Raw genomic sequence first — 56199 nt, forward strand, 5'->3', positions numbered from 1 at the left:
CTCCTCTTTCTCGCAAATGTCCATCCTGTGCGGACAGCGCGGATGGAACCGGCAGCCGTTCGGTCTGTTGAAGATGGACGGGACCGTCCCGGGGAGCGACTTCACGGGCGTTCTGTCTCCGAGTTTGGGGACGGATTCGAGCAGTCCGGCAGTGTAAGGGTGAAGCGGTTTCTCGAACAGGCGCGTGCCTCTGCCTGTTCCACGATTATTCCCGCATACATGACCGCCACGCGATCTGCCATGGAGGCGACTACGCCGAGGTCATGGGTAATCAGCACCAGTGAACCGCTCATCTTGGCCTTGAGGTCCGCCATGAGCTGCAGCACCTGCGCCTGTATGGTCACATCGAGGGCGGTGGTCGGTTCGTCAGCCAGCAGCAGTTCGGGCTCGCAGGCAAGGGCGATGGCGATTACCACGCGCTGGCGCAGGCCACCGGAAAGTTCATGCGGAAAGGCTTTCGCCACGCGCTCCGGATGCGGAACGCCGGTCAGCCGGAGCGTTTCCACGGCCCGTGCGTCGGCCTCTTCCCTCGAGAGGCCCATGTGCAGCCGCACGGCCTCGGCGATCTGCTCCCCGACCTTGAATACGGGGTTGAGGGCGGTCATGGGCTCCTGAAAGACCATGGAGACATGGTTGCCGCGCATTTCGCGCAGCTCGTCGTCGGTCATGGCGGTGACTTCGCGGCCCTTGAAATGAATGGTTCCGTCCGTGATCCTGCCGGGCGGGTCTGGCACGAGTCCCATCACCGAGAGTGCCAGCACGGACTTGCCGCAACCGGATTCGCCCACGATGGCGAGTGTTTCGCCTTGCATTACGGACAGGCTGACGGTATCCACCGCCTTGGCCACACCTTTCGCGCTGGCGAAGCTGGTTGTGAGGTCACGAATTTCAAGGATGGGTTGCGCCATGAACAGTACTCCGGATTTCCGGCAGGTATACAGCAAATCCATTCGGTTAACAACGATACGCGGGAGTTTGGCGTGAAGAAGGTCGCAGTGGTCGGCGGTGGTCTGGCCGGTTCGGAATGCGCGTGGCGTCTGGCGGAAGCAGGTGTTTCCGTCACGCTTTTCGAGATGAAGCCGAAAAAATACTCCGAGGCCCATGAGCAGGACGGCCTCGCGGAGCTGATTTGCTCCAACTCGTTCCGCTCCAGTGAGCCGGGCACCGGCATCGGCCTGCTGCATGCGGAGATGCGCGAGCTCGGCAGTCTCGTCATGCAGGCGGCGGACGAGACGAGCGTTCCCGCAGGCAAGGCTCTTGCCGTGGACCGCGCCCTGTTTTCCGCATACATCACCGAGCGCATCGAGTCCCATGCGAACATCGAGCTCGTCCGCGACGAGATCGTGTCGCTCGACGACGAGCGCCTTGCGGGTTTTGACGCGGTCTGCGTCACGGCCGGGCCGCTGGCCAGCCAGTCGCTGGCAGACAGCCTTGTCGAGGCGATCGGCGGCAAGGGGCTCTACTTCTACGACGCCATCGCGCCCATTGTTTCCCGCGACTCCATTGACTTTTCCAAGGCGTTCTGGGGGTCGCGTTGGCGTCCCGAGGACGATGACTACCTGAACTGTCCCATGAACGAGGAAGAGTACAAGGCCTTTGTTCAGGCGTTGCTTGATGGCGAAAAGGTCCAGCCGCACGAGTTCGAGAAGGCCATCCACTTCGAGGGCTGCCTGCCCGTGGAGGAAATGGCCCGACGCGGCGAAATGACGCTGGCCTTTGGTCCGCTCAAACCCGTGGGCCTGACCAATCCGCACAGCGAGGAGAAGCCCTTCGCGGTCATCCAGCTCAGGGCGGAAAACCGCGACAAGACCGCGTTCAACCTTGTGGGCTTTCAGACAAAGCTCAAGTATCCCGAGCAGAAGCGCATCTTCCGCATGATCCCGGGGCTTGAGAATGCCGAATTCCTCCGTCTCGGCTCCATTCATCGCAACACGTACGTCAACGCCCCCGAGGTGCTCACTGACGAACTGGAACTCAAGGCCCGTCCCGGCGTGTATCTGGCAGGTCAGATCACAGGCGTCGAGGGGTACCTCGAATCCGCAGCCTGCGGTCTCTGGCTGGGCATGCTGCTAGGTGCCAGATTCGCAGACCGGGAGCTTACGCATCCGCCGCGTGAGACCGCTTTGGGCGCGCTCATGGGGCATCTGCAGACCGAGCCTGTCAAACGCTTCCAGCCTTCCAACATCAACTTTGGTCTGATGCCGGGGCTCAAGAAGCGCATTCCCAAGAAATTCCGCAAGGAAAAGTACGCGGAACGGGCACAGGCGGCGTTTGAGGAGTGGATGGGTATCATAGGCTGATTATTATCGCACACTTGTCTTTTACCGGATTCTCGTATAGCAAATGGCCGATTGAAAATCGGAGGTTTGTTATTCATGCGAAAACTGTCGGTACTCCTTGTCCTTGTTGTCCTTCTCTCGGCCTGTCACCGTAACACCACGGTCAATCCCGATGTGGACTCCGCGCTCGTTGAAGAGGAGCGCATTACTCAGAAAGTCCTTGCCCTGAAAAAGGATGAGGCGTTTCACGATCAGGCCTACGGGGTCGGATACCGTGTACTGCACTCGGCCATGCCCATGTGCTCCAATAACTGGATGTATTATCAGGGCATGGATTTTCACTACGCCGACAAGATCGATGACGATTGGCGAGTCCCGTATGAGCGTCACTGTGGGCTGCCCACGACCGTCAAAGAGGGCATGTTCATCAAGAATGTTCACGAAGGGTCTCCCGCTGAAGCGGCAGGATTCCGCGAGGGCATGGTCATCAAAAAGATCGAAGGGCATGACGTCGTGACCTCCGGCTGGGACTGGGAAGACGACATCACGGATTTGCTTGATGAGGCGGAAGAAGACGGAACCATTACCTACACAGTAAGCGACGACAACGCCACGCGCGATATTACCGTGACGCCGTGGAAAGTCTGTGCGTACCCGATTTTAGTTCAGAAAAACGACATGTTCAATGCCTTTGCCAATGGCGAGGCCATCATTTTGCTCACCGGGCTGCTTGACGAGCTGGAACATGAGCAGGAGCAGCTTGCGGTCATCGTTGGGCATGAACTGGGCCACAACCTTTCAGGGCATATCGAACAGAGCAAAAGCACCTATACGGTCGGGCTTTTCTTTGACGTGCTTCTTACCGGCTTGACCGGCGTCCAGTCGAGCATCGGGCGCGCTGCTGCAAACGGTGTGAATATGAGTTACTCGCTCGACAAGGAAAAGGAAGCTGACTATTTCGGAATGTATACCGCATATTTGGCGGGTTATGATGTTTCGGAAGCAGCCAATGTCTGGCGGGAGATGGGTTCCGATCAGCCTTACGCCATTTCGCATGAGACAACACACCCGACGACCGCAGAGCGGTATGTCTACCTCAACACCATCTACAAGGAAATCTGCACCAAGAAGGAAAATGGTGAGGATATCCTGCCCAACCTCACTGAGGACGCTCAAGAGCGACTGGGAATGCTTGAGGAAACCGAGTAATTCAAAAGCCCCGCTCCGGCGGGGCTTTTCTTATTGCGACCTGGCGGCTGCGGGCGTAGGTACGAAGCAGTCCTTTTTTGTCTGGAGTTTTCATGTCGTACGATTCGCATCCATTCCATCGCACCCCGCACCGCACGTTGCTCGGCCTTGCCTTTCCGGTACTGTTCTCTCTTGTTGCCGAACCGCTGACCGGGCTGGCCGATACTGCATTCGTGGCCCGTCTGGGACCGGAGGCGCTGGCCGCGCTCGGCATCGGGGCCATGGCCTTCTCAGCCGTGTTCTGGGCCTTCTCTTTTCTCGGTATCGGCACGCAGACAGAAATCGCCAACTCGGTCGGCGAGGACAACCATCCCCGCGCAGCGCGTATAGCTTCGCTTGCCTGCCTGATGGCATTTGCCGTCGGAGTGGTGCTCTTTGCCGGGGCCACGCCGGTTCTGGACACCATCAGTTCGCTACTGGGCGGGCAGGGCGTGGTACTTGAGAAGGCATCCGAATACATGGAGTATCGATTGCTCGGCGCGCCGGCTGTACTGGTCACCGTGGCCTGTTTCGGTGCCCTGCGCGGCGTTCAGGACATGAAGACGGCTCTGTATGTGGCTGTTGGGATCAATGGCCTGAACGTTCTGCTCGACTGGCTGCTGGTTTTCGGCGTAGGGCCGTTCCCCGAGATGGGTGTGGGCGGCGCCGGGCTGGCAAGCTCCATTAGTCAGTGGATCGGCGCAATGTGGGCTGTCTTGGTCACGCGGGCCAAAATAGGGCTCGGCAGGGATGTTCGGTTTTCGGACTGCTTCCGGCTGCTTCGCATCGGCGGGGATCTGTTCATCCGCACAGGCGCGGTGCTTGTTTTTCTCTCTCTTTGCACCCGGGCGGCCAATGCCGCGGGAGCGGAAGAGGGTGCGGCGTATCAGCCATTCGGCAGTTTTTCATTTTCGCCGCGCTCTTTCTGGATGCGTTCGCCATCACCGCACAATCCCTTGTGGGATACTTCATGGGCAGGGCAGACACAGATTCGGCGAGATCGGTTGCCCGGCTGACTTGCTATTGGAGCCTCGCCACGGGCACTGCCCTTTGCCTGTTCATGATTGTTTTCAGGGATGCGGTGGCATGGCTGCTGGTTCCGGCCGGTGCGATGGCGGCTTTCCATCCCGGCTGGCTCACCGCTGCGTTCATGCAGCCCGTCAGCTCTCTTGCCTTTGCCACCGACGGCATTCATTGGGGAGCAGGGGACTTTCGTTACCTGCGAAATGCAATGGTCGCGGCCGTGTTTTGCGGCAGTGCCGCCGTACTTGCCGTGGAGTGGCTCATGCCACAGCCGGTGCTTGTGTGGATATGGCTGGCAGCAACGCTCTGGACAAGCGTACGCGCCGGATTTGGCATCGCGCGCATCTGGCCCGGCATCGGTCATGCTCCTTTATGGCGTGATACGGAAGGGTTGACAGACTAGACCGATCGGTCTAGAGGGTTTGATATGGGAAAGAAAACAAAGCAACGAATTCTTGAAGCCGGGGCTGAACTTGTTCACCGCAAAGGCTTCAACAACACGGGAATATCCGAGATTCTCAAGGCTGCGGATGTTCCCAAGGGTTCGTTCTATTTCTATTTCTCTAGCAAAGAAGCGTTCGGTTTGGAGTTGGTGGAGTATCACCGTGCTCAGTTTGTCCGGGCTATGGAATTGCTTCTCTCGGATGATTCCATCCCTCCTCTGGAGCGTCTCAAGGCCATGTTTGCACGTCTAAGACAGCGGCTGGAAGAGGGCGGCTACACCCTTGGCTGTCCCATCGGCAACCTTTCGCAGGAAATGGGCGACCTGAACCCGGAGTTCGAAAAGTCGCTTGCTTCAGTGTTTCGGGACATGGCAGGCCCTGCTGCCGGTGTACTCTCGCAGGCCAAGGATCGCGGGGATATCCCGGTCACGGTTGATCCCTCCGCCATGGCCGATTTTATGGTCAACTCTTGGCAGGGCGCACTGGTTCGGATGAAGGTCGAGAAATCTTCCCGTCCCCTTGAACTCTTTGACACATTCGTCTTTGACACGCTGCTGTCCGTATAGTCATGAATCTGGCCCATATATTTTTTACACACAACCTAGACGACTGGTCTACTACAAAGGAGGCTTCAATGTTCAAGATAAGTTACGTCCCTGTGGACAACGCGGAAGGAGCCATTGCTGATGCCTACTCGCAATTTCCCGAGGCTTTCGGTATCCCCGCGCCCTTGCAGCTCATGAGCGCAAGCCCCGGCATGTTCAAGTGTCAGATGGCTTTGATTGACTACTTCAGTCGCGAGGCCGGGTTTGATTTCGCCATCCCGGCCGCCATCCGCTACATGGCTGCCTGCCATTTCAAAGCAGACGCATGTGTGGAGTTCAACGCCAAGCTACTGGCCGCTGCCGGGCTCGGCGATGATGAGCTTGAAACGTTGAGCAGCGATCCTGACAACGGACCGTTTGAAGAGCGCGAGAACCGTCTCATTGCCTTTGTAAAAAAGGTCGTTGAAGGGCGTGATGTATCGGAGGAGGAAGTCGAGACGCTTCGTTCGCTCGGGTGGACGGATGCCAATATCTACGATGCCTGTTCACAAGGCACCTTCATGGCCGGGGCTGGTCTGATGATGAATGCGTTTTCGAAGTAGCGGCGGGGCTTGATGAAACGGGGCCGGATGGGCTATGAATCAGCAACCGTAACTGATTCAAATCCAAGGATTCACCATGGCATTGATATTCGGAGCCCCGAAGAAGACTCCCCGAAAGGAAGAGTCCAAGAACGATCAGCGGTTGGAGCTGGCCAAGAATCTCTATCTCGGCGGCAAGGTCAAGATCGTCACCACCGACGACATGCCCGGCCGGGAGATTGCCGGGGCTTTCGGGCTGATCGTCTGTCGAAGCTACATCTTCGACAACGCATTCTACGGACTTATCGCACAGGCCGTGGACGTCAACGCGGACGCGATAATCGCCTACCGGGAAAACGTTTCCTTTCATCCCGAGGGAGACAAATACTACTCCTGTTACGGCACGGCCGTCAGGCTGAAGCCGATCAAAAAGTAAAACAAAGGCCGGGACGTTCTGCCCCGGCCTTTTTCATTTCAGCGACAGCACAGCTCTAAGCGGCAGATGGTCCGAGGCGACCCGCACGCCGTCCGTTCGTACGGCTTCTATTGATTGTATCCTTCCGGCCGGTGTTGCGACTATCCTGTCCAGCGCGAAAATCGGCCATCTTGAAGGGAAAGTCCGCAGGGTGCCAGTTGGTCCGAAGGCCTTTCGCAAAAGTGCGGGCAGGTGCCCCCACGGTAGCCATTCATTCAGATCGCCCATGAGCACAGTCGCGTCCGCACTGCTGTCAACAACGATGTCGTGAAGCATCCGAATCTGGCAGCGGCGTTCACGTCGTCTAAGCCCGAGGTGCGTGGCGATGACCTTGACGGTTTGTTCTCCAAAGGAAAAATCCGCTTCAATCGCGCCGCGAGGTTCCCTGCCAAAGCAATCAAGAGAATGTCGCCGGACGGTCTTCGATTCAAGTCTGCTGAGTAGGGCGTTTCCGTAGCGTGTGTCGTCCCGAAGCATGGTTGGTCCGAGGGTTACCGTGTAGCCCATGCTCTGTGCCAATTCGGAAAAAGGGCAGGGGCGGTCGGACTCGTCGGTAAAGACGACTTCCTGCAGGGCGATGACGTCGGCCTTCAAACTGTGGATTACGTCCATGGTGCGTTTCGTGTCCGTTCGCCCATCCGTTCCGACCCAGCCATGAACATTGTAGGAAGCCAGACAGCAACTCTCAGGGCTATGTGTCGTCATCGGCAGTCTCGCCGCCATTGATGCCGCGCAGGCGTTTTTGAGGAGCATTCCCAAGCCGCCCACAAGGAGGGTGATGAGGATGAGTACGCCTATGGTGACGGGGCCGGGGTCGCGCAGTGCGTTGATGAGTTGCCCGCCAAAGAGCGTCATGCCCAGAATGCCCGGTCCCATGCCGAGCAGGGTGCCGAGTACGAAGTTCCGTAGGCTGATATGTGAGGCTCCGGCAACAAGGTTGATGATGGTGAACGGCGCAACCGGCAGGACGCGCACGATGACCACCGAGGTCAGGCCGTACTTGCCGAGCTGTCTGCTGATAGTGTTGATTCGTGTCCCAGTGACTTTTTTGACGGACTCGCGCCCCAGAACGGTGCCTGCACCGTAGATTATCAGTGCCGAGAGCATACACCCCGCAAGTGAGGTCAGCAGGGCAGGGACAGGGTCGAAAATGCCCGCCGTGAGGATGATCATGATGGTTACCGGGAACATGACGAATCCACCGACAATGAATCCGATAACAGCGAAAACCGGGGAAAACGGCAGTGCTCTGACTTTGCTTGTCCATTCAAGAAGCGCGGCCGTATCCGCATACTGGGAAAGGGGCGTGTACCGCCACGCAAGGGCCATGGCAATGAAACCGGCCAGCACCAGCCCGAGTTTGATGAACCCCGAATAACTTCTCTTGGAATCGTCGTTACCGGTGAGTTCGTCCATCAGCGTATCCAGCGCGCCGGGACGTTTTGGATCGAGGGGTTGTGCCATTTCCGGATCAACGGGCAGGGGCGGACCGTTTCTGGTGACGCTTTCAGGAAGCATCCGATTGGTTTTGTTTCGGAAATGCTCAAGCGTACGGAGCATGGACATGCCCGACGTTTCCGTCTGTTCCAACTCATCGACGGATATGCCGAGATGGTGCGCCATGAGTGTGCGCCTGAACAGTCTGATGGCGTCAGAAACATCCGGATTTCGAAGGGCAAGGTTGCATTCCGTGTCGAGCCCCATGGAGCGGTTGTTGAGGTTGGCCGAGCCGATGGTGACGAATTCGTCGTCAATGACCATGACTTTGGCGTGAACCTTGACCGGGATGGTATTGTCTTCATCCGAAAATGGACAATAAATGCCAAGTCTGCCATGCGCATCGGCTTCGTGAAGCCTGTCAAGCGTCTTTGACTGAAGCGGTTCCATGACCAGTCGCTCCACAAGGCCTGTTGGCGTGTGCGGCAGGACGATGACCACTTCCGGCCCGTCCTCACGTTCAAGCTGGTCTGAGAGCGCCTCCTGAATCGGCTCGGAGGTGAAATACTGGTTTTCGATGTAGATGGTTTTTTCGGCACGTTCGATCTCCTGCCGGTACATGCGCTCCATGTCCCGCACCTCCTCGCGCTCCTTATAGGACGGCAGGGTAAGCAGTACGGAGAAATCCTGATCGTTCATGGCCGGTTTGACCGAGGCGGGCCACGGGTCGTGGTCAACCGTGTCGGGTGCCTTCAGGCATTCGCCCTTGGCCCAGAGCCAGCGTTTTCTGGCAATGTCGCCAAGCGCGGCGGCCGCTTCGCCGTCAACAACCATCTGGACGTCGTGGTATGGCGTATAGGGTTCGCCTGCAGGTGTCTTGCGCCGTTCATCCTTGGGCAGGTGATCCATGGTATCCCAGCGGCCCGAGGAGAGATCCATGCCGCCGCAAAAGGCCACGGCATTGTCCACCACCACGATTTTCTGATGATGCGATGAGCCGATTGGCAGTTCGGAGTCGAGGTGGAAATGGACGTTTTGTCTCGTCTTTCTGGCAAAGCTGATCAGCTGGAGCGGCTCGCGGTCCATGCTGTAGGCCATGGGGTAGTCCCATATAAGAATATGAACGTGTACGTCGGGCCGTTCGTCGATGAGCGCGTTTAATCGTTCCGATAGGGTGGCGTCGTCCGAACCGTCGCGGACAAGACGCAGGCGGCTGTCGATGTCCCAGCCGACTATCAGGACGGAATGACGGGCCTCGCGGATCGCTTCCGCCACTGCGCGAAAATAGTTTTCCGCGTCGACAAGGAACGCAGCGCGGTTGGCTCGTGCAACGGTGTTTGAACTGTAATCTTCTGTATTGACTGATTTTTCATTCTGTGAATTGAACATGATGCCGTGAACATATCACAGATTGCCTCTTGGTGGAAACAGTCCAGAATTTCAAGCCGTTGTGTTTGGCGGGCGTTATTCCCTGCTGCCGAGCCGTCGATCCTGAAGCATGAGGTCCGCGATCGTAAAGGCGGTCATGGCCTTCAGCACCGGGTTGATGCGCGGGATGGCGCAGATGTCATGGCGTCCGCCGATTCGCATGCATACGCGATGCCCTTCCACATCCATGCAGTGTTGTTCCTGAGCGATGGAGGGAATGGGTTTAACGAAGGCCCGGGCCACGATATCCTGACCGCTGGAGATACCGCCGAGAATCCCACCGGCGTTGTTGGAGGAGAAGCCGGTGGTGGTCATGTAGTCGTTGTTCTGGCTGCCGAGCGAACGGGCAGCGTCACACCCGGAGCCGATCTCCACGGCCTTGACCGCGCCGACGCTCATGAGCGCATGGGCCAGACAGGCGTCGAGCTTGTCAAAGACTGGTTCGCCAATGCCCGCGGGCAGGCCGACCACCCGCACTTCGACCACGCCGCCCAGCGTGTCTCCTTCGCCCTTCACCTGTTTGATGCGTTCCTCCCATTTGGGGATCGCATCCTCGTCCGGCGAGAAGAAGGGCATGAGTTGGGCGTTTTCGACATCATCGACCTCGGCAGCGATGCCGCCGAGTTCCGTGGTATACGCGTATACCGCGATTCCTTCGTTTCTGAGGAATTCCTGGGCGATGGCACCGCCCGCGACTCTGGCTACGGTTTCACGCCCCGACGAGCGGCCGCCGCCCCGATAGTCACGGATGCCGCCGTATTTGACGTGGTAGGTGAAGTCTGCGTGGCCGGGCCGGAATACGTCCTTGACCTTGGAGTAGTCCCGCGAGCGCTGGTCTTCGTTTTCGATGAGAAAGCCGATGGGTGTGCCTGTGGTTACACCTTCGAATACGCCGGACATGAGCCGGACGGTGTCGGACTCCTTGCGGGCGGTGGAGGCAAGCCCCTGTCCCGGTTTGCGGCGGTCCAGCTCCTGCTGGATGATTGCTTCGCTCATGGGAATTCCGGCGGGACATCCGTCCACGATGCCGCCCAGACCGGGGCCGTGCGATTCGCCGTAAGTCGTCAGCTTCAGGGTTTTTCCGAAAGTGTTGCCGCTCATGGTTTCTCCCTAATTGTTACGAAGCTTAAGGACGTTTTCCGCCTTGCCGAGAAGGACGATGGTGTCACCCTCGTTCAGGGGTTTGTGAGGATCAGGAACAAAGCTGAATTCCTCGTCCCCGACATATTTGATAGCAATAACCTGCACCTGATGTCGATTGGTAAGATCAAGGTCGCTGAGGGTCTTTCCCTTCCACACCTCTACCGCCACTTCACGAGTGATAACGTCCTCACCAAGTCCAAGATAGTCCATGATTCCGGGGACAAGCAACCGGTGCGCCACCTGCTTTGCCACGAATTTTTCCGGAAACACGACAAAGTCGACACCGAGCCGTTGCAGGACTTTTTCGTGCTGCGGGCTGACGGCCTTGACCCAAATCTTGCCCACGCCGAGTTCCTGCAGGTTCAGCACAACAAGGATGCTCGCTTCCATGGAGCCGCCGATGGAGACAATGACGTGGTCCAGCTCGTTGAAGCCGAGTTGCTCCAGTGCTGTGATGTCTGTGCCGTCCGCCTGATAGACCTGCGGAATCTCGTTGCGGAAATCCCGGACGTTTCGTTCATTGCGGTCGATGCCGATGAGGTCCTGGCCGAGGTCGTGCAGTGCGCTCGCAAGCGAACCGCCGAATTTGCCGAGACCGATGATGCCGATATCTATTTTTCCAGCCATGGTGGTACTCCTTGTCAGCCAAGCGGGAGGGAATCCTCCGGCAGCCGGTAGTGCGGCTCCTGCTGCCAGCTTTGCAGTGCGGAAAGAAGCCAGATCGGACCAAGGCGGCCAACAAACATGAGTAGTACGATGGTCGTCTTGCCGAAATTGGTGAGTTTGTCTGTTATTCCGGTGCTCAACCCAACGGTGGCAAAGGCCGAAACAACCTCGAAGAGCGTATCAAGAAAATGTCCGCGGAGCTGTTCGTGCGGGACGTCGCCGCCTTCGAAAATCTCCAGCAGCAGCACCGAGCCGCCTACGATGAACATGGCGAAAATGATGAGCGTGAAGACTCGGTTCATGGACTGCGGGTCGAGCGCGAAACGGCCAACACGCGTCTGTGTGGAGCCGTGAAATTGCGAAACAATGAATCCCCATATGGCCCTGAACGTCGTGGTTTTCAGCCCGCCGGCACAGGAGCCGGGGGAGCCGCCAATAAGCATCAGCACCAGCATCAGCACCAGCGAGACATTGGTAAGCCCCCCGATCTCGACGGTGTTGAATCCGGCGGTGCGGCATGTGATCGAGGTAAACAGCGACGTGAGCAGCTTTTCATGCCACGGAAGGGAAGTGTCGCCCCCCGCAAGCTCTGCGATCAGTATGAGGGCGCCCCCTGCGACAATGAGGAATCCGGTGGTTTTCAGTACTACCGAGGTATGCCAGCTGAACAGATAGGGACCGGGAAACGGCTTCGGTTTTCCGCGAAGACGGAGGGATGAATAATTCGCCAATTCGTTGAGCACGGCGAAACCGAGGCCGCCGAGCACGATGAGCAGCATGAAGACGCCGTTGACCGCCCAGTCGGTTTTCCAGCGTACGAGACTGTCGGGCTGCAGGCTGAATCCTGCGTTGCAGAATGCGCTGACCGAATGGAAAACGGCCGACCCCGGGGCAAAGCCTTCAGGGTCCAGCGACCAGAGGGCCACGGCCCCGACCGCTTCTATCAGGAATGTGCCGATGACTACTCGGAACAGGAAGTCGCGCAGGCTGAAGGTAGGGTCATGCAACAGGCTGTAGCCAACGGCCATGCGGTCGGTGAGGGAGATGCGCTGGCCCAGCAGGTAGAGCACGAGACTCGTGTACGTCATGATGCCGAGGCCGCCGAGCTGTATGAGGAGCAGTATTATCCCCTGGCCAAAGGGCGAGAAAAAGGAACCTGTATCCACCACGATGAGGCCGGTGACGCAGATGGCTGAGGTGGCGGTGAAAAGGCTGTCCACCCACGAGAGCGTCTTTCCCGGATGGGCGGCGTCCAGATGCAGGAGAACCGTGCCTACGGCAATGCCTGCGGCAAAGAAATAGATGGGAAGCCAGAAAGGACTGAACAGCTTGGTCCGCATGGTTGAGTGTATACGCCCGTGATGCGCGAAGGGCAACCTGTCGTTTTCACGACTCTTCGTCGTAAGTTGGTCAGCCTTCCAGAGCGGTGAGGATCAGGGCAAGTGTTGCCTCGGGCGTGGAGGCGCTGATGACCGCCGTGGCGCACTCGGAGTAGAGCGGTTCACGCTCGGCCAGTACGTCGCGCACTTCATCGGCCAGCCCTTTGCCGGTAAGCGAGGGGCGTTGCGACTCGTTGGGGTCGCACGCCAGTCGCTCGGCCAAGTCTTCCGGCAGGGTTTTTAGATATACAGTGAAGCCTTTCTTGAGAATCTCGCGGTTTTCCGGCCGCAGCACGATGCCGCCGCCGCAGCCGACAACCAGGTCTTCCGCATTGCTCACATCTTCCAGAACAGCGCGTTCCCGGTCTCGAAAGGCTTCCCAGCCGTTGCTCTCCACAAAGGGCGCTATTTCTCCATGCTTTTGAAAAAACAGTGCGTCCGTGTCGACAAATCGTCTTTTCAGCGCTTGGGCCAACTGTTTGCCGATGGTGGTTTTGCCGCAGGCTCTTGGGCCGATGAGGTAGATATTCCGCATGGATCGACGCTACAGCATCCATAGGGGCATGGCAACGGTGCAGATGTCAGGGTGGACGCTTCCCGCTTGCCGACATAATCCTTTGTAGATATATAACCCTATGCCCAAGCTAGAAAAATTGCGTCGTGTGCGGTTTCGCGGCTCTGATCGACGCGTTCTCTTTTTCGAGACCGGATACTTTCTCAACAGGGAAATCCAGAACACGGCCAAGGCTCTTGGTTGGGAGCTGCAATGCTTCCCGTTGCTTGATGAGTATGACGATCCCGACAAATTTCTCCCAGCCTTACTCGCTGCGGTTGATCGTTTTCGACCCGACTTCATTCTGACCGTTAATCATTTCGGTGTGGACCGCGCCGGGGGCCTGTTGCGTCTTTGCAAACGCATTGCGCTGCCATTGGCTACGTGGTTCGTGGATGACCCGTTGTTAACGCTGCCTTTTTTCGACGAAGCCCAAAATCCCTGGCTCACGGTGTTTTCCTATGACAGGGACTGCGTCAAACCGCTCAAGACGAACGGATACGCCAACGTCTTTCCTCTGCCGCTCGGTACGGATACGAGTGTATTCAACGAGAATGTCGGATTCGATGACCGGCTGGAATGCGATGTGTCTTTCGTGGGCGACAGCAAGCAGGCGTTTGTGCAGGAAAGGCTGGAGTACGGTCAGTTCCCGAAGGCGCTGCTGGACGCATGGGAAGAGCTTGCCGGGGCGTACCTTGAAGAAAAGGCCAGCGATCCGGTCGGGTTCATTACGCACAAGCGGCCAGACCTTTCCATGGATATAGGGCTCATCGGCCATGACAGGCGGGTATGGTTTGCCCAGCTGGTTCGCGCGGAAGCGACCAGACGGCATCGGGAGCGTTGCGTGCAATCCATGCTGCCGCTCCGGCCGACACTTGTGGGCCGGGACTGGCCCGAAATCGTTGGCTCTGCCAGTGGCGCACGGTTCATCGAAGCGCTCTCCTATTATGAGCATTTGCCCACGTTTTATCGAAGCTGCACGGTCAACCTGAACATAACCGGCACCGGAGCGGGTGTTCCCAATCAACGTATTTTCGATGTCCCGGCAGTTGGTGGTTTTGTGCTCACCGACAACGTGCCGCAGCTTTCGCGTTATTATGACATAGGCGACGAGGTTGCCGTATACGAGTCTCACGACGAGATCGCCGAGGCTATCCGGCGCTGGCAGCGCAACCCGAAAGAGCGGCGGGAAATGATCGAAAAAGCCATGCGCAGGACGCTTGCGGAGCATACCTACCAGCATCGCCTGCAGCGCATGGGTGACATTCTCTCGCGGCTGTATTCCTAAAAAACTTCGGAGGAGCCATGGCCGGAAGGCTGTATGCCATGAAAAAGGAGACCGTGCAGACTGTCATGGCCCACAACCAGATGCTGTCTTCCCTGTCCGGCGAGCTTGGCAGTCGATACGACATCAGGCCTGAGTTCGTTATCGTTCTTTCCGGATTTCTTCATCGAAAGCAGGCCAAAGGAACGTCTGCCTCCAAGGCCAGACTGGAGGCTCTCTGCGCGAAGTTGCGTGACGGGGCGATCATGGTCGAGTCGCGCGGCGACGACTGGGTGCTGTTTCGTGCTCCGGACGACTCGCTCGGCGAGAAAGGCAGGAGTGTCGGCAAATGGCCACGGCGCGTCGATCCTCTGGGGGCCGTGTTGTATGTTCTGATGGTCGCCGCCGGGGTTCTTTCCGTTGCTGCAATCTGCTATGTGCTTTGGGCGCTTGTGCAGAAGTATTTCATGTGATTGCTGATTGTTATCGACAAAAAAGGGCGGCATCGTTTTCGATGCCGCCCTTTGTCTTTATGAGTTGTCGTCTATCGGTAGTACAGGTTCCGGCCACCGATGGTGAGGAAGGCCTGATGCAGGTTTTTCCGGGCGTCCCTTCGGTCCCAAATGCCCTGAATGTGGCCGCGGGAGAGGCCTTTGAAGCAGTTGTGGTAATCCGGCGGGATGTCCAGTCCGGTGGTTTCCTTGATGACGCCGGGTCCGGCAAAGCCCAGCCGGGACGAGCGAATGGCGTACTGATAAGGGGAGCAGCCGAGGAAGCTCGCCACAGGACCGGCGTAGGAGTTGGTATCGTAAAGGACGATGTAGAGGCCCCCGGCATCGATGTAGTTTCGAACTGCCATGGTCACGCGGGGCATCTGGATCAGCCCGTTCACGCCTTCCTGAATCCTGATTCCGGCGGTGCCGTGGATATAGGCGAGGAACGGCTGGTGCTTTTTCTGGGCCAGTTCAAGGGCCCGAATCAGCTTTTCCCCTTCGGCTGCGCCAACCGAACCGCCCCGGAAGGGGGCCGTGAGCATGCCGCAGGTGAGGCGAATGCCTTCCAGGCTGGCGTGGAAGGTAACACAGGAGCTCTGCTGCCCGGTCTTTTCCTTGGCCGCTTCAATGCGGGCTTCGAAGTTTGGGAAGTCGGTGGGGTTGCCGGAGGCGATGTTCTGGTTGAACTCCACGATGGAGTTGTCGTCGAACACGTTGGCCAGATACCACTGGTATTCCATGGGGAAGTGGTATCCGCAGTGGGGGCAGACTCCGGCGTAGTCGGTGAAGAGGTCGCGGGCCCAGATGTCGAGGCATCCGCGCTTGGCAGCGTGCGGGCAGGTGATCTCCCTGTCGATGGCAGCCTGAGAGCTGATGTACTTGTGACCGTTATCAACGGGTGCAGGTCTCTTTTCAGGCTCGGAAAGTCCTGTCAGTTCCTTTTCCACCTGCTTCTCGTCCGATTTGCCGAGGCCGATCTTTTTGAGAACGGCCGAGCTGACGGAGGAGAGTTTGCCGGTGACCACGTGGATTTCGTCGGTCACTTCGTTGACGAGCCTGCCGACGCTGTCCTGAAGCGGCTTGATGATGCCGTAGCGGACAACCGAGTAGGTGGTGGACACAAGGCCTGAACGGGCGGCGCTGAGTTTTTCCAGCGCGGTGCGCTCGTCGTTGTAGGCGTGCTGGGCCATGCGACGGTATTTCTTGTACCGGCGGGAAACCAGCCGCTCGCGAGCCCCTTCGCTGAGGTCCCAGCGTACGATGATGTCCGGGTCCTTGCGGTAAAGGCGCATGGCCAATCCACGCAGGAAACGGATGCCGCGAACGCTCAGGGCCACTTCGTCGGTGGCCTGAATGACCTGCTGGCGCAGGGTGCGGTAGAAGTCGAAACTTTCGGACCGGGCACCGAGCGGCGGCTCCTGGACAATCTCATCAATATAGCCGTTGGCGAGGTTGTCCTGAGCGGTGATGCGCTGGGATATAGCGCACTTCTCGATGAGCTCACGGGACGCACGCTGCGGGGGCCTGATTCGGCCTTCAATGGCAGCCGCGCCTTCCGGTGATATGACCGAGTAATAGCCGTGCGAGAGCATCAACCGCTTGTCAGCCATGCCGATGGCTTCCGCGCCGCCGGAACCGCCTTCGGAGAACACGGCGACGACCGGCACGGACAGGCCGCACATTTCATAAATGTTTTCGGCAATCTGCTGGGCGGCGCCGGGGAAATCTTCCACCGGATAGGAGCCGGGCGTGTTCACATAGGCGTGAACGGGAATGTTTTCCCGCGCCGCGACCTTCATGTATTTGAGTGCCTTGTAGTTCCCCCACGGTTTGATGGAGCCGCCGTTGCGGAACTCCTCGCCGTGGCCCTTCTCCTGCCCCACGACCATGACCGGCTGGTTGATCACTTTCTTGCCCTTGCGCCGGGTGACGTAGGCGCGGGCGATGACCATGCCGGGGTCGATGGAATGCTCGTCCTGACCGCCGATCTCGTTGTAGTTGTCGTAGACGTTCTCAAGGATGTCCTTGAGGCTGACTCGCTGGGGGTGGCGTACGATGCGCACCTTGTCCATGGCGGTCAGCCTGCCGTCGTGAAGCTCCTCGAAGGCGCTCATGCGTCGCTGAAGCGCTTCAAGCGCCTCCACGGCCGCCTCTTCGGAGAGACCGGGATTGAGCTCGTTGAACCGGGTTATCTTGTCGAGGAGGGCGTCCAGTTCCGGCAGGTCCTTGCCCTCGAATATTTCACGTGCGTAGCTGGCGCGCTGCTGCAGCGCCTCGCGGAATTTCTCTGCATTCATAAGACTAGAATTCCAGAAGGTTTTCCGTCTTCCTCAGCAGGAAGGGGATGTTTGTCTTCATGGGGTCCCCGGACGCATCGACACCATCGAGCGTCAGGTTTTTCAGGAAGCGCACGCCGCGCTCCTTGGCCTGTTCCACGTCTTCGCCCCAGATGATAGCGAGGGCAAGGTTGGGGTCGTACTCGGTGGGAATCTGGTAATGACGGTCGCGCGGGACGTGGGTGTGCATCTCCAGCCAGCTTTCGTCTTTCCAGTCGAATTTCTCGATGCGGCCGACCCACGGGGCAAAGCCGTTCTCCGTGTCTTCGGCGATGATACGGTACTCGATGCCCACGCCGTCGAACCCGACATTGTCCTGCGTGTAGCCCAGCGGCTCGCCAAGTCCCACACGAATCTGTTCGCGGATGAGATTGACGTCCGGGTTGCCGTTCACATCCGCGATGCAGGCCGAGACACCGTTCTCCACCTGAATGCGGGTGTTGACTTCCATGAGGAAGGGGTCGCCGTTGGGGGTTACGATCCACTCCCAGGTGCCCACGTTGTCGTAGCGGACTTCACGGGCGATGCTCAGGGAGTGGCGGACAATATCGTCGAGCACCTTGTCCGCGTCAAAAGCATAGCCGATGTCCGAAGAGCGGAAGCCGGGCGCGACCTCGATGCGTTTTTGCAGGCCGGGGCTCTGTACCGAGCAGTTTCTGGTACCGAAGTGAACCGGATTCTTTCCGTCACGGTCAGCGATGATCTGAACTTCCAAATGGTTGAAGTCGAAGATGCGCTGTTCAATGAGGACGCCTCATCGTTGAACGTACGGAGCGAGTAGTTGCGGATTCGGCGGTAGGTCTGGCGGAAGCGGGCCATGTCCTCGACTTCGTCGATACCCATTCCGCCGCCGCCTGCGGAAGCCTTGACCAGAACGACCGGTCGCTTGACGCCCATCTTCTCCTGAAAGTCGAACAGGCTTTGGGCGATGGTCTCGGCTTCCAATTCATCATAGATGGGCCTGTCCGAGCCGGGAACGGTCGGCACACCCAGCTTTCGGGCAATTCGTTTGGTATTGATCTTGTCGCCGAGGTCGCGGATGACACGCCAGCTCGGGCCTATGAAGGTCATGGGCCTGTCGCGTTCGGTCACGCGGCGGGCAAACCGGTAGTTCTCCGAGAAGAACCCGTAACCCGGATGAATGGCCGTGGCCCCGGATTTGTCGGCAACAGAGAGAATGTCGCCGGCGTCGTTATAGTTCTGGATTCTGTATGCGGCCGTTTCGCCGCCAAGCGTACGGGCAAGTTCAACATGCCCGGAATCCTCATCTTCCGCCGTGTAGACCGCCACGCAGGGGATACCGAGGTCGGAGCAGGCCTGCATGATTCTGACGGCGATTTCCCCTCTGTTTGCGATAAGTACTTTATTTTCCATAATCTTTATATATGTGCTTTCTGTGGACCCGTAATCGGGTATTGACGAGCTTGATTTGATAGCGTTTATCACTGATTCTGGCAAACTTTTTTTGTGGATTGAAACAGGCATTTTAATTCATCTTTTCTCTTTCGAAACAATCCTTGGAAAAGCTGGCGTTTTTGACGAAGGGGCATCTTGCGGGTAAGATGATCGAAGCAAGGATTCTCTCCAGGTTTTTCTTTCAGAAACACAGTACCATGTCTGCGGAGATTTGCAGTGAAGCATTACGTGATTGTCGGCAATGGCGTCGCCGCGATTGGAGCGGTTGAAGGGATACGCGAGCACGACCCCGAGGGCCGGATAACGCTCATTAGCGAGGAGGCGGTGCCTACCTATGGCCGCCCGCTCATTTCATACTATCTGGCAGACAAGATCAAGCTGGATACCCTGCCGTACAGGGACGAGAAGTTTTACAATGACAACGGCGTAAAGCTCCGCCTGTCCTCGCGGGTTGTTTCCGTGGACCCGAAAGAGAAGCACATCACGCTTATGAATGGTGACACTGTTGCGTATGACGAACTGCTTCTGGCCACAGGAGGCACCCCGAAACAGCCGCCAATCTCCGGCATCGAGGGAGAGGGTGTATACAACTTTACCACGCTCGCCCATGCCGAGGCCCTCAAGGATGTAATCGATACTGTCGACAGGGTCGCGGTGATCGGTGCCGGTCTCATTGCCCTCAAAGCCGCCGAGGGGTTTGCGGAAAAGGGTGTTGACGTCACCGTCATCGTGCGTTCCCGGTTGATGCGCACCTACTTCGACGAGACCTCTGGCGAGCTCATAACACGTCATCTTGAAAAAAACGGGATGCGATTCCTTCAAGGTGCTGTTACCGAGGCCATCGTGCGTGATGGTGGCGGGGGCGTCAAAGGCGTGAAGACGGATAAGGGCTTTGTCGAGGCGGACATTGTCGTCGTTGCTGCGGGCGTGGCCCCCAACATGTCGCTTGCTGCCGAGGCCGGAATCACGACCGGAGAGGGGATCCGCGTTGATGACTTCATGCGGACCAGCGAGGAGACTGTCTATGCGGCGGGGGACGTTGCCGAAGCAAGGGACCTGCTTACCGGGGAATACACTGTCCGACCGATATGGCCCAACGCCTACACGCAGGGCAGGTATGCGGGCATGAATATGGCCGGGGCAAACCAGCCGTATTCCGGCGGCCTGTCCATGAACTCCATCACCTATTACGGCCTGCCGACCGTCTCTGTGGGGAAAACTGTCGAAGAACCCGGAGTCTCTGTCCACACTCATCTGGATGAAGAGGCCTTCATCTACAGAAAGCTTCTTTTCACGGAAGACATCCTTGTCGGTGTGATGCTTATCGGCGACATTGACGCTGCTGGTTTTTACACCAGTTTCATCAAAAACGCCTTCAAGCTGGACGATGATGGAATGCAGTTGCTCATCGAGGGTGAACCTTCACCTTCACTCTGGCCGGATGAGTATATTGAAGCGATGATGAACAACCCTTGAGATGGTGGAATTACATTTGAAACGGCACATGCCGTTGGTGATTACGGGCTGCGCTTATGCAGCCCGTTTTTTCATGCTTTATACACAGCTTTTGGGGCGATGGAAGTCGTGATATTTTCTAGATAATTTTTAACAAACCGTATTATATGATTTTAATGAGAGCCTTTGCGGTAATCATGAAACCGAGTGCAAGCACCAGAAACATGGCAAATCTGCGGAAAAAACTGTCTGAGAGTCTGCCGTAACTGCGCACTCCAAGGATGATTCCGATGCCGAGGGCGGGCAGAAGGCGAAGGAACAGCGAGGTCACTTCCCCTGTAATCATGCCGAAGGAATAGTGGGAGGTTGAGATGCCCAGCCCGGCGAGAAAGAAGTACCCTGCGAGGGTGGCCTTTATCTCGTCCTTGGGCCACGGCTGGGTGGTGGCGTAGATTATGATAGGTGGTCCGTTGGCACCGATGCTGCCACCAAGGAATCCGGCGAGCAGGCCCGTGAGGGCTATCCAGCGGCGTCTCCATTCAATCCGCTTCGGTTTGAACAGAAACTGGTATCCGATGAAGAGTATGATGGTGAGGCCCAGAAAAAGGGCAAGATAGTGTTGGACAACATGTTTGAGCGCCCATGCCCCCACCGGCAGGCCGGGGAGCGTTGCCACGAGCAGGAGGGCGAGTCGCTTGGCCGAAAGGCTTCGGCGTACCGAGTAGCAGACGCTTGCATTGATGCACAGTGCGAACAGGCTGATCAGAGGTATGACCGTTTTTATGTCGAGCATCAGGGAGAGAAGCGGCAGCGACAACAGCACGGAGCCAAAGCCGGTCAGCCCCTGTACGAAGCCTGCGGACATAATAATAAGGAACATTAGGGTATACTCAAGCATGATATCAGGGGTTTAGCAGAAGCGGAGCACGGGGACAACGACAATAATGCCAGTCAGTGCTTGCACTTGAATTCTTTTTTCAGATATACGGGGAAATATCATTATCTTTCCAAGGAGGAATCTATGGCCATTGTTATCGACGCTGATGAATGCATTGGTTGCGAAACCTGTGTGGAATTGTGTCCTGATGTATTTGAAATGGATGGCGACGGGGAGAAGGCGGTTGTGATTGCCCCGGATTCCGATGCTGACTGCGTGGACGAGTGCATCGACACCTGCCCGTCCGAAGCGATTTCAAGAGAGTAGACGGTACTTTTTTAACGGGACGCTCAAGAAGGGCGTCCCGTTATTATAATATCGGCATGTCCTTTACATGATTACCTTATGACGAGCTGACGAACAGCACCATGAAGGTGAGGGCATGACGATTACAGCACAGGACGAAAAGGTTACATCACGCGGCATCTGGGTAAGGGTTGCAATACCCACGCTGATGTCGCTTGTTCTTTTTGTCATTGCCATTTTTTTCGTCGAGATTCCCGAGTTCAAGAAAAGCCTCATGAGCCAGAAGCGCGATGGCGTGAGGAACGTCGTCCAGCTCGGTCTCGACATCATCCACCGTCAATACAAGCTTGAGCAGGCTGGCATCGTCTCCCGCAAGGAAGCGCAAAAGCGTGCGCTCTCCTTGCTCGCGACCATGCGGTTCGGTGTTGAGAAGAAGGACTATTTCTGGGTCAACGACATGCAGGGCGTCATGCTCATGCATCCGTATCGGCCCGAGCTTGAAAACAAACTCATTATTGACCTTGAAGATATTGAAGGTACGGAACTCATACGGGAGTTCATCGAGATCGTTGAGCGTGAGGGCGGCGGTTTTGTCAAGTATTACTGGCAATGGCAGGATCAGCGCAACCAGATAGAGCAGAAGATTTCGTACGTGGAGGGCTTTGAGCCTTGGGGCTGGGTTCTCGGTTCCGGACTCTATCTCGATGACATTGACCGCGAGGTTTCCACCTTCATACGAAGCCAGCTGTGGACCATGCTCGGCATCACGGTCATCATCGTGCTGCTTGCGTGTATCTCAATATGGCAGGGCGTGAAGGCTGACCGCCAGATGGCCCAAACTTTCGGCCTTTTCAAAGCCATTTTCAACCAGACCTACCAATTCATAGGCCTCATGAACATTGAGGGCCAGCTCATGCGTGTGAACCAGAGTGCGCTCGGTTTTCTCGGGGCCATGCCGAAGGACGTGGTCGGCGAGTATTTCTGGGATACGGACTGGTGGAATTATTCCGAGGAGCAATCCACGCTTTGCAGGGAGGCAGTGGAAAAGGCCAGAAGAGGGCAAGTGGTGCGTGGCAAGGCTTTTCACAAGAATTTCCTTGGCGACCTGCGCGTGGTGGATTTTTCCATCAAGCCGATCAGGGGCGCCGGAGGAGACGTGATGTATCTGCTTGCCGAAGGGCGCGATGTCACGGACTGGAAAATGGCCGAGGACGCGCTTCGGGCCAACGAGCAGTACAGCAGGATGCTGTTCGAGCAGGCGATAATCGGGCTGGCGGTTGTGGACGGAATGGGTAAATTCACCGATGTAAATGACTCCTTTGCGAAAATAATCGGCGATACACCTTCAGGGCTTGTGGGGGCGCTGTTCATCGACTGTCTGCCGGTCAAGGACGATCCCGAGCTGCACCCGGACGAGGATGGCAAGGTCCGGTCCGTGGAAAAGTGGATTCTGCGGCGTGACGGCAACGTGGTTCCCGTCCGCCTGGCTGGCATGCGATTTTCGGCTCGTTCCGGTGAGCGTATCATGTATTCGGTCGAGGACATTACCGAACTCAAGCAGGCCGAGGAAGAGCTTCGACTCAGCGAGGAAAAATACCGTGATCTCGTTCAGGACGCCCAGAGCGTCATCTTGCGATGGAGTACCGACGGCACCATTCTATTTGCCAATGAATTCGGTGTGAACCTCTTCGGCTTTAGCGAGGAGGAGCTTGTCGGAAAGCGGATGACGGATACGATAATGCCCGAAGGAGAAGCGCAGGAAGCCTTGCCGGAGCTGGTCAAGACCATAGCGACAAGCCCGGATAATTATCACTATGCCGAAATGTGGAACGTCTGCAGGGATGGCAGGCAGCTTTGGGTTTCGTGGACAAGCAAGCCTCTGTTTGATTCCACGGGCAAGCTTAGCGCGGTGCTTTCCGTTGGGCTGGACAGTACGGAGCGCAAGATAGCGCAGGATGAACTGAAGGCATTGAACGAAGAACTGGAGCAACGTGTTGAGGCGCGAACCAACGCACTCAAAAAGTCACTCGATTCTCTGAAGAAAACGCAGGAACAGCTGGTTGAGTCCGAGAAAATGGCGTCGCTCGGGGGGCTTGTGGCCGGTGTTGCGCATGAGATTAACACGCCAATCGGTGTCGGCGTCACGACGATTTCATTCCTTCAGCAAAAAGCCAATGAAATGGAGAAGCTTTATGCCGAAGGCAAGCTCAAGCGTTCGGATTTCGAAAAATTCATCAACCTGTCCATGGAGTCTTCTTCGGCCGTGCTGCTCAACCTCAGCCGGGCTTCGGAATTGATCCAGAGCTTCAAGCAGGTTGCAGTGGACCAGACCTCGGAAGAGCGCCGTCGTTTCGAGCTCAAGGGTTATATACACGAAGTGCTTCTCAGTCTGCGCTCCAAGTACAAGAGAACGCAGCACACGGTCAGCGTGGAAGGTGACGAGGCAGAGCTTGACAGCTACCCCGGCGCTATCATGCAGGTGCTCACGAATCTGCTCATGAACACTCTCAAGCATGGTTTTGACGGGATTGAGTCTGGAAACATCAGAATCACGGTCGAGGACGGCGAGGAGTCCGTGAGAATGGTCTATGCCGATGACGGCGTCGGAATGGACGAAGACACGCGCAACCGCATTTTTGACCCGTTCTACACCACCAAGCGTGGTCGCGGGGGGACCGGGCTCGGCATGCACATAGTCTACAACCTCATCACCCAGCGGCTGCAGGGAACGATTCTGTGCAAGAGTGAAAAGGGCGAGGGCACGACATTCATTGTTGAACTGCCGAAAAAAGGGCGTCTCCCCGAAGCGGACGAGTAACTAGACGAACTTCTTGTCTTCGTGAAGGATGTGGTTGGCCAGCCACTTGTTCAGGTAGGTGAATATCTGAAGGACCTCGGTGTTCTGCGGGTAATTATTGCGGAATCGTTCTGCTTCTTCCCAGAACTTCCTATGCTGTTCCCGGTGGTTGTCCAGACCGTCGTATCCACGCTCCTGCATGACTTGCTCTTCATACTCAAAATGTTCCTGAGCATAGGCGAGCATCCCGTCTATCAGCTTGAGGACCGTTTCTTCTTCGCGGCCCTTGGCTATGGCGTCGTAAGCAAGGTTGATCAGTTCAATAAGCTTACGGTGTTGCTCATCGACCTTTTCAATTCCCGTATCGAAACTGTTGTCCCAGCGAATGATCGGCATCTGGTCCTCCCTTCTCTTGTAGGAGGATAGCATTGCCGGAGAAAAAAGGGGAGGAGAATTTGGCCGGGACACATTCGAAATGCCCCGGCCGAGAGGATGGAGAACGTTCTAGTGGTTGCCGCAGTCGTGATGATTGCAGGCAATCTGCTGGTCCTTGACGTTTCCGGCAAGATACTGGTCGGCAACGTCCTTGACCGGACCGGAGCAGCCGCGGACGACTTCAATTCCGTTTTGGCCGAGCACCTGTACGGCACCCATGCCCATGTTTCCGGCCAGCAGAACTTTTACGCCCATGTCGGCCAGAACGCTGGCCACGTTGGACTTGCAGCCGCAGCCTTCCGGAGCGGGCAGGGTTTCATCGCCGACCACCTTGGCGTCTTCGACGGTGAGAATGGTAAAATGCTGGCAATGGCCGAAATGCTCGTCCACCATGTTGTCTCGGGTAGGAACTGCTATTTTCATGTTTCACCTCTTGGCTTGTTTGGTTTGGCAAAAGCCTATAGACCATGCGGAAAGAAAATGAAAGCGGTTCCTAATGACGACGTGTCAAGTAGGAAATATGTTTGCAGGACAAGCTGATGATGGAGCGGCATGAGCAAGAAGTACGTAGCCCCGATGCATACCGCCGAACATGTGCTCAATGGGGTCATGGTTCGGCTTTTCGGCAGGGGACGCTGTTACAGCGCACATATCAATCCCAAGAAGTCCAAGTGCGACTATCGGTTCGACAGGGATCTCACGGCGGACGAGGCTCTACAGGTTGAGCAACTCGTTAACGAGCAGCTCGCTCGAAATCTGGCCGTGCGTGAAGAAACGTTGAAACTCGACGAGGCGGCGAATCGTTACGATCTTGGACGGCTCCCGGAGGGAGTGGATACCGTAAGAGTTATCCATATAGGGGATTTCGACAGTTGCCCGTGTATTGGCGAGCATGTGTCAAACACTCGTGAAGTTGGGATGTTTCGTTTGACAACCCATGGTTTTGATGAGGGAACGCTGCGAATTCGCTTCAAACTGGAAGCCCGCTAGACTGCGTATTCGGTCGCCGACTGCTTACGCGCCCGTTCGCCACAGGAAACACATTCCCATGATGCTCTAACGACGTATACATTCCGTAGCGGATTGATATACCGGTGGTACGTATAGGCTTCGCACCTTTTGCAATACTTGATTTGCACGAGACTCCCCATTGTCTGACCCTCCGGGGCAGAGAGTCTTAAACATTTGTTTCAAGAGTGAGGCGATGATATGATTCTTAGAAGACAAATCTTGTGATACCGGAAAGATGTGGAAGCCATTCTAAACGGTTGGCGCTTTGTATTGGCATGCTGAGTATTTTGGTTTAGGTCTAGGGCGAGCACTAATCATTGGGAAGGTGTTGTATGTCAGGCGGGTGGTTTACAAGAGCGGAGAATCTCGCACATCCATGCGGGGTGTGGATTCTCTTTGCCTTGTTTTTATCGTTGGTGCCGCTCCCTGTGCATGCCGCCGATGATGAGATCATTTTTTCCCTTTTTTCCCGGGGATGGCCTCCTTTTGAAATGGTCGTTGACGGTGAGCCTCAAGGGGCAGCTCCAAAGTTTCTAGCCGCTGTTCTGCCTAAAGGGGTGCGCATGAAAGTGCTTCCCTATCCCGCCGCAAGACTCTATCTCTATCCGCCCAAGGGGCCGGTCCACGTTCGTCTCGAAGCCAAAGAGTGGATGTCCCCAAAGCACGACCTGCTTTGGTCGGTGCCGGTAATGAAATCCCTCAACGTGCTTTACTCACCGGCGCAAAGGCCTTTGGAGTTTACCGGGATTGACTGTCTTGAAGGCAAGGTCATCGGCTGCATCAAGAACTACTTCTATCCCGCAGTGCAACCGCTATTCGACGAAGGCAGGGCCACTCGTTACAATGTTAACGGCATGCAACCGCTTATGCGGATGCTCAAGGCAGGGCGCATTGATGCCGCCGTTCTGGACCAGAGCACGGCGCGCTGGTACATCGCAAGCCAGGCAGAGCTAACGCCTGACAACTTCCATGTGGCTTCCAACCCGGTGGATTCCGTGGATTTGCGCTTCGTGTTCAATAACATCCCTCAGTGGGAAGCCCGTTTGCCGGAGCTGAACGCCAATATTGAGCGCGCCCGAGAGCAGGGCGTATTTCAGCGTATTTTGAGTCAATTCGAATAACGCCACGTAGCAAGGGAGCTGGTGTGAAGATACGTTTTTCCCTTCTGTTTCTTTTTTTGATGGTTTCTGTTGCCCACGCACTTGATTTCGAGTCCGCAATCAATCCCGATGCCGGGTTCAGCCTCAAGGCGCTCAAGGCCGAGGCCGCAAAGGCGGTTCCGTCGGCTGCCACGCTGACCCGTGCGGAAGGCGGAGGTGCGGCCGCACTCGTTGTCTACACCAAGGGTGATTCGACCTATCGTTTCTCCCTTTCCGGCGAAGTTGAGCCGCAGGTGCCGGATGCACAGAGTTTTCAGTATCGCGGACATGATGCGTTGTTTTACCATCTCGGAAGCGATACTTCGGCCGCGCTCCTTGTTCAGCTTTCCCCCCAAGCCGGACTGACCGTTACCTGCACTCGCGCTTATGATGCGGCTGCCCTGAAGTTGAAGGATATGATGTCACTCGTCGACCCATCGATCTCGGGAAGCTCAAGCCTGCGTCCGCTGCCGGCTCCAATTAAAAAAGCGCACCACGCCGTCACCACGCCCCATATTTCCGCTTCCGGGTCATCGTTCTCCCGCGTGTCGCCGTCCGGCGGGACCGTGTGCAGGTGCAGTCCGCCCGCCACCTCCCGGCACCGGCGCACCAGAAACTCCCCGTGCGCGGACGCGATCACCACGGAGCCATGCCCCGGAACCCTTGAGCGGTCCACCACCAGCGTATCCCCGTCAAAAATGGCGCATCCCTCCATGTCGTGCCCGGCTGCACGAAAAAAGAAGGTGGCGTCCCGGTTTGTCACCAGCCGCTTGAAAATGTCGAGCGGATCGTTCAGGTAGTCGTCGGCAGGGGACACGAATCCCGTTTGCTGGTCGAGTGAAAACGATTGCGTCATGAGGGCTCTCCGCAGCATGCTGCCGGAATCTGCCGCCAACAGGTGGTGTAATTCGGAGAGAGGTGGTCGCGCTTGGTGCGCCAGTGTGCGTCAGAGCATAGCCCTTGGGCAGCGAACCCGAGCGTGTCGCGTCCGAAGCGTTCGTTTACGGTATCCAGAACCGCCATGGCCCGCCGTTGCCTGCGTTCCTGCAGCTCCGTTCCCTCGCAAATGGATACGAGGCTACCTTGCACGCCTGATTCCGGCTCAAGTCCGTAAAACATGACTCCGGCTTTGGCGTACCGGAATCCGTCCAGAAAGATGGAGCGCAGCCCCTTGCATGCGAGGCCGATGAGCCGCGCGGTGTCGGCTGTCGGCGGATGCAGGGCGCAGGAGTATGTTTCTTGGCAGCGAGGGCTTCCGTCGAAATATGAGGTGCGGATGTAGACACTCATGCCCGAAGCCATGAGACCCCGTTTTCTGAGTTTGGCAACGGCGCGAGCGGTGAAATGGGCCACGGCCTCTTCAAGGTCGGCACGTTCCGTGATCTTTTTGGCAAAGGAGCGCGAGGAGCGGATCGACTTCCGACTGGACGGGAGCGGGCGGTCGGCGCAGGAGCGGCCCCGAAGCTCCAGCACGGTATGCATGCCCCGGATGCTCAGGATTTTCCGTATCCTGTTGGTGTCGGCGTCCCGGAGCTGCCGCACGGTCCGGATTCCCAAACCTCGGAGCTTCTCGGTTGATTTTCGGCCTATTCCCCACACATCATCCACGGTAGGGCATCCAGAATTCTGTCCTGCCAATCACCCGGTTCCGGAAACACGAACACGCCGCCTCCTTCCGGCGGATTGCGCTTGTGCCGAATCTTGGCGATCTTGTTGGCGAGCTTTGCCAGCGTCTTGGTTTTGGCAATGCCGACACAGGTAGGAATCCCCACCCAGTCCCGGATGCGCTGCCTGACCCGGTGTGCCGCCGCCTCCGCATCCACGGTCGGGGGGATGTGCAGGAAGGCCTCGTCGATGGAGTAGACCTCGGTACAGGGCAACACGCCCGCCGCCGTCCGCATGACCCGCGCGGAAATATCGCCATACAGTTCGTAATTGCTGGAAAAAACGCTCACCCCGTGTTTTTGTATCAGTGGCCGAACCTTGAAATACGGTCTGCCCATGGGAATACCCAGCGCCTTGGCCTCCTCGGAGCGGGCGATGACGCACCCGTCATTATTGCTGAGCACGACAACGGGCCGCCCGAGCAGGTCGGGTCGGAACAGCCTCTCGCACGAGGCATAAAAGTTGTTGCAGTCCATGAGTCCGAAGTGCATTTGTTTTGCTTCTGTTTACTTTTTGTCAACCTAAGAAAAACATGTGCCGGTGTCAATGCGGACAGGGCGGTTATTGTGCATTGAGCGCACGCATGGGGGCGTGAAGCGTAAACAGGGATAGCTCTCAAATTCGGATCATGATAGCTTTGGGCAACCCGAATCTCCTTTGTGGCCAACGCCTTGGTCGCTCTTCCTGAGGACGGGCACGGGGGGCAGGGCTCTTGAGAAAGGCCCTTCAGGGTGACGGAATGCTGCACGCCATCGCAATGAGTCGGCAGCTGGCGAAATGATTGACTGACCATTCGATTCGGCTGGTCGCAAAACGCAAGGCAGAGCCAGAATAATGAAATTTCTTCCTTCTCAGTTGCTGTATTTCTTTCACGACCGTCGGGCGCAGCGCAATCTGCATTCGCTCATCAGGTTCATTCTGTTCCTGTGCCTTTTCATCGGGATGTACAGCGTCATATTTCATGTGCTCATGGAGATGGAAGGGCAGCATTATTCATGGATTACTGGCATCTACTGGACGCTTACAGTCATGTCCACGCTCGGCTTCGGGGATATTACCTTCACCTCGGACATAGGGAGAATCTTTTCCCTCTGCGTGCTCATGTCGGGCATTGTTTTTCTGCTGGTGATGCTGCCGTTCACCTTCATCCAGTTTTTCTACGCGCCGTTCCTTGAAGCTCAGAGCAAATCAAGGGCGGCGCGCGAACTGCCCGAGGATACTTCGGGACATCTCATCATCATCGGTTCCGACAGGGTGGCCCTCAGTCTGGCCTCGCGCGTCCGGCAATTCAACTATCAGTACTGCATTCTGGTCAATGAGGTGAACCACGCGCTGGATTTGGTCGATCAAGGGTACAAAGCCGTGGTGGGCGACTCCGACAACCCGGAGACCTATTCGCTCCTGCGGGCCGATCAGGCGGCCATGGTGGTGCTTTTGAGCGACGACATGAAGAACACCAACGCGGCCTATACCATCCGCGAGGTTGCTCCGCACGTGCAGGTGGTGGCCAACGCCGATTCCGAGGAATCGGTTGATATCCTACAACTGGCGGGGTCGAGCCATGTCTTCCAGTTCATGTACATGCTCGGGGAGATGCTCGCCCGGCGCACCCTCGGCACCGGCACGCGCAGCAACATCATAGGCAGCATCAAGCAACTCAACATTGCCGAGGCGCCCGCCGTGGACACGCCGCTTGTGGGCCGGACGGTCAAGGACAGCGGCCTGCGCGACGCCACTGGCATGAACATCGTCGGCCTCTGGGAGCACGGCCGTCTGGTGCCAGCCCGTCCCGAGACCGTCATCAGCGCAAAAACAATAATGATTCTGGCAGGAACCGAAGAGCAACTGGATGCCTACGACGACTTTGTTGGCGAAGCGCCGCCCATGGAGGCCCCGGTCCTGATCCTCGGCGGCGGCCGGGTGGGGCAGTCAGCCGCAAACGTGCTTGAACAGCGGAACATCGACTACAAGATCGTGGAGAAGAATCCCAAACTCATTCACGACGACATCCATTACGTTCATGGCAGCGCCTCGGACCTTGAGACATTGAAAGCAGCGGGCATCGACAGCGCGCCGTCGGTTTTCGTCACCACGCACAACGACGACCTGAACATCTACCTGACGATCTATTGCAGGCGGCTCAGGCCGGACATCCAGATTATCAGCCGTGCGACATTCGACAGAAATATCAACGTGCTGCACAAGGCCGGGGCCGATCTTGTCATGTCTTACGCCACCATGACGGCCAACACGATCATCAACCTGCTCAGTCCGGGCAAGGTGATGACCCTGACCGAGGGCCTGAACATTTTCCGTGTGGAGGTCGGCCCCTCACTTGCTGGCAAGACGCTCATGGATAGCAGCATCCGCGACGACACCGGTTGCAGCATCATTGCGGTCTCCCGTGACGATGAAATGGAAATCAACCCGGACCCGACCACCCCGCTGGGCAAGGGCTCCTCACTCCTCGTCATCGGCGCGGTCGAGGACGAACGACGCTTTTTGGATAAGTATCAGGCTTGATTCTGGGGAAGGTGGAAATCGAAAACCAAAAGGCCTCAAGTCCTATCTTTTATCGTTCATCATTCCCAAGGGGGGGCATGACATAACCTTCTCACCCCCCTTTTCATTCGTGCTCCCGCAATAAGGGCACACGCCGCGTGGCATATTCTTGGCTGCCCGGTTCATCCCTATGGCAAGCTGGAATGGAGATACGAGGTACATTTCAAAAACAGACAGTAGAGATGTTCGCGATTCGTCCTCACTCCATGGAGCCCTCGGAAAAGGTCCATGGGAAACTCCACCTATTGTGCGAATGCATCAGTAGGCAGCACGAGATACATCCGGGAAATCGTATCCAGCTCAACTGTTATGGTTTTGGTGTGGAGTTCGAGCAGATGGCCGCCGCCATCTTTGTCCTTGCTCAGGAAGTGTAAATGAAATCCGGGTACGGCGACGGACTTGGTCACTTCGGGGCAATAGAATCCCATAATGCTTCCTTCGGTGTGATCGTAGACGAACTCCGGCTGGGTTTTGACCACTTCGGACAAGGGCGGGTAAGGCTTTTGCTGCTTGGGAATGCTGCGGGTCTTGATGTGCTCGAAAAAGCCTGTGGCCTTGATAGCGTAAAAAAGATTCTTGCGGGGAATTTCTTGTTGAAGACGCTGGAGGAAATCCTCCCGGCTGGTTACGTCGGTCAGCGTCAGATGCTGGTCGGCCTTGAAAAAACTTGTCATGGCAAAGGGTGTTGTGGTCTGCGGGGGCACGACATGTACGCTGCCGTCTCCCCGAATCTGGTAGACGGTATCACCGGAAATCACCATTTCGCCATCGAACCCGTCAAAAGTACCGATGCCCATATCTCCGTGTTCTAACAATTCGGCACAGGTGGTGTTGCCGTCGTATACGCCTGCAAGTAGTGCATTGCCGTTGCCGGTTTGAAACAGTACCGATTCGTCCGCATGGACAGACGGACAGCTGGAGAATACCAGCAGCAGACAGACAAGGGCGGACCGGAGTGCGGCTGTCCAGCGATGCGTCATGATAGCCTCCAGCGAGAAATGCGTATGGTTGTCTATTGCGTTTAGGCATAGCAAAAATGAAAAAGGCAGGCTACCGGAGCAGCCCGCCTTTTGGTTGTAAGCCAATCATGTACCAATTATCAGAAACTCTCGTTCAATCCCTGCTTGCAATCGATTGCAAAGGCTTGTTTGCCTTATCATCATTGGTTATTCTTCCAGTCTAACGATCGTAAACAGGGACGGCCCGGGGCTGACTGCCTTGGTTCACCCTTTCTTTTCGCTCTGAAGGTGGAAAATAAATAAAGAGATTCAAGCTAAGCGCTTAAATCTCTTTAATTATTACATGGCGGAGAGGGTGGGATTCGAACCCACGTACGGGGGGTACCCGTAACTCGATTTCGAGTCGAGCGCGTTACGGCCGGACTTCGCTACCTCTCCGCATTTTGGTGCGGCATGTGGCTAATGCCGATTGGGATGCCGTTTATAAACACAGATGGCTCGGGATGCAAGCGTGAATTTCATCAACGTTTGCGGCGGCTCAGGAAAAACCGTTGCAAAACCGACGCACATTCGTCCTGCATCACGCCGCCGACGTGCCAGAGCCGGTGGTTTGAAAACGGCAGGCTGTGCCCCTCAAGGTTCGAGACCAGTGCGCCGCGCTTGGGGTCCGCAGCGCCGAAGACAACGCCGGAAACGCGGGCGTGCAGGATCGCGCCGAGGCACATGATGCACGGCTCCAGAGTGACCGCGAGGATGGTGCCCGGAAGCCGGTAGTTGGAGAGCGTCTCACCGGCTTTACGCAGGCAGAGAACCTCGGCGTGTCCGGTGGGGTCGTGCAGCGTGATGGGCGCGTTGTGGGCCGAGGCGATCAGCTCGCCGTCCGCAGTGAAAAGCGCCGCGCCGATGGGAGCTTCTTCCACATCGGCAGCGGCGAATGCTTCGCGCAGTGCGATTTCCATCATGGACCGCCAGTCCGGCCCGACAGGGGGGACAGGCGCGGGGCGCACGGCTATTCTCCCTTCAGGTGCCGGACCCCGCCTTCCAGAAGCGCGGTGCCGAGCGTTCCGATCTGACCGCGCGTCCATTGCGGGTGGTTGGTCGGATGGTTGAACGCCTCGGGGTGGGGCATCAGGCCCAGAATCCGGCCGCTCGGGTCGGTGAGGCCCGCGATGCCGAGGGGAGAACCGTTCGGATTGTAAGGATAATCCATAGTCACATCGCCCGATTCCGGGTGAACGTACTGAAGGGCGATGTGGTTGCCCGCGCTCAGTTCTTCAAGGAATGCTTCATCTTTCGGGATGATCTTTCCTTCGCCGTGGCGCACGGGGGCGTAGAGCGTGTCTATGTGCCGGGTGAAGACGCAGGGGGACTGCGGGTTGGCCTTGAGCGTCACCCACCGGTCTTCGTATTTGTTCGAGTCGTTGTAGGAGAGGGAGACCTGACGCTCGAAATATGCGCCGCCCACGGCAGGGAGCAGGCCGAGCTTCACCAGAAGCTGGAAGCCGTTGCAGATGCCGAGGATGACGCCGCCGGCGTCGAAAAATGCTTTCAGTTGATCAAGGACCGGCTTTCCTTCATTATCTTCGGACCAGCGCCAGCGGTGCGCAGCGGCCTGCGCGGCACCGAGATCGTCGCCGTCGAGAAATCCGCCGGGGAAGATAAGGTAATTGTAGTCTTCCATGCGGACGAGGCCGCGGGCTATATCGGAAAAATGCACGATGGTCGCGGCTTCGGCCCCGACTTCCCTGACGGAATGTGCGCATTCCTGTTCACAATTGGTGCCGTATCCGGTAATGACCAGTGCGTTCACGCGGGCCATGGATTCATCCTCCCGTATTGACATATCCGTGCGGCCCTGCAAAATACTCGTGAGCCGCGTTGCTGCGGAAGTACATACGTGCGGGCGGGGCGGCAGTCAACAATGCGATTTGCCGGGCACGAGCCCGGTATCATTTTATTTACGTCAACGGATCAATCAAGGGGCATTCCGAGGTATGAAAACCAAGTTCATCTTCATTACGGGCGGCGTTCTTTCCTCTCTGGGTAAAGGACTGGCGGCAGCTTCCATCGGCGCTTTGCTTCAGGCGCGCGGACTCAAGGCCACCATTCAGAAACTCGACCCGTACATCAACGTCGACCCGGGAACGATGAACCCGTTCCAGCATGGTGAAGTGTATGTGACCGACGACGGGGCGGAAACCGACCTCGACCTTGGCCACTACGAGCGGTACCTCGATGTGCCCATGAGCCAGCGCAACAACTATACCTCCGGCTCCATTTACAACACCGTCATCCAGAAAGAACGCCGCGGCGACTACCTCGGCGGCACCGTTCAGGTCATTCCGCATGTGACCAACCAGATCAAGGAATCCGTCCTGAGCATGCCCAGGGACGAAGACGTGGCGCTCATCGAGATCGGCGGCACGGTCGGCGACATCGAGGGCCTGCCCTTCCTCGAGGCCATCCGCCAACTCAAGAATGATCTGGGTAAGGAGAACGTCCTCTACATTCACCTCACGCTGGTGCCCTACATGCGTGCAGCCGGTGAGTTGAAGACCAAGCCCACCCAGCACTCCGTCAAGGAGCTGCGCAGCATCGGCATCCAGCCGGACATCATCCTCTGTCGCTCCGAAGTGGAGATGGACGAAGACCTCAAGCGCAAGATCGCCCTGTTCTGCGACGTTGACTCCGACGCCGTGTTCAGCGCCGTGGACGTCAAGAGCATCTATCAGGTGCCCCTGAGCTTTTATGAGGAAGGCGTTGACCAGAAGATCGCCATACTCCTCAAGCTGCCCGCCAAGAACGCGGTCCTTGAGCCGTGGGAAGACCTGTGCGACGCGCTGGAGAATCCCACCGGCAGGGTGCGTATCGGCATTGTCGGCAAGTACGTGGACCTGACCGAGGCATACAAGTCGCTCCATGAAGCGCTTGTGCACGGCGGCGTGGCCAACGAGGTGAAGGTCGAGCTTGAGTACGTGAACTCCGAGAAGCTCACTCCCAAGAATTACGAGCGCAAGCTCAAGCATCTCGACGGCATCCTCGTGCCCGGCGGCTTCGGCTCCCGTGGTGTCGAAGGCAAGATTCTTTCCATCAAGTACGCCCGCGAGAACAAGGTGCCGTTCTTCGGCATCTGTCTGGGCATGCAGTGCGCGGTCATCGAGTTCGCCCGCAACGTGGCCGGGCTTGAAGGTGCCAACTCCGAGGAGTTCGACCAGACGACCGCCAATAACGTCATCTATCTCATGACCGAGTGGTACGACTTCCGCACCAAGAAGACCGAAGTGCGCGACGAATCCTCGGAAAAGGGCGGCACCATGCGTCTCGGCGCGTACCCCTGCAAGCTCTACAAGGATACCAACGCCCACAACGCCTACGGCGTGACCAACATCGACGAACGTCACCGCCACCGCTATGAATTCAACAACAAGTTCTCCGAAGTGCTCAAGGAGAACGGGCTGGTCCTTTCCGGCACTTCTCCGGACGGCGAACTGGTAGAGATCGTGGAAATCCCGGAACATCCGTGGTTCCTCGGCTGCCAGTTCCACCCCGAGTTCAAGTCCAATCCCATGCGGCCGCATCCGCTCTTCCGCGACTTCATCAAGGCCGCCAAGACCGTGAAGGACGGCGAGTAGGGATACCATGGACGCAGCCAGACTCTACGAGGCCTGCCGGTCCGGCCTGTTCTTTCTTGCCGGACCGTGCGCCATCGAAAGCCGCGAACTGGCGCTGGAAGTCGCCACGGAACTTGCGGCCGTGGCCGAGCGCCTTGACGTGACGCTGATCTTCAAGAGCTCTTTCGACAAGGCCAACCGCACGTCCGTGACCAGCTTTCGCGGTCCGGGCATGGCAAAGGGGCTTGAAATTCTCGCTGAAGTGAAGGAGGCCACCGGACTTCCGGTGGTCACCGACATTCATATGCCGGAGCAGGCCGCGATAGTGGCCGAAGTAGCCGACGTCATCCAGATTCCGGCTTTCCTGTGCCGCCAGACCGACCTTCTGGTGGCCGCCGGGGAGACGGGTAGGATCATTAACGTCAAGAAAGGCCAGTTCCTTGCGCCATGGGACATGGAGAACGTGGTCGGCAAGCTGCGTTCAACGGGCAACCAACATATCTGGCTGACCGAGCGCGGTGCCATGCACGGCTACAACAATCTGGTGGTGGACTTCCGTTCAGTGCCGGAAATGCACGCCTTTGACGTGCCCGTGGTGTTTGATGCAACCCATTCGGTGCAGAAACCCGGCGGGCAGGGCAGCTCTTCCGGCGGCAACCGCGAATATGTCCCTGTTCTTGCCAAGGCTGCTGTGGCTGCGGGCGTTGACGGCGTATTCATGGAAGTGCACCCAGACCCGGACAAGGCTTTGTGCGACGGACCGAACAGTTTGCACCTCAACGACGTGGAGCAGCTCATGAAGACGCTTCTGGCCATCCGCGAGGTGGCGGCATGACCCGGGCAATCAATCTGGCAGCAAAGACGAAGCTCCTTGTGTTGGACTGCGACGGCGTGCTCACCGATGGCGGGCTGTACTATGATGAGTCCGGGCTGTGCATGAAGCGATTCAATGTTCAGGACGGGCTCGGCATCAAGATCGCGCAGGCCGCAGGGCTTGAAGTGGCCGTCATCACCGGACTGGACCAGAAGCCGGTGGAACGGCGGGTCCGCGAGTTGGGTATCAAGCATTATTACCCCGGCAATCATGAAAAAGTTCCCCTTTTCATGGAGATATGCGACAAGGTTGGCGTGAGGGCCGAAGAAGCGGCCTTTTTTGGCGACGACTGGGTGGACGCCGGTGTGATGAAAGCAGCCGGATTCGCCATGGCCGTCCCCAACGCGGTGCCGGAAATCCTCAAAATGGCCGACTGGATCTCCGACAGGCGCGGCGGCGAAGGTGCGGTGCGCGAGGCGATCAGTTTTATCCTCAAGCATCGCGGGCTGTTGGATCAGCAGTGGAAGAGGTGGGCCGATTGAGCTTTTCGCTGCGCCCCGTCCTGCTCTGGGGGGCAATCTTTCTGAGCGGTATCGTGTTCGGCTACATTGTGACGCAGTACACATCCACGTCCGACGATGCCGCGAAGCCGGAAAATGAGTCCGTCAGCATGACGGACAGCCCGCTGGTGTCCAACGCAGAGATCAATGCGGAGGACATTTTGCTGGAGCAGGGCAGTGACGGTACGCTTGACTGGAAGCTGCAAGCCCGAACCGCCTCGTACGATCAGGACAAGAAGCTTGTGGTGGTGGAACGTCCACAGCTGACCGCCTACTTCGGCAAGGACCGCAAGGAAGTGTATGTCCGCTCGGATCGCGGTGAAGTCGACCAGAAGAACGACAACCTCACACTCTATGACAACGTCGATGGCCGTTTCGGCATGTTCTCTGTAAAAGCCAAGAATTTCGATTACGTTGGTGCCATCGACAAGGTGGTCATCAAGGGTGGCGTCACCGTGGCCCGCCCGGACCTTGAAGTGAATGCCACTGCGGTGGAAATCGACCTGTTGAGCCGGGAAATGGTTGCGGCGGGCGGCGTGAGCGCCGTTGTCAGCACCAGTGCCGTGTCGGTCGAGGAAGAACTGGAGCAATAATATGGTGCTGAAGAGAGTCATCCTTCTTCCCATGGTCCTTTTCATGTTGCTGGCAAGCCTGCCCGCGTCTGCTGCGGATTGGGGCGAAGTCCGCCGGGCCGAAGTAAATCTGAATGTCCGTGAGGGCCGCAGTCCGAAAACCAAGCACGTCAAGACCCTGATGAAGGGTGACACGGTCCGGGTTGATTTTCTCAAGAACGACTGGGTGGCGGTGTTTGACCTTGATGCGCCCGTGCGTGACGAGAAACGGGCCATCGCTACGCCAATGTGAAGTATCTCAAGCTGGTGAAGCAGCCTGCCGCCACGAAGACTCAGCCTGCGGCCAAGCCTGAGCCTGCTCCGGCACCGGCGGAAGGGGCTGGAGCCGTGGTTGCCGATATCCAGCAGACCCCGCCTGCGCCGGTTGCTCCGCAGGGAGTGCCGGTCAAGATCAGTTCGGATCGCATGACCTACGACGAAAAGAAGCAGGTGGTCTCCTTTGTCGGCAATGTGGTTGCGCTTCACGAAGGGTTGACCCTCAAGGCCGATCAGGTTTCCGCGTTCTTTGTCGCCGGAGACAAACGCTTTGACGTGCAGGGCATCGACCGCATCGTTGCCAACGGCAATGTCCACGCAGAAAAGGGCAAGACCTCCGGCGAGTGCGGCAAGCTGACCTATCTCGTTGCCAAGCGACTGCTTATCATGGAACAGGACCCGGTCCTGCGCGACGGTCCCAACAGCATTACGGGCGAAAAGATTCGTTTCTATGCGCGGGAGAACCGTAGCGAAGTCGTTGGCGGCGACGGCAAGCGGGTGGAGGCAGAATTCTTTGCGCCCAAGGGCCTTGAGGTGCAGTAGATGACCAAAGGCCTCTCCGCAGCCAACCTCAGCAAACGCTACGGTCACAAGGAGGTTGTGCACGGCATCAACCTCAAGCTCGGACAGCAGGAAGTGGTCGGGCTGCTCGGTCCCAACGGGGCGGGCAAGACCACCACGTTTTACATGCTGGCCGGGATCGTGAAGCCGTATTCCGGAACGGTCTATCTCAATAGCAAGGAAATCACCGCGTTGCCCCTGCATGAGCGTGCGCGACTCGGAGTCAGCTACCTTCCGCAGGAGAGCTCCATCTTCCGCAAGCTGACGGTGCGCCAGAACCTTGAGATAATACTCGAGCAGACTTCCATGACCGGCGCGCAGCAGAGAAAGCGCGCCGATGAACTCATGGAGATGTTCACCATCACCAAGCTGGCCGATCAGGCGTCCATGTACCTCTCCGGCGGCGAGCGCAGGCGGCTTGAGATTGCCCGTGCGTTGATAATGGACCCGGACTTCATACTGCTCGACGAACCGTTTGCAGGAATCGACCCCATCGCGGTCATCGATATTCAGGAGATTATTTCCGTACTTAAGAGTCTTGGGATCGGAATTCTCATCTCTGACCATAATGTCAGAGAAACCTTGAATATTTGCGACAGGGCCTACCTTGTTTACGAAGGGACGATCATCCTTGAAGGCACTCCTGCCGACATCGTCCAGAGTTCGCGCGCCCGCCAGATATACCTCGGCGAAGACTTCTCTCTCTAGCTTTTTTCAAGACTTTCCACCTTTGGCCGTTTACACCCGGCCTGAAGGTTGGTACAGTTTTTTCGTGATTCGTGTAGCAGTTGCGTAATGGTAACAGTTGCACACAGTTAGTAACGTTGCCGCATGTGCTTTATCAGCCAATGCATGGAAAGTGTTCCAGTTCACGTTGCTATTTGCTGAAAAAATCATACAGTTGAAAAAACGGTACTGAAACACCGCTACGAATAGAGAGCAATATGGGCCTGGAACTCAGACAACAACTCAAGCTGACCCAGCAGTTGGTCATGACGCCGCAATTGCAGCAGGCTATCAAGCTGTTGCAGATGTCGCGTCTTGAACTGGTGGAAACCGTGCAGCAGGAAATGCTCGAGAATCCGTTTCTTGAGGAGTCCGAAAACGAGGTGGCCCAGGAAGCTTCAGAGCCCGAATCCGATGCGTTGAAGGAGGCAGGAGAGGCCACTGACGAAGCCGCCATGCGCGACGCCGATTGGGACAACTACCTCGGCGAGTTCTCCAGCACATCCAAGCAGGCCCAGACCCGCGAGTACGAATCTCCGGAAGAAGGGCTTTCCTTTGAAGCCCGTCTTGCGGCCAAGCCGTCATTAGAAAGTCATCTGAGCTGGCAGCTCAGGCTCTCCGACTTCACCGAGCAGGAAGTTGCCATCAGTGATGTTATCATTGGCAACCTCGACAATAACGGCTATCTTCAGGCTACGATGGAAGAACTCCTTGATATGCTTCCCGGCGCTTCAGGTGAACTGATAGAATCGGTCATTGGTCGCATGCAGCGACTTGATCCGGTTGGCGTTGCTGCCCGTACGCCGCAGGAGTGCCTGTTGGTGCAGATGGAAGTCCTCGGCATCAAGGACCCGGTTCTCGAATCGCTTGTGACCGAACATCTCGAAGACCTTGAAAAGCATCGTTACAAGCCGCTTGCCCGCAAGTTCAAGATTTCCCTCGACGAACTCAAGGGGTACCTGGACGAGCTTCAGAAGCTCGATCCTATGCCCGGTGCCAGCTTCTCCAGCACCGAGCCGCATTACGTCAGTCCGGACGTGTATGTATACCAATATGGCGACGAGTTCGTGATCGTTCTCAATGAGGACGGTCTGCCGCGTCTGCAGATGAACCAGTTCCTTGCCGAAACGGTGCAGGGCAGGGCGGACCTTGAGAAGGACTATTTCAAGGAAAAGATGGCCTCGGCGGCTTGGCTCATGAAGAGCCTGTATCAGCGTCAGCGCACGCTCTACAAGGTCATGGAAAGCATCGTGAAGTTTCAGCGGGAGTTCTTTGAAGTCGGCGTCACCAAGCTCAAGCCGCTGATTCTCAAGGAGGTGGCCGAGGACATCAACATGCACGAGTCCACGGTCAGCCGCATCACCACGAGCAAGTATGTTTCGACGCCGCACGGCATTTTCGAACTCAAGTTTTTCTTCAATAGTGCCCTCGACCTCGGCGATGGTTCGCAGGTCGGATCCGAGAGTGTGAAAGCGCTCATCAAACAACTCATCAGCGAGGAGGACCAGAAGAAACCGCTCAGCGACGAAAAACTCGGCGAGATTCTCAAGGAGCGTCTGGACGTGAACATCGCCCGCAGGACCGTTGCAAAATACCGTTCTGCACTCGGCATTCCGTCTTCGTCCAAGCGCAAGAGCTATTTCTAGCAAAAAGCTTGTTCATTCCTCAAAACCAGGAGGGTATTCTATGAATATCAGCTTCACCTTCAAGCACTTTGACCCGTCCCCGCATCTTCGGGAATATGCCAACAAGCGTTTCGCCAAGCTTGGCAAGTACGTCAAGGATGTTGATAATGCGGAGCTTCAGGTGAACCTGCTGGTAGAGAAGTTCCGTCACAAGGCGGACGTCATCCTCGATGCCGATACCATGCATCTCTCGGCGGTCGAGGCCTCCGAAGACATGTACGCCACTATCGACATGGTACTGGATAAGCTTGAAGCGCAGCTGCGCAAGCAGCGTGAAAAGATGAAGGGCAAGACTCGAAAGGCCCGGCAGGAGCGTGAGGTGAGAATGGATTACCTCTCGTTCATGGAAGATCGCAGCATCGCACCGACCATCGTGGGTACGGACAGCTATCTTCCCAAGCCCATGTCCGTGGACGAGGCTGCCATGCAGCTGGACACACTGGACCACGAGTTTCTGGTCTTCCGAAATAGCGAGACTGAAGGAATCAACGTCATTTACAAGCGCGACAACGGTGACTTCGGCCTTATCGATCCCGGAAGCTAATCAATGAAACTCGGCGACTATCTTGAACAAGATCTTGTAATCCCCGAACTGGCCTCGGCCGATAAGGCCGGGGCCCTCGGGGAACTGGTTGCCCCTCTCGGCAAGCGGTTTCCTGAAATAGATACCGATGCGGCCTACAGGGTGCTTCTGGAGCGGGAAGGGCTTGGAACCACCGGAATCGGGGACGGTATTGCCATTCCGCACGGCAAGCTGGACACCCTCGAACGCATTGTGGTCGTGGCTGGCAGGAGTATTGATGGCGTCAACTTCGACGCCCTAGACTTCAAGCCCTGCCACATTTTCTTTCTGGTTCTGGCTCCCGAGCAGGTGGCCGGAATGCACTTGCGAATTCTTGCCCACATCTCCAGAATTCTCAAAGACGAGTCCTTCCGAAAAGGGTTTATGGAAGCCGCATCCGGCGATGAACTCTGGAAGCTACTCAAAAACTCCTGAATGCCATGACATCACGCACAACCTTTCCGGTCGTCATCGTCACCGGCCTTTCCGGCGCGGGCAAAAGTACGGCAATCCGGGTCTTTGAAGACCTCGGATTCTTCTGCGTAGATGGCCTGCCGGTGAGCATGGCGCCGAAGCTGACGGAACTGTTTCAGGTCAAAGACCCCAAGAACCGCGGCCTCGCCCTTGGTCTGGACCTGCGACAGGATGACTTCCTCGACGAATGGAATCAGGCGCTTGAGGAAATGGAATCCCTTGGGGCCAGCGTGGAAGTGTTTTTCGTGGAGGCGCGCCTTGATACGCTCGTCACACGCTATGCCATGACCCGCAGGCCGCATCCGCTGGAAAGCGCCAGCCTCGGGCTGGAACAGGCGCTGGAAAAAGAGCGTGACCTGCTGGACCCCATCCGTCATCAGGCCGCGCTGGTCATTGACTCCACGCAGTATTCGGTTCATGACCTCAGGCGGACGATTCAGGAAAAGTGGTCCACCGTTAAGGAACCGGCCAAGGGTATGCGAATCCATATCCTGTCCTTTGGGTTCAAATACGGCATGCCCATTGAGGCAGACCTCGTCTTTGACATGCGATTCCTGCCGAATCCGCACTTTGAAGAAGAGCTGCGCCCGCTGACAGGACAGACAGAAGTCATTTCCGACTATGTGCTCAAATCCGAGCCGGGAAATGAATTTATAAAGAAATTTAAAGAGTTCGTAGGATACATTCTGCCTCTTTATGCAGAAGAGGGCCGCTACAGAATCACGATTGCGATAGGCTGTACCGGTGGGCGGCACCGTTCGGTGGCAGTGTCTGAGAATCTTTTCAATGACTTGAAAGAAAAGGGATATTCGGTCACTCTTGAGCACCGACACATGGACTTGGGGTAATGTTATGTCCGAAAAGAAGGAAAATCCCGGCGCGGGCGTGCTTCTTGTTACGCACGGCGTCTTCGGAAAGGAACTCATAAACGCGGCAAGCAGTGTGCTCGGCCCTCAGGAAGGGCTTGAATCCGTTGCCGTCGATGTTGAGATCGGTGTAGACGAGACCGTGGAAGCCATCCGCGGTGCGCTCAAACGGATCGATTCCGGAAAGGGAGTCCTCATTCTCACAGACCTTTTCGGCGGTTCTCCGACGACGCTGAGCCTCTCGCTTCTCAAGACCGAGAACGTGGAGGTTGTCACCGGCGTGAACCTGCCCATGCTCGTCAAAGCCTTGCAGTCACGCCAGATGCAACTCACCAAGCTGGCGCAGGAAGCATCCGAGGCTGGAAAGCAGGGCATCAAGGTCGCAGGCGAACTGCTGCGCGGCAAGGGGCGAAAACAGGGGAAACATTAGATGGTGCTCATCCGGATCGACAATCGTCTCATTCACGGACAGGTGATAGAGTCGTGGCTCCCTTACACCGGGGCCAAAACCATTGTCGTGGCCAATGACGAGCTTTCCGGCGACATCATGCAGCAGCAGATCATGTCTCTGGCAATTCCCGGCAACATTGAATGTCATTTCGTTCAGCTTGAGGAGTTGGGCAGCCAACTGGACACCATGAAGGCTTCCGAGGTTCTGGTGCTGGTGTCCAATTGCGCCGACGCCCGACGCGCCTATGACAGCGGATGGTCGTACGATGACCTGAACATCGGCAACGTCCATTACAGTCCCGGCAAAAAACAGATTTCACCGAGCGTGGCGCTCTCTCCGGAAGAGGAGAACTGTTTGCGGTATCTCTTCAGGAAAGGCGTTTCCCTCGATTTTCGCTGCGTCCCCAACGATCCCGTACAGGTGAGGTTCCCGTCATGATGGCATCGCCGTTCATCTGGTTCGCTGTCGTCGCTTTTTTTTTTGCCCTGTTTGCGCTCTTCAGAAGCACGGTAAGCATCGGGCTCCTTGAGCGTCCACTGGTGATCGGCCTGTTCTGGGCGCTGGTGACCGGACGGTTCGAGACCTGCATGGCCGTGGCCATTTTTTTCGAACTTTTCTGGCTCGACCTCCTTCCGGTCGGCACGTTTATCCCCCCCCATCTCACTGCAGCCGCGTTCGCAGCTCTGGCACTGACCATCTGGTTCGACGTTGTAAACGCATCCAAGGTTCTGATCATTCTGTTTGCCTGCATGCCGCTTGCGTGGCTCGGGGCACAGTTGGAAGGGGTACAGCGGATGCGCGAGAAGAAAAGCTACAACCTGCTGCTAAACTGGTCCAGAAAACCTGACAGGGCAGAGCTTCCCGGCAAGCTCATTCTTCGCTCCGCACTCGCGTACTTCTCCTATTCGTTTGTCCTTTTCTATCTAATAATGATCGTTTACGTTCATGGCCTCGAATACCTGCTGCCAAAGCTGAGTCCGCTTCTTTCTGGGCTCAAGATCACATGGGCTCATCTGCTCATCGCAGCCACTCTTGGCGGGGTCATGGCGCTGCGCCTAAGGCGCGCATATGCTGTGCTTTTTGTCTGTGCGGGGCTTGTGCTGTTTTTCTCATTCCGGCATGCATTCTGACTTGGCAGCCGGAGGACTTTGTGATAAATGGAACATTCTTGAATTTTGGAAGAGCCCGTAGTGGTAGAAAAATCCATTTTAGGAGGAGTTAATATGGCTATCGTAGTTGTTGGACACAAAAACCCGGATACCGACACCATTGCTTCCGCCATCGCGGTTGCAGACCTCTGGACCAAGCGCGGCCTGGAAGCCAAGCCCATCGCACAGGGTGAGATCGCTCCCGAAACCGCCTTCGTTCTCGAAAAGTTCGGTTTCTCCGCCCCGGAAGTCATGACCGACGCCACCGACCAGCAGATCATTCTGGTCGACCACACCGACCTTTCCCAGTCCATGGACAACCTGGAAAAGGGTGAAATCGTGGCCGTCGTCGACCACCACAAGCTGGGCGACGTCTCCACCCCCAACCCGCTCGAAATGTGGGTCTGGCCCGTGGGCTGCACCGGCACCGTCATCAAGGCCATGTACGACTTCTACGGCATCGAAATGCCCAAGAACGTCGCTGGCATCCTGCTCTGTGCCATCCTCTCCGACACCGTCATGTTCAAGTCCGTCACCTGCACCGACGCTGACAAGAAGGCTGTTGAAGAACTGGCCAAGCTCGCCGGCGTTTCCGACGTGATGGCTCTCGGCATGGAAATGTTCAAGGTCAAGTCCGCCGTTGACGGCGCTTCCGCCAGCGAACTGGTCTTCCGTGACTACAAGGACTTCGACATGTCCGGCAACAAGGTCGGCATCGGCCAGCTGGAAGTCGTGGACCTGTCCATGCTCGACGCTCACAAGGAAGCCCTGCAGGCTGAAATCGAGAAGGTCAAGGCCGACGGCCGCCACTCCGTTTTCCTGCTGCTCACCGACATCATGAAGGAAGGCTCCGAAATGCTGATCGCCTCCGATGACGCTTCCGTCGTCGCAAAGGCTTTTGACGGCATCAAGGTTGAAGGCAACTCCGTGTGGCTTGAGGGCGTCATGTCCCGCAAGAAGCAGGTTGCTCCCAACTTCATCAAGGCTTTTGAAGGCTAATTGACCGACAAGAGCTTGTTCTAGCGCAAAGTCAGGCCCGGTGCGATTGGCGCACCGGGCCTTTTCTTATGCCTTTTATCAAGCAGAGCATTCCATTTGTTCCAAGTATTCGCTATGTTCGACGCTGATTTCAGCAATGTACGCAACAGGAGAGCGCATGGGACAACTCGGACGTAAACTGGTCATACTCGCGGCACTGGCCGTGATTGCGCTGCTCTTTTTTTATTTCGGGCTTCATGAGCACCTGACGCTCGAACAGATCAAGGAATCGCAGGCCGAATTGAACAGGCTTTATGCAGACAAGCCACTTCTGGTCATCGGCGCCTTTGTCGGAATCTACATCCCTATGGTCACGCTCAGCCTGCCCGGAGCCACCATCCTTGCTCTCGCTGCCGGGGCCATGTTCGGCGCATTGACAGGGACCGTCATTGTTTCCTTTGCCAGTACAATAGGCGCGACACTGGCCTGTGCGATCTCGCGTTACATCCTCGGCAACTGGGTTCAGGCCAGATTCGGCGACAGGCTTGCCAGAATCAATAGAGGAATTGAGCGTGAAGGCGCGTTCTATCTATTCACCATGCGTCTGATTCCGATTTTTCCGTTCTTCGTGATCAATTTGGTCATGGGGCTGACCGAAATGCCGCTTCGAACGTTCTACTGGGTGTCGCAGGTGGGGATGCTGGCCGGAACATTTGTTTTCGTCAATGCGGGCAGTCAGATAGCCCAGATTGAGTCCGTCTCCGGCATCCTGTCGCTAGACTTGATTCTCTCTTTTGCATTGTTGGGACTGTTTCCGCTGATCGCCAAGAAGGCCATAAACTTCTACAGGCGGAAAACAGGCCGTTCGCAGACAGGGCTCTAAAGTGAAGTCAATAAAACTCACTGACATATCCAATGAGATTCGTTCACAATGTACGGATTGCGGCGCGTGTGTCGCCGGATGCGCGTTTCTCAGGGAACACGGAACGCCTGCTGGTATTGCTGCATCTCTGGAGGAAGCGTCGCCGCACCCGGAGGTTGCATTCGAGTGCAGTCTGTGCGGACTGTGCGGCGTGGTCTGTCCCGAAGGACTCAACCCTGTCGGCCTGTTCCTTGCCATGCGCGAAAAAGCGTGGGCCGAGGGGCGAATAGACCGTAAGCGCTACGAACCAATCATTCGATACGAGGCGGCAGGGACGTCTCGCTGGTTTTCCAGTCTGCATACGCCTGCTGGTTGTGACACGGTGCTTTTCCCCGGATGCACGTTGCCGGGCACTCGGCCCGGAACCACCACCAAGCTGCTTCGCCTGCTGCAAAACCTCGTCCCGTCGCTTGGCGTCATGCTCGACTGCTGTCACAAGCCGTCCCACGACCTTGGCCGACGCGAGTTCTTCTCCAAGCAATTCGGTGCAATCTCTCACAGGCTGAAAGAGCGTGGCATAAAGCGCGTGCTGGTGGCCTGCCCCAACTGCTTCAAGGTCTTTCGGCAATATGGGGAAGGGCTTGAGACGGTTTCAGTTTACGAGATTCTTGCCGATCAAGGTAACGAATTCGAAGCCGCCTCAAGTATGGCCGTTTCGTTGCATGACCCTTGCCCGTTGCGTCATGAGCCGCAGATTCACGAGGCTGTGCGTGTCTTGGCCAGTCGAAACGGGCTGGATGTCGTCAAGAGCAAGCGAAAGCCTTCTCGGACGCTCTGCTGCGGAGAAGGGGGCACGGTTGCGGCGGTCCGGCCCGATCTGGCTGGCAAATGGACCGAGCGGTGCTCCAGACAGGCTGGCGGCAACCCCATCATTACGTACTGTGCGGGCTGTGCCGGATTTCTGTCACAAAAAAGCAGCGCGTATCATTTGCTGGATGCCATGTTTTATCCCGAAGAAGTGCGGCAGGGCACGTTCAGGCCGGTGCGATCCCCCATGACCTATCTCAATCGACTCATTCTGAAGCGAAGCTTGAAAAAGGAATTCAAATAAAAAGGCCCCGCATGGCGGGGCCTTCGTTGTTTTCCGTTCCGGGTGCGTTGTTTACAGCTGCTTGGCGGCCTTGCGGATGACACGGAGGAGCTGGTTGGTGAAACCGGCCTCGTTGTCGTACCAGATGATGAGCTTGAGCTGGGTGTCGCCCATGATGCGAGTCAGGGGGGCATCCACCACGCCGCCGAAAGTGGATCCCATGTAATCAACGGACACGAGCGGTTCCTCGGTGTAGCCCATGGATTCGTTGGCTGCCGCCTTGAGCGCCGCGTTGACCTCTTCGGCAGTGGCCTTCTTTTCCATCTCGACCACGAGGTCCACAAGGGACACGTTTGGGGTCGGCACGCGGATGGCCATGCCGTCGAGCTTGCCGTTCAGTTCGGGCAGTACGAGGCCCACGGCCTTGGCCGCACCGGTGGTGGTGGGGACCATGTTGATGGCACAGGCGCGGGCGCGACGGATGTCCTTGTGGGAACCGTCAAGAATGCGCTGGCTCATGGTGTAGGAGTGCACTGTGGTCATGATGCCGTGCTTGATGCCGAACTTGTCGTTCACGACCTTGACGACGGGCGCCAGACAGTTGGTGGTGCAGGAAGCGGCGGATACGATTTTGTGCTCCGGCTTCATGTCGTCATCGTTGACATTGTAGACAACGGTGACGTCGGTTTCCTTGCCGGGGGCGGAGATGATGACGCGCTTGGCTCCGCAGGCCAGATGCTTTTCGCTGCTTTCGCGATCGGTAAATTTTCCGGTGGTTTCGATGACCATGTCGCAGCCGAGTTCCCCCCAGGTCCACTCACCGGGAGCTTTGCGCGTCACGGCAATCTCACGGCCGTTGACGCTGAAGCCGTTGGCCGTGGCCTCGACCCCCTCAAAGGTGCCGTGCACGGAGTCGTACTTGAGCAGGTGGGCGAGGTCTTCGTTGGACGCACGGGCGTTCACCGCAACGATTTCAAGGTCTTTGTCGTCGGCCAACAGACGGGTCAGGTATCTGCCGATTCTACCGAAACCATTGATGCCAAGCTTTATAGCCATGTCTTATCCTCCCGGAAAGGTTGAATTCCATTATGCCCTTTGAGCGCGAAAACAATACAAATGCAATTATTATTCGTCAACGGGGTTCTCGATCCCATGATCGTTGAGCATGGTGAGCGCGTCCCTGTCGGTGAAGTCGAAGTGCAGCGGTGTCAGGGTGATATAGCCATCGGTAAGCAGTGCGCGGTCCCGGTCCGGGCTGATGGATTCGGGCGGGATGACGCCGTCCAGCCAGTAATAGGGTCGCCCTCTGGGGTCGATACGGCTGTCGTAAACGTCATTGTACGATGCTCGGGTGTGCGGGCAGGTGCGCAGCCCTTTGGCTTCTTCAATGCTTCCCTTGGGATAATTCAGGTTCAGCACGCACTTCCCGGGCAGTTTTCTCCACGGAATCTCAGGAATCAGGCTGACTGCGTGACGGGCCTGCCCCGAAAGATCGCCGGGGTTGAAGTCGTCGAAGGACACGGCCATGGAAGGCAGGCGCATGAGCGCCCCTTCGGTTGCGGCCGAGACCGTACCGGAGTAAAGGATGTCCACGCCCACGTTCGCCCCGGCGTTGATGCCGGAGAGGACGAGCTCGGGGGGACTGTCCAGAAGGGTGGAGAGCGCCAGTTTGACACAGTCCACGGGAGTGCCGTAGACACCTTGTCCCTGGAAGTGGTCTTCCTGAAAGTCTTTTACCTTCAGGGGCATACTCAGGGTCACGGCGTGACCCACGGCAGATTGTTCCGTCACCGGAGCCACCACGCGCACGCTGTGCCCGGCCTCGATGAGGGCATGGTACAGTGCCCTGAGTCCGACGGCTTGTATGCCGTCATCGTTGGTCAGAAGAATGTTCATCAACAGCTCCGAATTTGACAATTCGTGTGAAATCAGGTTCATAAATGCTGACGGCAGCATTCAATCCCAAAGCCCCTGACAGGGCTCCGCTTATCGGCGGGGTACCTCAACTTACAACCAATGGCAACAACAGTGACGCAAAAGTCGCATTACATACGTGATATAGTACCCGGTGAACGGGTCCGCGACCTGTTCCTGATCGCCCGGGCTGACCTCGGGCAGTCGAGAAACGGTCCGTACTGGAACATCCACCTGCAGGATTGCTCCGGCAAGGTCGAGGCCAAGATATGGAACCCGCTCAGCCAGCAGTTTGCGAGCATCGAAACCGGTTCCATCGCCCTGATCGAGGGGCTGGTCGAGACCTACCGCGACAAGCCGCAGGTCCGTATCGATTTCATGGACCTCTCGCCGTCCGGGAACGGTCACGACATCGCCCAGTTCATGCCCGCGGCCAGACGGTCCGCTGAAGAAATGATGGAGGAGCTGGAAGATCTCGTCACCGAGCACATGAAATACAAGCCGTGGAAGAAATTCTGCCGCAAGGTGCTCAGGAGCGAAGATATCCGGCAGAAGTTCATGACCGCGCCCGGGGCAAAGACAGTCCATCACGCCTACATCGCCGGACTGCTGGAGCATACACTCGGCGTGGCGAAGCTCTGCATGGCCATGTGCGATGTTTACGAGACGCTCGACCGCCAGACGCTTCTGGCAGGGGCCATCTTCCACGACCTCGGCAAGGCTTGGGAGCTCACCAGCGGTCCTGCGCACGAGTACACGGACGAAGGCAAGCTGCTCGGGCACATTCAGATGGGTCAGGAAAAACTTGAACCGTTCCTTAAACGTTCCAAGGACCTTGAAGAGGGCCTCAAGCTGCACCTGCGCCATCTGATTACCAGCCATCACGGTGAGCATGACTTCGGCTCCCCAGTGCGGCCCAAGACGCCGGAAGGCTTTGCCCTGCATTTTGCGGACAATATGGACGCGAAGATGAACATGATCGACAAGGCCTACGAGGACATGGAACAGGCCGGACAGGAGTGGTCCCCGTACCTGCGGTTCCTTGAGCGCGACATTTTCCGCCCCACGCGTACCCCCGACCCGGCGCGCGCCAAGGCCAACAAGGAGAAGAATCAATGTTTATTACCTTTGAAGGGATAGAGGGAACCGGCAAATCCACGCAGTGCAAGCTGCTCAAGGAGTACCTCGAATCCCGTGGGATGGAGGTCCTTCTTACCTGTGAGCCCGGTGGCAGCCGGATCGGTGCCGAGCTTCGCAAGATGCTGTTGAGTACCGACAACAGGGACCTGACTTCGCTCACCGAGCTGTTCCTTTATCTGGCCGACCGCGCCCAGCACATTTCCGAGATAGTCCGTCCCGCGCTGGAAGAGGGCAAGGCCGTCATCTGCGACCGTTTTGCCGACTCCACCGTGGTCTATCAGGGCTACGGACGGGGGCTGGACACCAAGATGCTTCACCATCTCAATGAGGTGGCCGTGGACGGCACCTGGCCGGAGCTGACGCTGTTGCTCGACCTCGACGTGGAAACAGGCCTGAAGCGGGCCATGACCCGAAATATCCAGAAGGGCATGACCCAGAAGGAAGGGCGCTTCGAAGCCGAGCACGTCTCGTTTCACAATCGCATCCGGGAAGGCTACCTTACATGGGCGGCGGTAAACCAGAAGCGTTTCAAGGTTGCGGACGCCTCCGGCACGCCGGAGCAGGTCTTTGAACAGATCAAACATTTTATAGAGCAGCGGTTTTTTGAAGAAAACAAATAATATCATTACAGTATTGAGACATGACCACCACGGGGCGACGACCGGTCGTCCCGTGGTTTTTTTTCCTGTTATTTTCATGTTGTTATGCTAGGTTGTAGACTCTCGACAAGACGTCAATGATGAAGAGCCTTGCATGACACAGAACGGATGTTCACTCCCATATGAAAAAGCCTGCGACTGGCGGCAGTGCCTCCTTGATACCGCGCAATACGCGCTGGTGATGGCTGGTGTCTGCTGGCTACTGCTGGCGGGGTCCGAGCGCCTCGGCTACAACTGGCAGTGGTACCAGATTCCCAAGTATCTCTTCACCATGGGCGAGGAGGGCTTCCGCGCCGGTCCGTTGCTTGACGGGCTGCTGGTGACCTTTCAGATAACCGCCGCGAGTATGGGACTTGCTTTTGCCGTGGGGCTGGCAACCGCGCTGTTTCGAATGTCCTCGTATGTGTCGCTGCGGACCGTGGCGAGGGTTTACATGGAATTGATCCGTAACTCGCCACTCCTGATCCAGCTTTTCTTCATCTATTTCGTTATAGCCCCGGTTTTGGACATGAGCGCGTTCTGGGCCGCGGTGCTGGCGCTTAGCCTGTTCGAGGGCGCCTACGCATCGGAAATCTTTCGCGCAGGCATTACCTCCATCGACAAGGGCCAGTTCGAGGCCGCGCGAGGGCAGGGCATGGGGCCGTACGTCATGTACACCTACATCATCCTGCCGCAGGCCATCCGGCGCATCCTGCCGCCGCTGACCGGGCAGGTGGTCTCACTGGTCAAGGACTCGGCGCTGGTGAGTACCATCGCCATCATGGACCTGACCATGCAGGGGCAGAACATTGTTGCCGAAACATTTTTGACGTTTGAAGTCTGGTTCACGGTGGCGGCCATTTATCTGGCTGTGACGGTGACCCTTTCACGTCTGGCAGCCGTTATGGAAAAACGGCTGATGTTGACATAAAACCGAAAAGGAGTTGACCATGACAATCTGGAGAACAGTAGCCATAGGGCTCGTAGCTATGATCGTCATTCTGGGGGTGTCGCACGTCTCCTACGCTGCGGACGACACGCGTCAGGACCTTGCCCAGAGCAGTACGCTTGAAAACGTGATGAAGCGTCAGGCCATCCGTGTCGGTTTCGACACTTTCAAGCCTTGGGCCATGAAAGACAAGAACGGCAAGTACATCGGGTTTGAAATCGACGTGGCCACCAAGCTGGCCGAAGACATGGGCGTCAAGCTCCAGCTCGTTCCCACCCAGTGGAACGGCATCATCCCGGCACTGCTGGGCGGCAAGTTCGACATCATCATCGGCGGCATGACCGTTACGCCCAAGCGAAACCTCAAGGTCAACTTCTCCATACCATATGAATTTTCCGGCATGAGCATCGTGGCCAGCAGCAAAAAGGCTGGAAAGAAAACCACGCTTGCCGAGTTCAACACGCCGGAAACCATCATAACTGTCCGCATGGGCACCACCGCCCACGTGGCCGCCAAGAACTTCCTTCCCAAAGCGCAACTCAAGGTCTTCAGCGACGAATCCCAGACCATTCAGGAACTCCTGAGCGGTCGGGCGCAGGCGCTGGTGGCCTCGAATCCCCTTCCGGAGTCTCTTGCAGGAGAATATCCGGACAAGCTCTACATGCCGCTTTCCGAGGACTTTACCCGCGAACCCATCGCCTTTGCGGTGCGCAAGAGCGACTATGATTTCACGAACTTCCTGAACAACTGGATTCGCGTGAACTTCTCCAGCGGCTGGCTTCAGAACCGGTATGACTACTGGTTCAAGTCCAAGGAATGGGAATCTCAGCTTCAGTAGCTCTGAACGATCTTGCAACAGCCTGAATCGCCAAGAGCGAAAAAACGCATATTCAGGCCGCTCGACGTCATCGTATTCGTCGTCGTGGCAGGGCTGGTGGTGTGGTTTGTCCAGAAGACGGCCACAACGCTCGACTATCACTGGAAATGGTCGATCATACCCCAGTACCTGCTACGCACGGACGAGGCGTCGGGCGGCCTTGTCCCCGGTCTTTTGCTTCGGGGCCTGTTCACCACCCTTCGGTTGAGCATCTGGGGCGGTCTGATCGCCATGCTTCTCGGATTGGTGTTTGGCCTCATGCGCGTCAGTCCGCGCCTTTTTTATCGCCAGCTTGCCACGACCTATGTGGAGCTGGTTCGCAACACGCCGCCGCTGGTCATCGTCTTCGTGTTTTATTTCTTCATTGGCGACCAGCTCATGTCGTTGATGCACATGGACGCGCTCGTGGTGCATCTTTCTTCCGAGCCGCAGACCGTCATCCCGATCCTTTTCGGGCCTGTTGAGCAATTGCCGCAGTTCGTTTCCGCCACCATCACCATAGGCCTGTTCGAGGGCGCATATATTGCCGAGATCGTCAGGGCAGGGGTGGAGTCGCTGGAGCGCGGCCAGTGGGAGGCATCGTGCGCTCAGGGCTTCACGCGCCGTCAGCAGCTCAGATTCATCATCCTGCCGCAGGCGCTAACCCGGATGCTTCCGGCGCTGGCAGGACAGTTCATTTCGACCATCAAGGATTCCTCGATCGTGGCCATTATTTCCATTCAGGAACTCACCTATCAGGGTTTGCAGATCATGGCCGCCACATACCGTACGTTCGAGATATGGATTACCATTCTGTTGCTGTATTTCGTGCTGACATTTTTGTGCTCCACGCTTGTGGATGCTCTTGAGCGGAAAGTGAACGCCAACGGGGTGCATCGCTTTGACAGGTAGAGCGGAAAAGAGCATAAGAATACTTCGTGCCTACCACCTGAAATGCAAAAACTATTCGGAGGCTCCATGAGTAAGGATATCAAGATTTATGCTCTCAGCACGTGCGTGCACTGCAAAAACGCAAAAAAGTATCTCGACGAGTGCGGCGTGAAATACAACTGCACGTTTGTGGATAAGCTTGAGGGCGATGAGCGCCGTGAGACCATCGAAGAGGTCAAGGGGCACAATCCCGCAGTTTCCTTCCCCACCATTGTCATCGGCGACAGCGTCGTGGTCGGGTTCAATAAGGACAAGATCGACAAGGCGCTGGAGGATTAGCCATGGAGGCCCGCGAGCTGTTTGAAGCCCTTAAGAAGATTCAGGAGCCTAAGGGATATTATTTCAACAAGGACGAGGAGATGACCCTGCAACTCCTCGAAAGCCTTTTGGAAAACAAGGAAAAACTCGGGTACATGGCCTGTCCGTGCAGGCTTGCCAACGGCAGCTTCGAGGCGGATAGGGATATCATTTGTCCCTGCGAATACCGTGAGCCGGACGTCAAGGAGTACGGAGCCTGTTTCTGTGGCCTGTATGTTTCCAAGGAATGGAACGAAGACGCCATTGAGAAGGAAGTTGTTCCCGAGAGAAGACCTCCGGAAAAAATCATTTTTTAGACAGCCTAATGAAAACGGCCGCTCCAGATCTGGAGCGGCCGTTTTCGTTGTATCATCTGGTTAGAGCCGTTCAAAGACAGAATCGTCGTACTCGTCCGAGGCGGGCAGGGCGGCCATCTTCGTCCTCGCCTTGCCACCTCCATGATGGGAGAAAGTGAAGAATGCGGTCGCCTGTATGAGCTCCTGTGCCTGTGCGGCCAGATGTTCACTCGTGCTAGCCAGTTCTTCTGATGCCGACGCGTTCTGCTGAATCATGCTGTCAAGCTGCTGCAGGGCGTCGTTGACCTGACCTGCGCCCTCATCCATCTGCGTGCTCGCTGCGCTTACTTCGTTGACCAGTTCAGCGGTTTCCTTGATCTTCGGTACTATCTCGGTAATCAGGCGTCCGGCCTCCTCGGCAACGTTTACGCTGTTCGTGGAAAGCTCGCTGATTTCGCTTGCGGCTTCACCGCTGCGTTCGGCCAGCTTGCGTACTTCAGCCGCCACGACCGCAAATCCTTTGCCGTGCTCTCCGGCACGGGCGGCCTCAATGGCAGCATTGAGGGCCAGCAGGTTGGTCTGGCGGGCGATTTCTTCCACAATGCTGATCTTATCCGCTATCTCACGCATGGCGTTGACGGTCTGATTTACGGCGTTGCCACCAGTTTCCGCCTGCTCCGAGGACGCGATGGAGATGGAGTGCGTGCGCTTGGAGTTTTCGGCGTTTGTGGCGATGTTTCCGGTCATTTCCTCCATGCTGGCGGAGACCTCTTCAACGTTCGCCGCCTGTCCGGACGCGCTCTGCGAAAGCGTCTCGCTGGCAGAAGCGATCTCTTCGCTCCCGGAAGCAACGGATTCGGAGATGCCGGTAATGTTTGTGATAATATCAGCGAGTTTGCTCACCATGTTCTGCATGGCAAGGCGAATGCCGGTGGCGTCTTCCACGAAGGGGATGTCCATGTCGCCGTTGGCCACTTGTTCTGCAAGCTCGTTGATTTCCGAGGGCTCGCCACCGAGCTGCTTCAGGATGGGGCGGATAATCAGCCATGCCGCCACAAAAAGCAGAAGGGTTGCCAGAGGGATGATGACAAACATTATGGTCCGGCTTGACTCATACGCAGCTTTGTCCACTTCGTAGACTTCCTTGGCAACGTCGAGCTGCAGCTGTACCAGCTCGCCGTATTTTTCGGTTACGGGGTCGATGATGGGGTAGAGTTCCTCAATGGTGAATCGTTCCAGCGCCTCGCCGTCCTGTCTCTTCAGAATCCCTTCAAGCTTGGCAATGGCCGCATTTGCACCTGAAAGCAGTCTGTCCACCTCGGTCACAAGCCGGGACTCCTCCGGCGTGAGTTCCGTGGCATGATAGGCGTCAAGCTGTTCTTTGATGACCTTTTTGGCTTCCCTGACAGCACGCGCGCCTTCGTTCCAGCTCAGGTTGCCGTTTCGAACCTTGTGGGAGACATCCACGATGTTTACCGCGTACATGTCCGATACGGTCTTGAGTTGCGCAAGAGGCACCACACGATCAGTATATACGGTTTCAAGGCCGCGAATGGCCAATGCTGCGTTGTTCAGGCCGATGAAACCGACCAGAATGGATACGGCTACGGCGAAAGCATCAAGGCATACAGTTTCGTCGCAGTCTTCATAGTAAAACTCCCTCTCTCATGTTCTCAGGGGACCGATTCGTATCGGCCTATTCAGTTGTCGATTCTATTCATACTATATAGGAATGGTTTTCAGTGTGACATTTATATGACAAAAATGGCGCAGCATGAAGGAGGTTCTTTTGAATAAAGGACAGTGGGTTAAGGGAATCTCACAATAGAAAAAGAAAAGCCCCGCCAGAGACGGGGCTTTAGTGTTCTTGCCGTATGTATTGAACCTTAGTTCATGGGCATGTTCGGCCGCTTGGTATCACCGCCTGTTCCGGGGAAGGGCTCATACTTGTGAGCGGGCTTGCCGGAGGCGAGGATTTCGTCGGCTTC

60 protein-coding genes, 1 tRNA gene and 2 pseudogenes (2 of these 63 cut by a window edge) are annotated in these 56199 nt (G+C 56.9%); 39 read left to right on the top strand and 24 right to left on the bottom strand.

Features of this window, described 5'->3' with window-relative positions; genetic code table 11:
- Together JCM12178_RS20555 and JCM12178_RS00320 are read right to left on the bottom strand one after the other, a co-directional pair.
- On the bottom strand, positions 1-180 hold the 5' portion of the coding sequence (locus JCM12178_RS20555; RefSeq protein ID WP_369404437.1) for an oligopeptide/dipeptide ABC transporter ATP-binding protein. 69 nt of this gene lie to the left of the window's left edge; the window shows 180 of its 249 coding nt (coding positions 1-180); it begins with the start codon at positions 178-180; its stop codon lies off the left edge, out of view.
- The gene (locus JCM12178_RS00320) at positions 102-908 is read right to left on the bottom strand and encodes an ABC transporter ATP-binding protein (protein ID WP_369404433.1); all 807 of its coding nucleotides are present in this window, start codon (positions 906-908) and stop codon (positions 102-104) included. Before JCM12178_RS00320 ends, JCM12178_RS20555 begins: the two co-directional genes overlap by 79 nt.
- Here JCM12178_RS00320 and trmFO point away from each other — a divergent pair.
- From trmFO to JCM12178_RS00350, 7 genes are all read left to right on the top strand, one after another.
- Complete coding sequence (gene trmFO, locus JCM12178_RS00325) at positions 900-2300, top strand: methylenetetrahydrofolate--tRNA-(uracil(54)-C(5))-methyltransferase (FADH(2)-oxidizing) TrmFO (protein WP_369404434.1); 1401 nt, start codon at positions 900-902, stop codon at positions 2298-2300. The genes JCM12178_RS00320 and trmFO overlap by 9 nt on opposite strands.
- 75 nt (positions 2301-2375) lie before the next feature.
- Entirely contained in the window at positions 2376-3488 is a 1113-nt protein-coding gene (locus JCM12178_RS00330; protein WP_054648003.1) for a M48 family metallopeptidase, read from the top strand.
- 92 nt (positions 3489-3580) lie between these two features.
- Positions 3581-4522 (top strand): MATE family efflux transporter, encoded by a 942-nt coding sequence (locus JCM12178_RS00335; protein ID WP_369404435.1) that lies wholly within the window; start codon positions 3581-3583, stop codon positions 4520-4522.
- Entirely contained in the window at positions 4447-4932 is a 486-nt protein-coding gene (locus JCM12178_RS20560; protein ID WP_369404438.1) for an MATE family efflux transporter, read from the top strand. The genes JCM12178_RS00335 and JCM12178_RS20560 overlap by 76 nt, the downstream gene beginning before the upstream one ends.
- A gap of 24 nt (positions 4933-4956) precedes the next feature.
- On the top strand, positions 4957-5538 hold the full coding sequence (locus JCM12178_RS00340; protein ID WP_054648004.1) for a TetR/AcrR family transcriptional regulator: 582 nt from the start codon (positions 4957-4959) through the stop codon (positions 5536-5538).
- 68 nt (positions 5539-5606) lie between these two features.
- On the top strand, positions 5607-6119 hold the full coding sequence (locus JCM12178_RS00345) for a carboxymuconolactone decarboxylase family protein (protein ID WP_054648005.1): 513 nt from the start codon (positions 5607-5609) through the stop codon (positions 6117-6119).
- Between the two features lie 76 nt (positions 6120-6195).
- The gene (locus tag JCM12178_RS00350) at positions 6196-6534 is read left to right on the top strand and encodes a hypothetical protein (RefSeq protein WP_083465650.1); all 339 of its coding nucleotides are present in this window, start codon (positions 6196-6198) and stop codon (positions 6532-6534) included.
- Between the two features lie 33 nt (positions 6535-6567).
- On the opposite strand, the gene JCM12178_RS00355 is transcribed toward JCM12178_RS00350, so the two are convergent.
- The 5 genes from JCM12178_RS00355 to aroL all read right to left on the bottom strand — a co-directional run bounded on the left by JCM12178_RS00355 (position 6568) and on the right by aroL (position 13161).
- Positions 6568-9285, bottom strand: coding sequence for a VTT domain-containing protein (locus JCM12178_RS00355; protein WP_172677043.1), 2718 nt, complete (start codon positions 9283-9285; stop codon positions 6568-6570).
- A 189-nt stretch (positions 9286-9474) separates the two neighbouring features.
- On the bottom strand, positions 9475-10539 hold the full coding sequence (gene aroC / locus JCM12178_RS00360; protein ID WP_054648007.1) for a chorismate synthase: 1065 nt from the start codon (positions 10537-10539) through the stop codon (positions 9475-9477).
- 9 nt (positions 10540-10548) lie between these two features.
- Complete coding sequence (locus JCM12178_RS00365) at positions 10549-11208, bottom strand: potassium channel family protein (protein WP_054648008.1); 660 nt, start codon at positions 11206-11208, stop codon at positions 10549-10551.
- A 14-nt stretch (positions 11209-11222) separates the two neighbouring features.
- Entirely contained in the window at positions 11223-12587 is a 1365-nt protein-coding gene (locus JCM12178_RS00370) for a TrkH family potassium uptake protein (RefSeq protein ID WP_054648009.1), read from the bottom strand.
- 70 nt (positions 12588-12657) lie between these two features.
- On the bottom strand, positions 12658-13161 hold the full coding sequence (gene aroL, locus JCM12178_RS00375) for a shikimate kinase AroL (protein WP_054648010.1): 504 nt from the start codon (positions 13159-13161) through the stop codon (positions 12658-12660).
- 100 nt (positions 13162-13261) lie between these two features.
- Here aroL and JCM12178_RS00380 point away from each other — a divergent pair, with 100 nt between their 5' ends.
- Entirely contained in the window at positions 13262-14467 is a 1206-nt protein-coding gene (locus tag JCM12178_RS00380; protein ID WP_083465651.1) for a CgeB family protein, read from the top strand.
- Positions 14468-14484: 17 nt separating this feature from the next.
- Positions 14485-14916 (top strand): hypothetical protein, encoded by a 432-nt coding sequence (locus JCM12178_RS00385; protein WP_054648012.1) that lies wholly within the window; start codon positions 14485-14487, stop codon positions 14914-14916.
- A gap of 71 nt (positions 14917-14987) precedes the next feature.
- On the opposite strand, the gene JCM12178_RS00390 is transcribed toward JCM12178_RS00385, so the two are convergent.
- On the bottom strand, positions 14988-17234 hold the full coding sequence (locus JCM12178_RS00390) for a carboxyl transferase domain-containing protein (protein ID WP_054648013.1): 2247 nt from the start codon (positions 17232-17234) through the stop codon (positions 14988-14990).
- Positions 17235-17238: 4 nt separating this feature from the next.
- Positions 17239-18647, bottom strand: a pseudogene (locus JCM12178_RS00395) (biotin carboxylase N-terminal domain-containing protein).
- 258 nt (positions 18648-18905) lie between these two features.
- On the opposite strand from JCM12178_RS00395, the gene JCM12178_RS00400 reads away from it, so the two are divergent.
- Positions 18906-20165 carry an NAD(P)/FAD-dependent oxidoreductase gene (locus tag JCM12178_RS00400; RefSeq protein WP_054648014.1) on the top strand — a complete coding sequence of 420 codons (1260 nt, stop codon included), beginning with the start codon at positions 18906-18908 and terminating at the stop codon, positions 20163-20165.
- A 142-nt stretch (positions 20166-20307) separates the two neighbouring features.
- Here JCM12178_RS00400 and JCM12178_RS00405 read toward each other — a convergent pair whose 3' ends face one another.
- A complete protein-coding gene (locus tag JCM12178_RS00405) occupies positions 20308-21024 on the bottom strand; it encodes a sulfite exporter TauE/SafE family protein (RefSeq protein ID WP_172677044.1) in 717 nt (238 codons plus the stop codon).
- Between the two features lie 141 nt (positions 21025-21165).
- Here JCM12178_RS00405 and JCM12178_RS00410 point away from each other — a divergent pair, with 141 nt between their 5' ends.
- Together JCM12178_RS00410 and JCM12178_RS00415 are read left to right on the top strand one after the other, a co-directional pair.
- Positions 21166-21348 (top strand): ferredoxin, encoded by a 183-nt coding sequence (locus tag JCM12178_RS00410; protein ID WP_054648016.1) that lies wholly within the window; start codon positions 21166-21168, stop codon positions 21346-21348.
- Positions 21349-21463: 115 nt separating this feature from the next.
- Positions 21464-24145: a PAS domain S-box protein gene (locus tag JCM12178_RS00415; protein ID WP_083465653.1), complete on the top strand. Its 2682-nt coding sequence runs from the start codon at positions 21464-21466 to the stop codon at positions 24143-24145.
- Here the strand turns inward: JCM12178_RS00415 and JCM12178_RS00420 are convergent, their stop codons facing one another.
- The gene (locus JCM12178_RS00420; protein ID WP_054648018.1) at positions 24146-24520 is read right to left on the bottom strand and encodes a bacteriohemerythrin; all 375 of its coding nucleotides are present in this window, start codon (positions 24518-24520) and stop codon (positions 24146-24148) included.
- 108 nt (positions 24521-24628) lie between these two features.
- A complete protein-coding gene (locus JCM12178_RS00425) occupies positions 24629-24982 on the bottom strand; it encodes a NifB/NifX family molybdenum-iron cluster-binding protein (protein ID WP_054648019.1) in 354 nt (117 codons plus the stop codon).
- Positions 24983-25111: 129 nt separating this feature from the next.
- Here JCM12178_RS00425 and JCM12178_RS00430 point away from each other — a divergent pair, with 129 nt between their 5' ends.
- Positions 25112-25549, top strand: a complete 438-nt coding sequence (locus tag JCM12178_RS00430) for an alanyl-tRNA editing protein (RefSeq protein ID WP_054648020.1) — start codon at positions 25112-25114, stop codon at positions 25547-25549.
- A gap of 353 nt (positions 25550-25902) precedes the next feature.
- On the top strand, positions 25903-26691 hold the full coding sequence (locus JCM12178_RS00435; protein ID WP_083465655.1) for a substrate-binding periplasmic protein: 789 nt from the start codon (positions 25903-25905) through the stop codon (positions 26689-26691).
- A 403-nt stretch (positions 26692-27094) separates the two neighbouring features.
- Here JCM12178_RS00435 and JCM12178_RS00445 read toward each other — a convergent pair whose 3' ends face one another.
- The 3 genes from JCM12178_RS00445 to JCM12178_RS19040 are packed head-to-tail and all read right to left on the bottom strand — an operon-like array spanning position 27095 to position 28865.
- A complete protein-coding gene (locus JCM12178_RS00445; protein ID WP_054648023.1) occupies positions 27095-27565 on the bottom strand; it encodes a LexA family protein in 471 nt (156 codons plus the stop codon).
- Positions 27562-28251 carry a DinB/UmuC family translesion DNA polymerase gene (locus tag JCM12178_RS19035; RefSeq protein WP_054648024.1) on the bottom strand — a complete coding sequence of 230 codons (690 nt, stop codon included), beginning with the start codon at positions 28249-28251 and terminating at the stop codon, positions 27562-27564. The genes JCM12178_RS00445 and JCM12178_RS19035 overlap by 4 nt, the downstream gene beginning before the upstream one ends.
- A 44-nt stretch (positions 28252-28295) precedes the next feature.
- Positions 28296-28865, bottom strand: coding sequence for a Y-family DNA polymerase (locus JCM12178_RS19040; RefSeq protein WP_054648025.1), 570 nt, complete (start codon positions 28863-28865; stop codon positions 28296-28298).
- Between the two features lie 343 nt (positions 28866-29208).
- Here JCM12178_RS19040 and JCM12178_RS00460 point away from each other — a divergent pair, with 343 nt between their 5' ends.
- Positions 29209-30897, top strand: coding sequence for a potassium channel family protein (locus JCM12178_RS00460; protein WP_054648026.1), 1689 nt, complete (start codon positions 29209-29211; stop codon positions 30895-30897).
- Between the two features lie 281 nt (positions 30898-31178).
- Here the strand turns inward: JCM12178_RS00460 and budA are convergent, their stop codons facing one another.
- From budA to JCM12178_RS00480, 4 genes are all read right to left on the bottom strand, one after another.
- On the bottom strand, positions 31179-31916 hold the full coding sequence (gene budA / locus JCM12178_RS00465; RefSeq protein ID WP_054648027.1) for an acetolactate decarboxylase: 738 nt from the start codon (positions 31914-31916) through the stop codon (positions 31179-31181).
- A 323-nt stretch (positions 31917-32239) separates the two neighbouring features.
- A tRNA-Ser gene (locus JCM12178_RS00470) sits at positions 32240-32333 on the bottom strand.
- An 83-nt stretch (positions 32334-32416) separates the two neighbouring features.
- Complete coding sequence (locus tag JCM12178_RS00475; protein ID WP_054648028.1) at positions 32417-32857, bottom strand: nucleoside deaminase; 441 nt, start codon at positions 32855-32857, stop codon at positions 32417-32419.
- Between the two features lie 47 nt (positions 32858-32904).
- Positions 32905-33714: a phosphoribosylformylglycinamidine synthase subunit PurQ gene (locus JCM12178_RS00480; RefSeq protein ID WP_054648029.1), complete on the bottom strand. Its 810-nt coding sequence runs from the start codon at positions 33712-33714 to the stop codon at positions 32905-32907.
- 175 nt (positions 33715-33889) lie between these two features.
- On the opposite strand from JCM12178_RS00480, the gene pyrG reads away from it, so the two are divergent.
- The 17 genes from pyrG (at position 33890) to JCM12178_RS00560 (ending at position 47191) form a co-directional block, all read left to right on the top strand.
- Positions 33890-35527: a CTP synthase gene (pyrG, locus tag JCM12178_RS00485; RefSeq protein WP_054648030.1), complete on the top strand. Its 1638-nt coding sequence runs from the start codon at positions 33890-33892 to the stop codon at positions 35525-35527.
- Between the two features lie 7 nt (positions 35528-35534).
- Positions 35535-36341, top strand: a complete 807-nt coding sequence (gene kdsA / locus JCM12178_RS00490) for a 3-deoxy-8-phosphooctulonate synthase (protein ID WP_054648031.1) — start codon at positions 35535-35537, stop codon at positions 36339-36341.
- The gene (locus JCM12178_RS00495) at positions 36338-36862 is read left to right on the top strand and encodes a KdsC family phosphatase (RefSeq protein ID WP_054648032.1); all 525 of its coding nucleotides are present in this window, start codon (positions 36338-36340) and stop codon (positions 36860-36862) included. Before kdsA ends, JCM12178_RS00495 begins: the two co-directional genes overlap by 4 nt.
- Positions 36859-37473, top strand: a complete 615-nt coding sequence (gene lptC / locus JCM12178_RS00500; RefSeq protein ID WP_245628512.1) for an LPS export ABC transporter periplasmic protein LptC — start codon at positions 36859-36861, stop codon at positions 37471-37473. Before JCM12178_RS00495 ends, lptC begins: the two co-directional genes overlap by 4 nt.
- A 1-nt stretch (position 37474) precedes the next feature.
- Positions 37475-37744, top strand: coding sequence for an SH3 domain-containing protein (locus JCM12178_RS19045; RefSeq protein WP_245628514.1), 270 nt, complete (start codon positions 37475-37477; stop codon positions 37742-37744).
- Positions 37741-38310 (top strand): LptA/OstA family protein, encoded by a 570-nt coding sequence (locus JCM12178_RS00505; RefSeq protein WP_245628515.1) that lies wholly within the window; start codon positions 37741-37743, stop codon positions 38308-38310. Before JCM12178_RS19045 ends, JCM12178_RS00505 begins: the two co-directional genes overlap by 4 nt.
- Entirely contained in the window at positions 38311-39036 is a 726-nt protein-coding gene (gene lptB, locus JCM12178_RS00510) for an LPS export ABC transporter ATP-binding protein (protein ID WP_054648033.1), read from the top strand.
- 236 nt (positions 39037-39272) lie between these two features.
- Positions 39273-40700, top strand: coding sequence for an RNA polymerase factor sigma-54 (rpoN, locus tag JCM12178_RS00515; RefSeq protein WP_054648034.1), 1428 nt, complete (start codon positions 39273-39275; stop codon positions 40698-40700).
- Positions 40701-40740: 40 nt separating this feature from the next.
- Positions 40741-41283, top strand: a complete 543-nt coding sequence (gene hpf, locus JCM12178_RS00520) for a ribosome hibernation-promoting factor, HPF/YfiA family (RefSeq protein ID WP_054648035.1) — start codon at positions 40741-40743, stop codon at positions 41281-41283.
- A gap of 3 nt (positions 41284-41286) precedes the next feature.
- Positions 41287-41736 (top strand): PTS sugar transporter subunit IIA, encoded by a 450-nt coding sequence (locus JCM12178_RS00525; RefSeq protein WP_054648036.1) that lies wholly within the window; start codon positions 41287-41289, stop codon positions 41734-41736.
- A gap of 5 nt (positions 41737-41741) precedes the next feature.
- Positions 41742-42623 carry an RNase adapter RapZ gene (gene rapZ, locus JCM12178_RS00530; protein ID WP_054648037.1) on the top strand — a complete coding sequence of 294 codons (882 nt, stop codon included), beginning with the start codon at positions 41742-41744 and terminating at the stop codon, positions 42621-42623.
- A gap of 4 nt (positions 42624-42627) precedes the next feature.
- Entirely contained in the window at positions 42628-43071 is a 444-nt protein-coding gene (locus tag JCM12178_RS00535) for a PTS sugar transporter subunit IIA (protein WP_054648038.1), read from the top strand.
- On the top strand, positions 43072-43530 hold the full coding sequence (locus JCM12178_RS00540; RefSeq protein WP_054648039.1) for a PTS sugar transporter subunit IIB: 459 nt from the start codon (positions 43072-43074) through the stop codon (positions 43528-43530).
- Complete coding sequence (locus JCM12178_RS00545; protein ID WP_245628517.1) at positions 43527-44222, top strand: PTS sugar transporter subunit IIC; 696 nt, start codon at positions 43527-43529, stop codon at positions 44220-44222. The genes JCM12178_RS00540 and JCM12178_RS00545 overlap by 4 nt, the downstream gene beginning before the upstream one ends.
- Before the next feature lie 93 nt (positions 44223-44315).
- Entirely contained in the window at positions 44316-45239 is a 924-nt protein-coding gene (locus JCM12178_RS00550; RefSeq protein ID WP_054648040.1) for a manganese-dependent inorganic pyrophosphatase, read from the top strand.
- Positions 45240-45396: 157 nt separating this feature from the next.
- Positions 45397-46101, top strand: coding sequence for a TVP38/TMEM64 family protein (locus JCM12178_RS00555; protein WP_054648041.1), 705 nt, complete (start codon positions 45397-45399; stop codon positions 46099-46101).
- Between the two features lies 1 nt (position 46102).
- The gene (locus JCM12178_RS00560) at positions 46103-47191 is read left to right on the top strand and encodes a (Fe-S)-binding protein (RefSeq protein ID WP_083465658.1); all 1089 of its coding nucleotides are present in this window, start codon (positions 46103-46105) and stop codon (positions 47189-47191) included.
- A 51-nt stretch (positions 47192-47242) separates the two neighbouring features.
- Here JCM12178_RS00560 and gap read toward each other — a convergent pair whose 3' ends face one another.
- Together gap and surE are read right to left on the bottom strand one after the other, a co-directional pair.
- Positions 47243-48226: a type I glyceraldehyde-3-phosphate dehydrogenase gene (gap, locus tag JCM12178_RS00565; RefSeq protein ID WP_054648043.1), complete on the bottom strand. Its 984-nt coding sequence runs from the start codon at positions 48224-48226 to the stop codon at positions 47243-47245.
- 69 nt (positions 48227-48295) lie between these two features.
- Positions 48296-49066: a 5'/3'-nucleotidase SurE gene (gene surE / locus JCM12178_RS00570; protein WP_054648044.1), complete on the bottom strand. Its 771-nt coding sequence runs from the start codon at positions 49064-49066 to the stop codon at positions 48296-48298.
- A gap of 132 nt (positions 49067-49198) precedes the next feature.
- Here surE and JCM12178_RS00575 point away from each other — a divergent pair, with 132 nt between their 5' ends.
- From JCM12178_RS00575 to JCM12178_RS00605, 7 genes are all read left to right on the top strand, one after another.
- On the top strand, positions 49199-50224 hold the full coding sequence (locus JCM12178_RS00575) for a 3'-5' exoribonuclease YhaM family protein (RefSeq protein ID WP_245628520.1): 1026 nt from the start codon (positions 49199-49201) through the stop codon (positions 50222-50224).
- Positions 50200-50844 carry a dTMP kinase gene (tmk, locus tag JCM12178_RS00580; protein WP_054648155.1) on the top strand — a complete coding sequence of 215 codons (645 nt, stop codon included), beginning with the start codon at positions 50200-50202 and terminating at the stop codon, positions 50842-50844. The genes JCM12178_RS00575 and tmk overlap by 25 nt, the downstream gene beginning before the upstream one ends.
- A 133-nt stretch (positions 50845-50977) precedes the next feature.
- On the top strand, positions 50978-51793 hold the full coding sequence (locus JCM12178_RS00585; RefSeq protein ID WP_054648046.1) for an amino acid ABC transporter permease: 816 nt from the start codon (positions 50978-50980) through the stop codon (positions 51791-51793).
- 19 nt (positions 51794-51812) lie between these two features.
- Positions 51813-52649, top strand: coding sequence for a transporter substrate-binding domain-containing protein (locus tag JCM12178_RS00590; protein ID WP_054648047.1), 837 nt, complete (start codon positions 51813-51815; stop codon positions 52647-52649).
- Positions 52650-52661: 12 nt separating this feature from the next.
- A complete protein-coding gene (locus tag JCM12178_RS00595) occupies positions 52662-53579 on the top strand; it encodes an amino acid ABC transporter permease (RefSeq protein ID WP_054648048.1) in 918 nt (305 codons plus the stop codon).
- A gap of 66 nt (positions 53580-53645) precedes the next feature.
- Positions 53646-53897 carry a glutaredoxin family protein gene (locus JCM12178_RS00600; RefSeq protein ID WP_054648049.1) on the top strand — a complete coding sequence of 84 codons (252 nt, stop codon included), beginning with the start codon at positions 53646-53648 and terminating at the stop codon, positions 53895-53897.
- Positions 53898-53899: 2 nt separating this feature from the next.
- The gene (locus tag JCM12178_RS00605) at positions 53900-54232 is read left to right on the top strand and encodes a ferredoxin-thioredoxin reductase catalytic domain-containing protein (protein ID WP_054648050.1); all 333 of its coding nucleotides are present in this window, start codon (positions 53900-53902) and stop codon (positions 54230-54232) included.
- A gap of 60 nt (positions 54233-54292) precedes the next feature.
- On the opposite strand, the gene JCM12178_RS20420 is transcribed toward JCM12178_RS00605, so the two are convergent.
- The 3 genes and pseudogenes from JCM12178_RS20420 to JCM12178_RS00615 all read right to left on the bottom strand — a co-directional run.
- Entirely contained in the window at positions 54293-55306 is a 1014-nt protein-coding gene (locus tag JCM12178_RS20420; protein WP_172677048.1) for a methyl-accepting chemotaxis protein, read from the bottom strand.
- 30 nt (positions 55307-55336) lie between these two features.
- A pseudogene (locus tag JCM12178_RS20425) lies at positions 55337-55813 on the bottom strand (MCP four helix bundle domain-containing protein); the annotation flags it as partial.
- Positions 55814-56097: 284 nt separating this feature from the next.
- A protein-coding gene (locus tag JCM12178_RS00615) for a multiheme c-type cytochrome (RefSeq protein ID WP_054648052.1) crosses the window boundary here: on the bottom strand, positions 56098-56199 show its final stretch. 1281 nt of this gene lie beyond the right edge of the window; only the last 102 of its 1383 coding nucleotides appear in the window; the start codon falls outside the window, past its right edge — the gene reads right to left on this strand; its stop codon occupies positions 56098-56100.

The organism is Salidesulfovibrio brasiliensis JCM 12178 (assembly GCF_001311825.1).
GTDB lineage: Bacteria > Desulfobacterota > Desulfovibrionia > Desulfovibrionales > Desulfovibrionaceae > Pseudodesulfovibrio > Pseudodesulfovibrio brasiliensis.

Coding starts and splice junctions, on each gene's coding strand:
- JCM12178_RS00320 (WP_369404433.1), bottom strand. CDS start 908: ATGGCGCAACCCATCCTTGAAATTCGTGACCTCACAACCAGCTTCGCC.
- JCM12178_RS00330 (WP_054648003.1), top strand. CDS start 2,376: ATGCGAAAACTGTCGGTACTCCTTGTCCTTGTTGTCCTTCTCTCGGCC.
- JCM12178_RS00335 (WP_369404435.1), top strand. CDS start 3,581: ATGTCGTACGATTCGCATCCATTCCATCGCACCCCGCACCGCACGTTG.
- JCM12178_RS00340 (WP_054648004.1), top strand. CDS start 4,957: ATGGGAAAGAAAACAAAGCAACGAATTCTTGAAGCCGGGGCTGAACTT.
- JCM12178_RS00345 (WP_054648005.1), top strand. CDS start 5,607: ATGTTCAAGATAAGTTACGTCCCTGTGGACAACGCGGAAGGAGCCATT.
- JCM12178_RS00350 (WP_083465650.1), top strand. CDS start 6,196: ATGGCATTGATATTCGGAGCCCCGAAGAAGACTCCCCGAAAGGAAGAG.
- aroC (WP_054648007.1), bottom strand. CDS start 10,539: ATGAGCGGCAACACTTTCGGAAAAACCCTGAAGCTGACGACTTACGGC.
- JCM12178_RS00365 (WP_054648008.1), bottom strand. CDS start 11,208: ATGGCTGGAAAAATAGATATCGGCATCATCGGTCTCGGCAAATTCGGC.
- JCM12178_RS00370 (WP_054648009.1), bottom strand. CDS start 12,587: ATGCGGACCAAGCTGTTCAGTCCTTTCTGGCTTCCCATCTATTTCTTT.
- aroL (WP_054648010.1), bottom strand. CDS start 13,161: ATGCGGAATATCTACCTCATCGGCCCAAGAGCCTGCGGCAAAACCACC.
- JCM12178_RS00380 (WP_083465651.1), top strand. CDS start 13,262: ATGCCCAAGCTAGAAAAATTGCGTCGTGTGCGGTTTCGCGGCTCTGAT.
- JCM12178_RS00385 (WP_054648012.1), top strand. CDS start 14,485: ATGGCCGGAAGGCTGTATGCCATGAAAAAGGAGACCGTGCAGACTGTC.
- JCM12178_RS00390 (WP_054648013.1), bottom strand. CDS start 17,234: ATGAATGCAGAGAAATTCCGCGAGGCGCTGCAGCAGCGCGCCAGCTAC.
- JCM12178_RS00405 (WP_172677044.1), bottom strand. CDS start 21,024: ATGTTCCTTATTATTATGTCCGCAGGCTTCGTACAGGGGCTGACCGGC.
- JCM12178_RS00410 (WP_054648016.1), top strand. CDS start 21,166: ATGGCCATTGTTATCGACGCTGATGAATGCATTGGTTGCGAAACCTGT.
- JCM12178_RS00415 (WP_083465653.1), top strand. CDS start 21,464: ATGACGATTACAGCACAGGACGAAAAGGTTACATCACGCGGCATCTGG.
- JCM12178_RS00420 (WP_054648018.1), bottom strand. CDS start 24,520: ATGCCGATCATTCGCTGGGACAACAGTTTCGATACGGGAATTGAAAAG.
- JCM12178_RS00425 (WP_054648019.1), bottom strand. CDS start 24,982: ATGAAAATAGCAGTTCCTACCCGAGACAACATGGTGGACGAGCATTTC.
- JCM12178_RS00430 (WP_054648020.1), top strand. CDS start 25,112: ATGAGCAAGAAGTACGTAGCCCCGATGCATACCGCCGAACATGTGCTC.
- JCM12178_RS00435 (WP_083465655.1), top strand. CDS start 25,903: ATGTCAGGCGGGTGGTTTACAAGAGCGGAGAATCTCGCACATCCATGC.
- JCM12178_RS00445 (WP_054648023.1), bottom strand. CDS start 27,565: ATGACGCAATCGTTTTCACTCGACCAGCAAACGGGATTCGTGTCCCCT.
- JCM12178_RS19040 (WP_054648025.1), bottom strand. CDS start 28,865: ATGCACTTCGGACTCATGGACTGCAACAACTTTTATGCCTCGTGCGAG.
- JCM12178_RS00460 (WP_054648026.1), top strand. CDS start 29,209: ATGAAATTTCTTCCTTCTCAGTTGCTGTATTTCTTTCACGACCGTCGG.
- budA (WP_054648027.1), bottom strand. CDS start 31,916: ATGACGCATCGCTGGACAGCCGCACTCCGGTCCGCCCTTGTCTGTCTG.
- JCM12178_RS00475 (WP_054648028.1), bottom strand. CDS start 32,857: ATGATGGAAATCGCACTGCGCGAAGCATTCGCCGCTGCCGATGTGGAA.
- JCM12178_RS00480 (WP_054648029.1), bottom strand. CDS start 33,714: ATGGCCCGCGTGAACGCACTGGTCATTACCGGATACGGCACCAATTGT.
- pyrG (WP_054648030.1), top strand. CDS start 33,890: ATGAAAACCAAGTTCATCTTCATTACGGGCGGCGTTCTTTCCTCTCTG.
- kdsA (WP_054648031.1), top strand. CDS start 35,535: ATGGACGCAGCCAGACTCTACGAGGCCTGCCGGTCCGGCCTGTTCTTT.
- JCM12178_RS00495 (WP_054648032.1), top strand. CDS start 36,338: ATGACCCGGGCAATCAATCTGGCAGCAAAGACGAAGCTCCTTGTGTTG.
- JCM12178_RS19045 (WP_245628514.1), top strand. CDS start 37,475: ATGGTGCTGAAGAGAGTCATCCTTCTTCCCATGGTCCTTTTCATGTTG.
- lptB (WP_054648033.1), top strand. CDS start 38,311: ATGACCAAAGGCCTCTCCGCAGCCAACCTCAGCAAACGCTACGGTCAC.
- rpoN (WP_054648034.1), top strand. CDS start 39,273: ATGGGCCTGGAACTCAGACAACAACTCAAGCTGACCCAGCAGTTGGTC.
- hpf (WP_054648035.1), top strand. CDS start 40,741: ATGAATATCAGCTTCACCTTCAAGCACTTTGACCCGTCCCCGCATCTT.
- JCM12178_RS00525 (WP_054648036.1), top strand. CDS start 41,287: ATGAAACTCGGCGACTATCTTGAACAAGATCTTGTAATCCCCGAACTG.
- rapZ (WP_054648037.1), top strand. CDS start 41,742: ATGACATCACGCACAACCTTTCCGGTCGTCATCGTCACCGGCCTTTCC.
- JCM12178_RS00535 (WP_054648038.1), top strand. CDS start 42,628: ATGTCCGAAAAGAAGGAAAATCCCGGCGCGGGCGTGCTTCTTGTTACG.
- JCM12178_RS00540 (WP_054648039.1), top strand. CDS start 43,072: ATGGTGCTCATCCGGATCGACAATCGTCTCATTCACGGACAGGTGATA.
- JCM12178_RS00545 (WP_245628517.1), top strand. CDS start 43,527: ATGATGGCATCGCCGTTCATCTGGTTCGCTGTCGTCGCTTTTTTTTTT.
- JCM12178_RS00550 (WP_054648040.1), top strand. CDS start 44,316: ATGGCTATCGTAGTTGTTGGACACAAAAACCCGGATACCGACACCATT.
- JCM12178_RS00555 (WP_054648041.1), top strand. CDS start 45,397: ATGGGACAACTCGGACGTAAACTGGTCATACTCGCGGCACTGGCCGTG.
- gap (WP_054648043.1), bottom strand. CDS start 48,226: ATGGCTATAAAGCTTGGCATCAATGGTTTCGGTAGAATCGGCAGATAC.
- surE (WP_054648044.1), bottom strand. CDS start 49,066: ATGAACATTCTTCTGACCAACGATGACGGCATACAAGCCGTCGGACTC.
- tmk (WP_054648155.1), top strand. CDS start 50,200: ATGTTTATTACCTTTGAAGGGATAGAGGGAACCGGCAAATCCACGCAG.
- JCM12178_RS00585 (WP_054648046.1), top strand. CDS start 50,978: ATGACACAGAACGGATGTTCACTCCCATATGAAAAAGCCTGCGACTGG.
- JCM12178_RS00590 (WP_054648047.1), top strand. CDS start 51,813: ATGACAATCTGGAGAACAGTAGCCATAGGGCTCGTAGCTATGATCGTC.
- JCM12178_RS00600 (WP_054648049.1), top strand. CDS start 53,646: ATGAGTAAGGATATCAAGATTTATGCTCTCAGCACGTGCGTGCACTGC.
- JCM12178_RS00605 (WP_054648050.1), top strand. CDS start 53,900: ATGGAGGCCCGCGAGCTGTTTGAAGCCCTTAAGAAGATTCAGGAGCCT.
- JCM12178_RS20420 (WP_172677048.1), bottom strand. CDS start 55,306: ATGTTTGTCATCATCCCTCTGGCAACCCTTCTGCTTTTTGTGGCGGCA.